Origin of the sequence: Agromyces seonyuensis, from assembly GCF_009789225.1 — a bacterium.
In the GTDB taxonomy this organism is placed as follows: domain Bacteria; phylum Actinomycetota; class Actinomycetes; order Actinomycetales; family Microbacteriaceae; genus Agromyces; species Agromyces seonyuensis.
This window is the reverse complement of sequence record NZ_WSTA01000002.1, coordinates 56839-97460: the sequence shown is the minus strand read 5'-3', so window position 1 is coordinate 97460 and position 40622 is coordinate 56839. Positions and strand designations below refer to the sequence as shown.

The following is a 40622-nucleotide window of genomic DNA, read 5'->3' as shown; positions in this document are numbered from 1 at the left end:
GCCGTCGCCCACGTGGGCGGCGGCCTCGGCAAGCGGCTCGCCGGTGCCGGGTGCGGCGACGACGAGGGCGACGGCCTCGCCGAGGGCGCTCGCGGCGGCGAGGAGTCCGGCGGCGCTCGGTGCGAGCGAGCCGTCGGGGGCGGTGTCGAGGGCGACGAGGATGGGAGCGGGCATCGGCGGTCTCCGTTCGGGGTGCGGTCGGTCGGGTCGGGGTGCGCGGCTCAGACGAGCCGGTGCTCGACGAGGTAGGCGGCGAGCTTGCGCCCGGCCTCGCCGTCGTCGGTGATCTTGACGCCCGCGGTGCGGGGCGGGCGTGCCGCGACCGAGACGAGGATCGAGTGCGGCACCTCGGGGGCCTCCGGCGCGGGAACGCCCTCGAGGTCGGCGAGCGCGAGCTGCTCGAGCGGCTTCTTCTTGGCCGCCATGATCCCCTTGAAGTTCGCGAAGCGCGGGTCGGGCAGCCGCTCGGTGATCGAGACGACGGCCGGGAGCTCGGCGGAGAGGCGCTGCACGCCGCCGTCGACGCCGCGCGCGCCGGTGAGCGAGGCCCCGTCGGCGGCGACGTCGAGCGAGTCGAGCCCGGTCGCCTGCGCGGCGTCGAGCAGTTCGGCGAGCATCGCGGGGATCGCGCCGCCCCCGCCGTCGGTCGACTGGTCGCCCGCGATGACGAGGTCGAAGCCCTCGCGGCGGATCGCCGCGGCGAGCACCTCGGCGGTGAGGCCGAGGTCGGCTCCGGCGAGCGCGGGGTCGACGACGTGCACGGCACGGTCGGCCCCCATCGCGAGCGCCTTGCGCAGGCTCGGCCCGGCGGCCTCGGCACCCATGGACAGCACGACGATCTCGACGCCGTCCCGGGACTCGCGGATGCGCAGCGCGGTCTCGAGCGCGCGCTCGGAGATCTCGTCGGGCACGTGCTCGCTCGCAGCGCGATCGGCGAGGCCGGTCTCGAGGTCGAGCTTGCGGTCGCCGTAGGTGTCGGGAACGTCCTTGACGAGCACGACGATCTTCATCGGGGGTCTCCTCGGTCGGGGTCGGTGGTGGGGTGGGAGTGCGTGGCTGCGGTGGAGTCGGGAGCGGCGTCGGGCTCGGCCCACGCGGCGAGCGCGGTGCCGAGGTCGGGATGCCGCGCCGGCGGCCAGGCGGCCGGTACGGGTGCGGCCGCGCCGAACCGGGGCGCGGGAGCGGGCGCGGTCATCCCGCCCTGCTCGACGAACGCGCCCCGCCCCGCGAGCTGCGGATGCTCGAGGGACTCGTCCCAGGTCAGGACGGGTGCGACGCACGCGTCGAGCGCGTCGAAGCGCCGCATCCACTTGTCGCGGTCGTGCGCGGCGAACGCCGCCGCGAACGCGTCGCGGAGGGCCGGCCAGGATGCCTCGTCCCCGCGGTCCGGGAGGGCGTCGGCGTCGAGGCCGAGCCCGGCGAGCAGGTCGAGGTAGAAGGCGGGTTCGACCGCGGCGACGGCGACGAAGCGCCCGTCGGCGCAGCGGTAGACCGCGTAGAACGGGGCGCCGCCGTCGAGCAGGTTCGCCTCCCGCGTCTCGCTCCACCGCCCCTGCGCGCGCAGCGCCCGCTCCTGGTGGGCGAGCTGGCCGATGCCGTCGACCATCGCGGCCTCGACGAGGCGGCCGCGCCCGGTGCGCTCGCGGGCGAGGAGCCCGGCGAGCACGCCCTCGACGAGGAACATGGCGCCGCCGCCGTAGTCGCCGAGCAGGTTGAGGGGCACGACGGGCCGGTCGGCCGGGCCGATGGCGTGGAGCACGCCCGTCACCGCGAGGTACGTCAGGTCGTGTCCGGCGCGGCCGGCCCAGGGCCCGGTGCGGCCCCACCCGGTCATCCGGGCGTAGATCAGGCGCGGGTCGGCGGCGCGCAGTTCGTCGGGGCCGAGCCCGAGCCGTTCCATGACGCCGGGCCGGTAGCCCTCGACGAGCACGTCGGCGCGGGCGACGAGCTCCCGCACGCGGGCGACGTCCACGGGGTCGGCGAGGTCGGCGGTGGCGTCGGTGCGACCGCGCAGCAGCGTGCCGGCTTCGGCGTCGTAGGGGTTGCCGCCGGGCCGCACGATGCGCAGCACGTCGGCGCCGAGGTCGGCGAGCTGCATGACGGCGTGCGGCGCGGGGCCGAGTGCGGCGAACTCGATCACGCGGATGCCGGCGAGCGGCGGCCGTTCGTCGGACTCGGCCGATTCGGCAGCGGGGCGCGCGCTCGTCCGCGGGCGCGCGCTCGCGTCGGGCGTCGCGGCTGCGGTCTCCATGCGTCGATCACCTCCTCGTGATCACGGCGGCCTCACTCGGCCGGGCAGGACGCCAGTCTGACGGCCGATCCTGAAACCGTCAACCCTGACTTGTTTCGGGCGCGGGTCCGAGCAGCCGATCTCGCACGAGCTCCCGCCAGAGCGCGAGGTTCGGCTCGCTCGACGAATCCGCCCCCGTGATGGCGTACGTAAGGGCCGTGCCGCGCATGCTCGACACGAGCAGCTCCATGAGGTCGGCGAAGCCGGGCCTGGCCGCGAGCTCCGGCCCGAACAGCGCCTGCTGGGTCTCGAGCAGCATCGCGCCCATGCGCCGCTCCGTCGGCAGCAGCGCCGCCCGCAACCGCTCGTCGTGCCGCGCCGCGAGCCACAGCTCGAGCGACGCCTGGAACGCCGCGGCCTGATTCGACGCCCACATCGCGTCGATCGCGACCGCGATGCGGGCGACGGGATCCGCCGGCAGTTCGGCGCCGACGACGAGCTCGTCGAGTCGCGCGGCCGCGAGGTGGTGCACCGCCGCGACGAAGAGCTCCTCGCGCGAGGGGAAGTGATGCAGCAGCCGTCCGCGGGAGACGCCGGCACGCTCCTGCACCCGCACGGTCGAGGCGGCGGCGTAGCCGTCCTCGGCGAGCACGCGGACGGCGGCGTCGAGGATTGCGGCCTGCGTGCGCAGCCCCCGCTCCTGCGGCGGACGGCGGGTGCGGCCGGCCCCGTCGTCCGTCTCGGCGGCGTCGAGCGTCATCGCTGCCTCCCGTCTCGGATGTGGAGGCGACGCTATCCCATGTGCGACGGAGGCGGGCGGGTCCGGTCGCCCGGGCGCCCCCGAGTCGCCGGGGGCGCACTCGACTCGCGCACCGCGAGGGTCGGCGTGAACACGTCCCGCACGTCGTCCTCGCGACCGTCGAGCCGTTCGAGGAGGAGCGCGAGCGCGCGCCGGCCCATCTGCGCGCGCGGCTGGTCGACGCTCGTGAGGTGCGGCCGCGTGCGCGCCGCGAGCGCGGTGTCGTCGTAGCCGACGACCGCGAGGTCGCCGGGCACCGCGATCCCGGCATCCGCGGCCGCATCGATCACGGCGAGCGCCTCGAGGTCGTTGCGCGCGAAGACGGCGTCGTAGCCGTCCGCGCAGGCCGCGACGATCGCGTCGCGGAGGGCGCGTCCGGCGTCGCTCACGACCACGCGGATGTCCGCCGCCCGGCCGCGAGCGGCCATGGCCGCCTCGTAGCCGGCGCGGCGCGCGCGGCCCGCCGGTCCCGTCCCGCTCGTGACGTGCAGGATGCGTCGCCGGCCCGCGTCGAGCAGGTGCTCCACGGCGAGCGCGGCGCCGTGCTCGTCGTCGTTGCGCACGACGTCGATGCCGGGCAGGTCGATCTCGGGACGCCCGACGAGCACGACGGGCACGCGCCGCGCGACCGCGAGCAGTCGCTCCGGCTCGACGCGGGACCCGATGACGACGAGGCCGTCGACGTTGAGCCCGAGCAGCAGGTCGAGGTGGCGATGACGGCGCTCCGGCTCGCGCGCGCCGGGCACCATGATCACGGAGAGCCCGGCGTCGACGCCCGCGCCTTCGAGCCCCTCGACGACGTCGGTGTGGTACGGGTTCTCGAGGCTCGAGGGGAGCGCGCCGACGAGCCGGGTGCGCCCCTGCTTGAGCGAGCGGGCGAGGGCGTTGGAGCGGTAGCCGAGTTCGGCGGCGGCCTGCACGATCCGCTCCCGCGTGGCCGCGCCGACGCCGGCATCGCCGCGCAGGGCGAGCGAGACGAGCGACTTGGAGACGCCGGCGCTGCGGGCGACGTCGTGGAGCGTGGGACGGGGCGGCACACCTCCATTCTGGACGATCGACTGGACGGGGCTGGAACGTTCCAGGAGCGTTCACCGAACGGTCACCGACCCGCCCCCGACCGGCCCCCGCCCATCCGTACGTTCGTCACCCGTGACCAGCACCGCATCGACGGGGTTCGCCCCCGCCGCCACCCGACTCCCAGCGCCGCAGGACGGCCCCGCCGACCCCGACCGCGACCACGGCCTCGCCCTGCGCCCCGACGCCCTGCTGCTCGACTTCGGCGGCGTGGTCTTCGAGACGACGAAGCGGCCGGACGGCATCGCGCGCTTCGCCGAGCGGGTGCGGACCGAACTCGCCCGCGGCGGGTTCGAGCGCACGCACGCGGAACTCGTCGAGGTGATCTCCGGGGGCCAGCGCGCGCTGAAGGACTGGAAGAACTCCGAGAGCCGCCGGCTCTCCCCCACCGAGCTCGACCCGCGCACGATCGTGACGGAGTACCTGTTCTCCCCGCTCCCGGCCGCCGAGCGGGAACTGCTCGCCGGCAGCGCCGGCACCCTGCTGGCCGAACTCACCTCGACGGTCAGCGACCACCGCGTCCGCCCGGGCATCCCCGAACTGCTGGCCCTCGCGCGCGAGCTCGGCGTCAAGGTCGGCATCGTCTCGAACGCCCACTCGGGCCGCTCGCACCGGACCCTCATCGCGGCCAACGGCCTGGCGGCGGCCTTCGACGTGCAGGCGTACTCCGACGAGGTCGGCCTCCGGAAGCCGCATCCCGGCTTCATCGAGTTCACCGCGCGCGCGCTCGGCACGACCGCCGCGCGCTGCTGGTACGTCGGCGACACCCTCGATCGCGACGTCGTCGCCGGGCGGCGCTCGGGCGTCGGCGCCGTCGTGCTCATCCGCCACCACCGCACCGACACCCCGCCCTACCCCGTCGCCGAGACGGCGGACGCGGTCTTCGACACCCCCGAAGGCCTCATCCCGCTGCTGCGCGACGCCCGCCCGCGCCCCCAGGCCGCACCGACCGACGCGACGCCGTCGAAGCCGCTGACGCCGTCGGAGCCCACGGCGCCCTGGACGGCGACCCGCCCGTCGGCGCTCCTCCTCGACCACGGCGGCGTGCTCGTCGTGTCGCGGCCCGATGAGGATGCCCGACGCGCGTTCGCCGCGGACCTCGCCGCGGGTCTCCGTCGCGCCGGGTACGCCGTGTCCGACGCGGCGGCGGCGGCCGCCGTCGCCGACGGCCGCGCTCGGCAGAAGGCGTGGAAGAACCGCCCCGATGCCGACGACCGCGAGGTCGACCCGGGGATGTTCTGGGTCGACTTCGTCGGGCCGTCGCTCGAGCACGCCGGCGCGGGCGTCCGCGAGTGGCTCCGAGCGGAGTCGTGGGCGCTCATGCTCGGCTACGCCCGCAGCAAGAGCCGCGCCGAACTCCGCAGCGGCGTCCGCGGCCTGCTCGAACTCGCGCACGCCGAGGGCATCCCGGTCGCCGTCGTGTCGAACACCGTCTGCGGACGAGCCGTGCGCGAGGAGCTCGCCGGCTTCGGCATCGAGCACCTCGTCGGCGCGCACGTCTACTCCGACGAGCTCGGCTGGCGCAAGCCCTCCCCCCGCCCGGTCGAGGCCGCGCTCACGGCCCTGGACGCCGACCCGGCGACCGCCTGGTTCGTCGGCGACAAGCCGCACCGCGACGTCGCGGCCGCCCGATCCGCCTCCGTCGGCACGAGCGTGCTCGTGCGAGGCGGCGCCTTCCGCGGCGAGCCCGCCGACGGACCCGCCCCCGACCTCGTCGTCGACGAGGTCGACCACCTGCTCGACCTCCTGCGCACCACCCTCCACCCCACCTCTGAATCGGAGTAGACGGCGATGTCCGACACCACCACCCCCACGACCTCCACGACGCCGACCGGCAGCCCGCGCCTCCGGCCCGTGCGCGAGCCGAACACCCTCACGACGCCCCAGAAGCTCATGGTCCTCGTGCTCTCGATGACCCTGTTCGGCCTGTCCGACCTCGTCGCCGAGGTCATCCCCTCGTTCGAGGTCGGCCCGTTCGAGTTCGAGATCGCCTACTTCGCGTTCATCCCCGTCGTGCTCGCGGCGCTCTTCAGCCCGATCTGGGTCGCGATCGGCGCCCCGCTCGGCGCGATCATCTTCGCGGAGCTCATGCTCGGCGACTTCTCGGGCCTCGGCGAGGTCGAGGGCTACCTCCAGGCGCTCGTCGGCATCGCGGTCGCCGGCTGCCTCGTGCGCGACCCGCGCAACAAGGCCCAGCTCTTCTGGGCGTCGATCGTCTTCGTCGCGATCGACAAGGTCAGCTCGGGCCTCATCGACCTCGTCAAGGTCGGCGTCGGCATCGACCCCGACACCCTCGAGGAGAGCGACGGCCTCTTCCAGGCGGTGCTCGTCTCCGAGACCATCGAACTCGTCCTCGCGCTCGTCGTGACGGGCATCCTGTTCGGCGCCCTGCCCGCGATGTGGCTCGCCCCGCGCCTCTACGGCAAGATCGAGCCGCTGCTCGGGATGCGCCCCCGCGACCCGCAGCACCCGCCGCGCCTCATCGGCACGAACGGCGCCCCGTGGTGGATCCTCGCCGTCGTCGGCCTGCTCGTGGCGGTCGCGACGGGCGTGCTGTCGCAGTGGGAGGAGTTCCTCGGCGTCGAGGAGGGCGTCACCGCCTTCGGCGCCTTCGAGCCCGACTACATCGAGGAGTACGGCCAGTCCTACGTCTGGGTCGCGATCATCGTCGCCGTCGTCGCCCTCGCCGTCGTCGTGACGGTCGTCGCGATCGCGTCGAAGCGGCGCAAGGCGAAGACCGCGGCGATCGAAGCGCGATCGTGACGGCCGCGGCGATCGAGGTCGCCGGGCTCGCCTTCCGCTACCCCGGTGCCGACGACGAGTCGCTCCGCGGCGTCGACCTGCGGATCGAGGCCGGCGACTTCGTCGCCGTGGTCGGCGGCAACGGCAGCGGCAAGTCGACGCTCTGCAAGACGTTCAACGGGCTCGTGCCGCACTTCTGGGACGGCGACTTCGCGGGCGAGGTGCGGGTGTTTGGCGAGGACACCCTCGAGTCCTCCGTCTCGGCGCTCGGCCGGGACGTCGGCTACGTCGCGCAGGACTTCGGCAACCAGCTCGTGCGGCCGACGGTGCGCGAGGACGTCGCCTTCGCCCCGATCAACTTCGGACTCGAAGACTGGCCGGCCCGCACCGAGGCGGCGCTCGAGGCGCTCGACCTCGGCCCGATCGCCGACCGATTCACGTGGCAGCTCTCGGGCGGCCAGCAGCACCTGACCGCGATCGCGGGCGCGATCGCCGTCGCCCCGCGGGTGCTCATCGTCGACGAGCCCGTCGCGGAGGTCGACCCCGAGCGGGCCGACGACGTCTACCGGCATCTCGAGCGGCTCAACCGCGAGCACGGCATCACGATCGTCGTCATCGAGCACCATGCGGAGTTCGTGGCCCGGTACGCCCGCTCCGTCGTCCTCATGGAGGACGGCCGGGTGCGCTGGCACCTGCCGGTGCGCGAGGCGCTCGGGCGCGCCCGCGACCTGGAAGCCGCGCACATCCCCGTGCCCCCGGTCGCCGCGCTCGTGCGCGCCCTCGACCCCGACGCCCCGGTGCCGCTGACCGTGGAGGAGACGCTCGCCTGGGTCGGCGCCAACGCCGAGGTCGCACCGGCAGCCGGCACCGAGGCGGCCTCGGTGCCCGAGTCTGCATCCGACCCGGCCGTCGAGCGCGCGGTCGTCGCGAGCGTCCGCGGCGCGCGGCACTCGTACCGCACCGTCGTCGGCCCGCGCGTCCCCGTCCTCGACGGCGTCGACCTCGACCTCCGCGACGGCGAGCGGGTCGCGCTCGTCGGGGGCAACGGCGCCGGCAAGTCCACACTGCTGTCGCTGCTGTCGGGTCTGCTCGTGCCGCAGGCGGGCACGGTCGTGGTCGACGGCGTCGACACTCGCGCCTCGACGCCCGCCGCCCTCGCCGACCACGTCGCCCTCCTCGGGCAGCGCCCCGGCGAGATGTTCCTCACCGACTCGGTGCGCGGCGACGTCGCGATGTTCCCCGCGGGCCGGGGCGCGCCGGACGCCGACGACCTCGTCGACGAGGTGCTCGACCGCTTCGCGCTCCGCCCGTTCGCGGACCGCGACGGACGGCTGCTCTCGGGCGGCCAGCAGCGCCGCGTCACGCTCGCGATCGGGCTCGCGATGCGCCCGAAGCTGCTGCTGCTCGACGAGCCGACGTCGAGCCTCGATCTGCGCAGCCGGGACGACGTCGTCGCCCTGCTCGCGGCCCTCGCCGACCGCATCCGCTGCGTCGCCGTCGCGACCCACGACATGCACCTCGTGGCCGAGTGGGCCGACCGCGTCGTCGTGCTCGAGGCCGGTCGCGTCGCCGCCGACCTCGCCCCCGCCGAACTCTTCGACGATCCCGAGCTGCTCCGACGGGCGCGGCTCGTGCCGCCGCAGATCACCGAGGTCGGGCGCGGCCTCGGCGTGCGCCCGCTGCCGTTGTCGCTCGACGAACTCCTCGAGCGGCTCGTGCTCCGCCCGGTCGGGGCCGTCGCATGAGCGCCGTGCTCGACCGATCGGATGCCCGCGGCGACACCCGCACCGTCGCGAGCGCGAACCGGCCCGCCCGGCGGAAGCCCCGGGCCTCCCGCGACGGACTCTCCGTCGAGTGGGTGAAGCTCGAGCTCATGCGGGTCGCGTACGCCACGCGCGGCGGCTTCCTCGCCGTGCGCGACCCGCGCGCCGTGCTCGCCTGGTACCTCATCGCCTCGATCGCGCCGTGGTTCACGTACTCGACGACGACGCTCGCGCTCCTGTTCGTCGGCGCCGCGCTCGCGGCCGTCTTCGCCCGCATCGGGCCGCTCCTGCTCGCGCTCTTCGTGATCGGGATGGCCGGGCAGGGCGTCTGGGTGCTCGCCATGGCCTGGGTGTTCAGCGGCGAGGCCGACTCGATCGCCGGCATCGTCGACTTCTCGCTCAAGGTCGGCGCCGTCTCGCTCGTCACGATGGCGGCGTTCGTCTCGCTCGACCCGGAGAAGGCCTCGGACGCCCTCCTGGCGCTCCGCGCACCCGTGTTCGTCGGCTTCGCCGTGAACTACGGCTATCGGATGCTGCCCGTGCTCGTCGACGAGTACCACGCGATCGTCGACGGCCACCGCGTGCGGTCCGCGCCGCTGCGCTCGCGCGGCTTCCTCGGGCACCGGTGGCTGCTCCGCACGGCCCGCATCGCCGTGCACTCCTTCTACCCGCTCATGCTCAACACCGCGCTGCGCACCCGCACGACCGTCGAGATGCTCGAGACGAAGGGCTTCGGCCACGCGACGGCGTCCGAGGCGGTGCGGAAGGTCAGACTCGCGCACCTGCGCTTCGGCGCCGCCGACGTGCTGCTGCTCGTCGCGACCGTGCTCGCGATCGCCCTGGCGTTCGTGCTCGGGTCCGCGTTCCCCGTGCTCGGCTGAGCTCCCGGTCCGGCACTCCCGAAGCCGGTCCGGACGACGACGGGCGGGCATCCGATGAGGATGCCCGCCCGAGCCGTGCGCTCGGCGGCTCAGCCCTTCGGGTCGAAGCCGCCGGTCGCGGTGTCGACGAGCTCGCCGGCGGGCGCCGCGGGCGACGTGCCCTTGGCCGCCGCGCGCTGCTCGGCCTCCAGTCGCTCGGCCTCCTCGCCGCCGAGTGCCTCGCCGCGGGCGACGAGCCCGGCCTCGTCGGAGAGCGGGATCTCCTTGAGGAAGAACGAGAGCACGAGCGAGATGGCGATGAAGGGCAGCAGGTACCAGAACACGGGGGCGAGCGCGTCGGCGTAGGCGTCGACGATGCCGTCGCGGACCGGCTCCGGCAGCGAGTTCAGGACCGCCGGGGTGATGGCCGACGTCGCCGACGAGGCATCCGTCGCGTTCGCGCCCGACGCCAGGAAGACGTCGGTGAGGTTCTCGGTGAGCCGCGACGTGAAGATCGCGCCGAAGACGGCGGTGCCGAGCGCCGCGCCGACCTCGCGGAAGTAGTTGTTCGAGCTCGTCGCCGTGCCGATCTGCGTCGGCGGCACCGCGTTCTGCGCCACGAGCACCACGACCTGCATGATGAGGCCGAGGCCCGCGCCGAACACGAACAGGTACGAGCAGATCAGCCAGATCGGGGTGGATGCGGCGAGCGTCGTCATCGCGACCATGGCGGCACCGACGATGATCGAGCCGAGGATCGGGTAGATGCGGTACTTGCCGGTCTTCGTGATCGCGATGCCCGAGCCGATCGATGTGCCGAGCATGCCGACCATCATCGGGATCATGAGCAGGCCGGACGCGGCCGCCGACGTGCCGGAGGACATCTGCAGGAAGGTCGGCACGAAGCCGATGGCCGCGAACATGCCGATGCCGAGCGTCATACCGATGGCGGTCGCGTTGACGAAGATCGGGTTCTTGAACAGCGAGAGCGGGATGATCGGGTCGGCGACCTTGCGCTCGACGAGCACGAACGCGACGGCCGCGACGAGCAGGCCGGCGCCCCACATCCAGGTGACGCTCGAGTCCCAGCCGTACTCGCGGTCGCCGCCGAAGTCGGTGAAGAAGATGAGGCAGGTCGTCGCGATCGAGAGGAACACGACGCCGAAGACGTCGATGGGCGCGGTCGCCTTCTTCGAGGGCAGCTTGAGCGCGAAGACGGCGACGAGGAACGCGGCGATGCCGATCGGGATGTTGATGTAGAACGCCCACTGCCACGTGAGGTGGTCGACGAAGAAGCCGCCGAGCAGCGGGCCGGCGACGGCCGAGAGGCCGAAGATCGCGCCGAGGGGGCCGAGGTACTTGCCGCGCTCGTTGGCGGGCACGATGTCGGCGATGATCGCCTGCGAGAGGATCATAAGGCCGCCGCCGCCGAGGCCCTGGAGGGCGCGGAAGACGACGAAGCTCCAGAAGTCGCCCGCGAACGCGCAGCCGACGGAGGCGGCCGTGAAGAGGGCGATCGCGATGAGGAAGAGCGGCCGTCGGCCGATCACGTCGCCGAACTTGCCGTAGATCGGCATGACGATCGTGGTCGCGAGGATGTACGCGGTCGTGATCCAGACCTGGTGCTCGACGCCGCCGAGCTCGCCGACGATCGTCGGCATGGCGGTCGAGACGATGGTCTGGTCGAGGCTCGAGAGCAGCATGCCCGCGATGAGGGCGCTGAAGATGATCCAGATGCGCCGTTTCGTCAACAGGAACGGCGCGGAGGCGGTCGTGGTCATGGGGTCCGTTCGTCGGGTGGGAGCGGGGGATGGACGCCGGCGGGTGGCCGGCGGAGCGTGGGGGTGGGACTCGGGCGGTACGGCGACGGCCGGGGGCGCTCGCCGTGGCGGTGTCAGGCGAACAGCTCGCGCACCGCGGCGAGACGGCGGCGGATGATCGTCGCGAAATCGTCGGCGTCGGTCGCGAAGACCTCTTCGTTCGTGAGCCGCAGCAGACCGCCGACGACGTGCACGGCGGCCGCGGCCCTGAGATCGCCGCTCACCAGCCGCTCGCGCCGTTCGACGAGCACGATGTCGCCGCGCTCGGCCGCGTCGAGCTGCTGGAGCATGACGCCGAGCAGCTTGGGCTCGCGGTCGATGAGGGCGAGGAGCTCGCTCGCATCGGCTGCGCCGAGCCCGAGCTGCTCCCAACGGTGGAGGTTGAGCTCGACGAGCGCATCGATGATCGTGCCAAGGCCGGTCGGCCCGGCCTCGACGAAGGCCGCTTCGACCTCGTCGGCGTCGTCGCGCAGCGGGATGCCGACGACGGCGAGCTCCTTGCTGGCGAAGTAGTTGAAGAACGTGCGCCGGGAGACGCCGGCGTCCTCGCAGACCTCTTCGACGGTGAAGCCGGCGAGCCCGTGCTCGAGCGTGCGCCGCCGGGCGGCGGCTTTGAGGGCGCGAGTCGTCTCGACGCGACGCGACTCGCGGAGTCCGGTTGCACTCTCGACCATGAAGTGCATGATTGCACTTCGATAGACCGAGTGCAAATTCGGATGCTCGAGGTCGTGCCTGCCGCGATGTCGGCGCAGACGGGCAGACTCGGGAACATGACCGAGATCGGCACTCCCGGCGGCTCCGCAGAACGGCCCGCGCGCTTCTTCGCCGACGCGGCCGAGTTCCGCGCCTGGCTCGAGGCCAACCACGAGACCGCGACCGAACTCTGGATGGGGCTCTACAAGAAGCACGTTCCCGATCGCGGCCTCACGTGGGAGCTCGCCGTGCCCGAGGCCCTCTGCTTCGGCTGGATCGACTCCGTGTCCCAGCGCATCGACGAGGATGCACGTCGCCAGCGCTGGACCCCGCGCAAGTCCACGAGCGTGTGGTCGAACATCAACATCGCCCACGTCGAACGGCTCACCGCCGCCGGCCTCATGCATCCGGCCGGCCTCGCGGCCTTCGAGCGTCGCAAGCCCGAGCGCAGCGGCGTCTACTCCTTCGAGCACACCGGCGCCGGGTTCCCGCCCGAGTACGCCGCGCGCATCGCCGCGCACCCGGCCGCGACGGCCTTCCTGAACGAGTCGACCCCGACCTACCGCCGCACCGTCGAGCACTGGATCACGCAGGCCAAGCAGGAGGCCACGCGCGAGCGACGCCTCGTGCAGCTCATCGACGACAGCGCCGGCGGCCGTCTCATCCCGCCGCAGCGCTACGGCACGACGCCGAAGTGGGTCGAGCGCGCCGCGGCCGCGGCGCGCGAGGCGCACGGCCCCGCCGCGGCCCCGCAGGTCGAGTAACGAAGCGTATCGACGCCCCGCAGGTCGAGTAGCGAAGCGCATCGAGCCCCCGCAGGTCGAGTAGCGAAGCGTATCGAGCCCCCGCAGGTCGAGTAGCGAAGCGTATCGAGACCCCGCGAGTCGACCTCCGGGGTCTCGATCTGCTCCTTCGTCGCTCCTCGACCGACGGACTGCGGACTACTCCACTCGCGCGGGCGCGGCCTCCGCCGTCCCGACCTGCGCATCCTCTGCGGCGGCCGGCGCGGCGTGGTGCGCCCGCTCGAGGGCGGCGCCTTCCACGTCGACGTTCGGCATGACCTTGTCGAGCCACTTCGGGATCCACCACGCCGACTTGCCGAGCAGGTGCATGAGCGCGGGCATGAGGAGCATCCGCACCACGAAGGCATCCGCGAGCACGCCGAAGGCGAGGCCGAACCCGATCGAGCGGATCATGACCGACTCGGCGAAGATGAAGCCGCCGAACACCGAGATCATGATGAGCGCCGCCGCCGTCACGACGGAGCGCCCCGCCCGGAAGCCCTTCGCGACCGCCAGCCGCGCCGGAGCGCCGTGGACGTACGCCTCCCGCATGCCGGAGGCGAGGAAGAGCTGGTAGTCCATCGCGAGTCCGAAGAGGATGCCGACGAGGATGACCGGCAGGAAGCTCAGGATCGGGCCCGCCTGGATGCCGAGGAAGTCGGCGCCCCAGCCCCACTGGAAGACCGCGGTCACCGCGCCGTAGGTCGCGAACAGGGACAGGACGAACCCGCCCGTCGCGATGATCGGCACGAGCAGGGAGCGGAACACCAGGATCATGATGAGCAGCGACAGGCCGACCACGACGACGAGGTAGATCGGCAGCACGTCGGCGAGGTTCTGCGAGATGTCGATGTTGATCGCGGCCTGACCGGCGACGCCGAGCGTGATGCCGCCGTCGAGCTCGCCGAGGCCGCGCAGGTCGCGCACGAGCTGCTCGGTCGAGATGCTGTTCGGCCCCTCCTCCGGCACGACCTGGAACGCCATGACCGTGTTGTCGTCGTTCGTCGCGATCGGCGCGACGGCGACGACGCCGCCCTGATCGGAGATCGTCTGCGCGATCTCGAGCTGCGTCGAGATGACGTCGTCGTCGTCGAGCCCCGCGGGCACGTCGGCGACGACGAGGAGCGGACCGTTCGCTCCGGCGCCGAACTGCTCCTCGGTGATGACGAACGACTGGTGCGCCGTCGACTCCTCGGACTCCGAGCCGCCGTCGGGCAGACCGAGCCGCATGTCGAGGGCGGGGATCGCGACCACGAGCAGGGCCGCGGAGGCCGCGAGGACCGTGACGATCGCGCGCCACGTCGACATCGGCTTCGCCTTGACGTCCTCGTGGTGGACCTGGCCGACCTTCGCGCGGGCGCGCTTGCCGAGGATGCGCATGCCGGCGAGGCCGAGGAGCGCCGGGGTCGCGGTGAGCGCGATGAGCACCGCGATGAGCACGCTGAACGCGCCGACGGTGCCCATGAGGCCGAGGAACGGCACCCCCGTGACGTTGAGCGCGAGGAGGGCGATGATGACGGTCGCGCCGGCGAACGCGACCGCGTTGCCCGCGGTGCCGTTGGCGAGGCCGACCGACTCGCGCAGCTCGGCGCCCTCGAGCAGCTGCTTGCGATGCCGGTTGATGATGAAGAGCGAGTAGTCGATGCCGACCGCGAGGCCGAGCATGATGCCGAGCACCGGGGTGACCGAGGCCATGTCGACGACGCCCGAGAACGAGAGCGCGCCGAGCGCGCCGACGCCCACGCCGAAGAGCGCGGTGACGAGCGGCAGCGATGCGGCGAGGGCCGAGCCGAGCATGACGAGCAGCACGATCGCGGCGAAGACGACGCCGACGATCTCGCCGACGCCGACGACCGCCGGCACTTCCTGCGCGATCGTCGTGGAGAACGACACCGAGACGCCGTCGATCGGCTCGGACTCGAAGTACTCGATGGTCGCGTCCTTCGTCGACTGCTCGAGTTCGAGCATGGGCACGTCGTAGCCGACGTTCACGAGGGCCGTGGAGCCGTCCTCCGAGACGACGCCGATGCCCTCGGCGAGGCCCGCGAGCTCCGCACCCTGCTCGAGCTGCTGGGCCTGCGCGTCGAGCTCCGTCCGGCCCTCGTCGAGCTTCGCCTGCTGCTCGGCGATCTGGTCGTCGCCGGCGTCGAGCTGGGCCTGCTGCGCGTCGAGCTGCGCCTGCTGCGCGTCGAGCTGCGTCGTCGGCATGCCGGCGGCCTCGAGCTGCTGACGGGCGGCGTCGAGCTGCGCCTGCGCGGCGTCGAGCTGCGCCTGGCCGTCGGCCGCCTGCTGCGTCGCCGCGTCGAGCTGCGCCTGTCCGTCGGCGAGTTGCTGCTCGGCGGCCTCGATCTGCGTGCGGCCGTCGGCGAGCTGCTGGGTCTGGTCGGCGAGCTGCTGCTGCGCGTCGAACGGGTCGACGACGGATGCCACGCCGTCGAGATCCTCCGCGCCGGCGGCGAGGTCGCTGATCGCGGCGCGCTGCTCGTCGGTGAAGGCCGAGCCGTCGTCGGTCTGGAAGACGACCGTGCCCGCGGCGCCCGCGTAGTCGGGCAGTTCCTCCGCGAGTTCGTCCGTGACCTCGCCGGAGGCCGTGCCGGGGATGTCGAAGCTCGTCGCGAGCCCCTTGAACCCGATGAGGAACCCGCCGACGGCGATGCCGAGGACGACGATCCAGGCGATGATCACCGTCCAGGCCCGCCGCGCGGAGAACTTCCCCAGGCGATACAACAACTCGGCCAAAATCCGCTCCCTGATGCTCAGCAGCCCGCCGCGCAGCGGGGGTCGCCGCGTCGGCCGCTTCGCTGCGACGCCAAGAATACGCAACGGTGCGTCTCGTTGACTGGACGTAGAATGTGAAGATGGCCGAACGACGTCGGGGAGCGGTGCGCAACGAAGCCGCACGGCTTGCGATCCTCGAGGCGACCGCCACCCTCTTCGCCGAGCGCGGCTACGACCACTTGAGCATCGAGGGCATCGCCGCGCAAGCGGGAGTGGCCAAACAGACCGTGTACCGGTGGTGGCCCGGCAAGAGCGCCCTCATCGCCGACTGCCTCCTCGAGGGGATGCTGCTGCCGGTCGACCTGCGGGTGCTGCCCGACTCGGGCGACCTCCGCGCCGACATCACCACGTGGCTCGACACCGTCGTCGGCCTCCTCGAGAGCCCGTCGGCGCAAGGGCTGTTCCGCTCCCTGCTCGCCGCCTCCTCGGCCGACGAGACGGTGGGCCAGCGGTTGCGCGACGGCATCGCCGAACCGGCGCTGTTCGCCGACCGGCTCCGCGCCGCGGCGGACTCCGGCGAGATCCGCGCCGACCTGCGGCTCGACCTCGTGCCCGAGGGCCTCATCGGGCCGCTCATGTTCCGCGCCCTCAACCGCGTGCCCGCCGAACCCGGCTACGCCGCCGCGCTCGTCGCGCTCGTCCTCGGACCGCGCCCGGCGCCGCCGACGTCTTGAGGACGTCGGCGGCGCCGGAGCGACCGGCTCAGGCCGCGGTGCCGGCGCCGTCCTGCAGCGCCGCGCGCAGGCGGGCGCGGGCGTCGGCGTCGAAACCCGACTGGTCGAGGTAGGCCCCGAGCCCGCCGTGCTCGTCGATCGACGCGAACACGGACTCGAGCGCGGCGCGCGGGCTGCCGGTGATGAGCTCGACGAGGTCGGGCGTCGGCTCGACGCCGTGGGCGCGCACGCCCGCGAGCATCCGCTCCGCCCACTCCCCCGCGAGGAAGCCCGCGGTCGCCTCGTAGTCGGTCAGGATCGTCTCGCGGTCGACGCCCGCGACCGCGAGCGCGAGGGCGACGACGACGCCCGTGCGGTCCTTGCCCGCGGTGCAGTGCACGAGCACGCCGCCGTCGGCATCCGCGATCTCGCCGAGCGCGGCCGCGATGGCCGCCCCGGACTGGCCGACCATCATGAGGTAGAGGTCGCCGAGCGAGATCGGGCCGCCGAGCATCGAGCCGATCGAGCCGCTGAAGAGCGGGTTCGCGACGACCTCGATGCCCGTGCCCTCGAGGTCGTCGGGGGTGAGGGCGGACTCCTCGGGCGTGCGCAGGTCGATGACGCGGCGGATGCCGAGGTCGGCGACGGCCGCGCGGCCCGCCTCCCCGAGCTGCCCGATCGCGTCGGAGCGGAACAGCCGGCCGGGGCGGACGCCCTCGGGCGCGACCTCGCGGAAGTTGTGCGTGCCGGGCACGTCGATGCGGGTGACGTCTGCGGTGTCGGTCATGGGGGTGATCCTTCCAGTTCTGGCTGCGCGCTCAGTGCGAGAGCGCGGATTCGCGCTCGTCCGGGGCGGTGCCGGCGGGCGCAGCGAGCGCGTCGGGGGTCGTGGTCGGGGTCGCCGCCGCAGCGGCGGCCGTCGCGGCATCCGCCGAGCTCGATCCCGGCAGGGGCGCGCGCAGCGCGGTGATGCGACGAAGCGGGAGCAGGGAGGCGAGCACGAGCACGCCGCCGACGAGGTAGAGCGCGAGGTAGTTGCCGGTGCCGCCCGTGAACGGGTCGGTGTTGCCGCCGATGAGCAGCAGGAACGGCGCGAGGGCGGGGGCGAGCGACTCGGGCAGCTTCTTCGCCATGACGAAGGCGCCGAGGTAGCGGCCCGACTCGGCGGCGGGCACGATGCGCAGCACGAGGGCGAGGTCGACGGCGTAGTAGCAGCCGAGGGCGAAGCCCGCGAGCGCGTTGGCGAGGAAGAAGAACACGATGCCGGCGGTGAACGCCTTGATGAGGCACGCGATCGCGAGCAGGAGCACGGCCGTCACGACGAACGGGCCGTAGTTCCCGCGGCGGCCGGCCCAGACGCCGCAGACCGCGGCGGCGACGATGCTGAGCACGCCGACGAGCAGCGCGGTGACGCCGCTGAGGTTCGTCGCGGTCGCAGTGTCGAGTTCCATGCGCGTGAGCAGGTAGTAGAGGCCGAACGAGCCCATCAGCATGTAGCCGAACTGCACGACGAAGCGCTGGAGCCACACCCAGGCGAACTGGGGCACGGCGCGGGGGTCGAACACGAGGGAGGCGGCGACGCTGCGGAGGTCGGGGCGGCCGACCTGCGCGCGGGTGACGGGCTGGTCGGTGAGGAAGGGGGCCAGGGCGAGCACGACGACGATCGCGACGATCGGCAGGATGCTGAAGGCGAGCACGAGGTGGCTCTTGAGCGCCGTCGCGATGATGATCGCGGGGATGAGGCCGGCGAAGGCACCCGCCCCGAAGATGCCGGAGGCCTTGGCCCGCTGCGCGTCGGGGATGCGGTCGCCGATCATGCCGTAGAGGGCGGCGAGCGTGGCCGCGTACCCGAGGTTCGCGAGCGTCCAGCACACGGTGAACGTGACGAGGTCGCCGGCGAGCGCGGCGACGACGATGAGCGGCGAGCCGAGCAGCACGCCGCCGACGATCCACGGGCGACGGCGGCCGAAGCGGCCGACCGTGCGGTCGGAGAGGTGGCCGAAGATCGGCGTGCACACGAGCTGGGCGAGGGCGCCGGCGGCCGTCGCGATCGAGAGCGCGAACTCCTTGCCCATGGCCGGGTCGAGCTCGATCATCTTGAGCGACATGAGGATCGCCATGGGGGCGATCTGCGCCGCGTAGACCACGAACTCGACGGCGGTGATCTGGTAGATCACGCGCGTCTTGACGGCGGCGGTCGGGGCGGCCGGGGGCGCGGCTTCGGTCACGGGACGGGGTCCTTTCGCAGGATGCCCGTGCCGGCGGTTCCGGGTCGGGCGAGGACACTCCAGCGCCCGAGCGCGAACCGATCCGAAAAACCTAGTGAACGCTAAGCGAACGACGACCGACGAACGCGTGGCGAGGGCGCAGGCCGGGTCACACTGGAGCCGTGAGCACCGCATCCGCCGTCCGAACCCGCCCGAACCGAGCCGGCGACGACCGCCGGGAGCGCGCGATCGCCGCGGCCGTCGATCACTTCACGCGGCTCGGCTACCGCGGCGCGTCCGTCGCCGCGATCGCGCGCGACGCGGGCCTCACGGATGCCGGGCTCCTGCACCACTTCGGCAGCAAGTCGGGACTCTTCCTCGCCGTCGTCGAACGCCGCGAGGACGACCTGCGCTCGGCCTTCGACCACGAGCCCGCGAGCCTCGCCGACTTCGCGGAGATGCTCGTCGAGGCGGAGCGGCGGAGCCTGGAGCATCCGGAGCTCGTGCGCTTCCAGGCGACGCTCGCCGGCGAACTCGCCCTCGCCGGGCACCCGTTCCACGACCTGCACGTCGACAAGCAGCGCGTCGCGCTCGAGCAGATGACGGCCGTCCTCGCGAGGTTCTCCGACGAACTCGCCCCGGGCGTCGAGCCGATCCAGCTCGCCCGCGAACTCATCGCCCTGCACCACGGGCTGCGCGCCGAGTGGCTCATCCTCCCCGACGGGATGGATCTCGCGGCGACGTTCGCGGCGGCGGTGCGACGCAGCGTCGGGCGGGCCGTGCGGACCGCCGGTTGAGCCGCCGGTTCACTCGGCGAGCTGGTCCCGGATCGCTCCGCCCAGGATCTCGATCCCCCGTGGGATCGCCTCGAGCGCGATGGAGTTGAACCCGATGCGCACGTGGCGGCGTTCGGGGTCGGCGAGGTAGAAGCGCTCGCCCGCGTCGACCAGCACGCCCCGCTCGCGCGCGAGCTCCGTGACCCGGGTGCCGTCGAACTCCGGCGGCCCGCCGACCCAGACGCTCAAGCCGCCGGCGGCCGGCGGGTCGAGCGGGAACGGCAGGTGCTCCTCGAGCGAGGCCGTCAGCACCTCCCACTTGCGGGCGAGGTGGCGCCGGTGCTGGCGCAGCGAGCGGTGGTACTCGCCCGACTCGATGAACAGGCCGAGGGCCCGCTGGAGATGGCCCGGCGGATGCTTCGTCGCGTACCGGCGGCGTTCGCGCAGCGCCGCGATGAGCGCGGCGTCGGCGACGACGAAGCCGAGCCGGATGCCCGGAGCGACGAACTTCGAGAACGTGCCGACGTAGACGACTCGACCCGTACGGTCGAGGGACTTCAGGCTCGGCGTCGGCCGGCCCTTGAAGCGCACCTCGGAGTCGTAGTCGTCCTCGATCACGAGCTGGTCGTGCAGTTGCGCCTCGCGCAGCAGGGCGGCCCGCCGCGGGTAGGAGAGCGTGACGTTCGTCGGATGCTGATGGCTCGGCGTCACGTAGACGAGCGACGGCGTCGGAGAGCCGTCCTCGTCCCGGCGGGCGCCCTGAGCATCGACCGTTCGCGGGATCAGCTCGGCGCCCGCCCGACGGAAGATGTGCCACGCGTCGACATAGCCCGGGTTCTCGACCGCGACCGCCGTGCCCTCCTGCACGAGCAGCTCGGCCAGTAGCGTGAGCGCCTGCTGCGCCCCCGAGGTGACGATGATCTCCTCCGAGCCCACCGAGATGCCGCGCGGGGGCAGGATCTCGCGGCGGATGGCGTCGACGAGCAGCTCGTCGTCGTCGTCCACGGCGTCCCGCACGCTCGCAGCGAGATGCGGGCCCGCGAGCGCGGTATTGAGCGCCCGGAGCCAGCCGCGCGCCGGGAAGGTCCGCAGCTCGGGCTGCCCCGGCAGGAACGGGAACGGGTAGCGCGTCCAGTCGGCGTGCGCCGCCGCGTGGGGCAGGTCGGCGTCGCGCGGAGTCGGCAGCTTCGCCGCCCAGTCGACCTGCCGCGTCGGCACCGTCGTCACCGGTGCGGTGCGCGGCGTCGGCTGCAGGCCGCGGATCGCACGAGGCTCCAGTGCCGGCTGCGCGATCGGATACAGCCCGCTGCGCGGCCTCGACTCGACGAGTCCGAGCGCGACGAGCTCCTGGTAGGCCGCGTTGACCGTGTTGCGCGAGACGCCGAGCACGCCCGCGAGGTGCCGCGAGGACGGGAGCGGCCGATTCGCACGGAATCGGCCTTCGAGCAGCGACTGCTCGAGGAAGCGCCGCACCTGCTGGAAGAGCGCCTCCTTGCTCTCGGGGTCCAGATACTGCCGCGCCCGCGTCGCGTCGAACTCGGGCGGCTCGATCGAGCTGTTCGGCATGTGCGTCTCCAGGGCGGCCCGCCCGATCACGTCGCGGACTCTGCGATGGCCCGGATGAGGAGCGCCGCTCCCGAGCAGAGGGAGAGCAGCAGAGCCGCCGATTGCACGACCCGGCGGTGGAGCCGGCGGACGAGGGGCACGGCCAGGATAACCCCGAGGAGGATCGCCGGCACGAGCACGGCCGCCCGCCCCGACTCGGCGACGGGGTCGGCGACGCCGGCCGCGAGCGCCGTCACCGCGGCCACGATCGAGCCGACGGCGAAGAACGCCGAGAGTGTCGCACGCATCCGGCGGACGTCCTCGGGGCGGTAGACGAGAGCCATCGGCGGCCCCGGGAGTGCGGCGATGGGCGTCAGGACGCCCGCGGCGACGGCGCCCGCGACGAGGCTCGGTCGCCCCGGCGCGATCCGCCAGCCCGCGAGCGACGCCGCCGATCCGGCGATGACGATCGCGCCGATCGCGAAGTGCGTCGCCGCGAGCGGGAGCCGGCTCGCGAGCACGGTGCCGAGCGCGATGCCGGGCAGCGACGCCGCCGAGGCGATGGCGAGCGAGCGGGCGTCCAGGGCGTCGCGTTCGACCCAGGCCGCGATCGCCATCACGGCGATCGTGAGCACGAGCACCGAGAAGATCCCGTACGCCGGGGCGACGAGTGCGAGCAGCGGCACGGCGACGACGCCGAACCCCATGCCCGTCAGACGCTGGACGATCGTGGCGAGCACGACGACGGCGCCGGCCAGGAGCGAGGTCATCGCCGGGCCTCGGGCTGCGCACGGCAGCGGGACGGGGTGGGCATTCGACCATGCTCGCGGGCACCGCGCCGACGATGCAGCACCACCGGGCGACGCGATCGCGGGACAGTCGACACCAGCCCGAAACACCGTCACGCGGCCGAAACACGGTGGCTCCGGCGACATCGCGACCACTGGACCTCCCGCATCCCGGACAGTCGCGGCGAACCTGGATGCGGCCCGCGCCGAACGATGCGCGGACCGGAGTAGGAGCAGAACATGGGACGGACCGCAGTCGTGACCGGCGCCTCGAGCGGGATCGGCGCCGCGACCGCGCGGGTGCTCGCGGCGCAGGGCTGGGACGTCGTGATCGGCGCCCGCCGGATCGACCGACTCGAGGCCCTCGCCGCGGAGATCGGCGCGCGCGCCATCCCCCTCGACGTCACCGACCAGGCATCGGTGGACGCCTTCGCCGCGGCGCTCGAACGGTGCGATCTGCTCGTCAACAACGCCGGGGGCGCCCTCGGCGCGGCATCCATCGCAGAGTCTTCCGACGCCGAATGGCAGGCGATGTTCGAGAGCAACGTGCTCGGCACGCTGCGGATGATCCGCGCGCTGCTGCCGGCGCTCGTCGCCTCCGGCGACGGCGTCGTCATCAACATCGGCTCGATCGCGGCCCGCGAGCCCTACCGGGGCGGCGGCGGCTACAACGCCGCCAAGCACGCCGTCGCGGCCCTCACGCGGGTGCTGCGGATCGAGCTGCTCGGCCAGCCGGTGCGGGTCACCGAGATCGACCCGGGCCTCGTCGAGACGGAGTTCGCGCTCGTGCGCTTCGGCGGCGACGAATCGAAGGCCAAGGCCGTCTACCAGGGCATGACGCCGATGACGGCCGACGACATCGCCGACGCGATCGGCTGGGTGGCCTCGCGGCCCGCGCACGTCAACATCGACCAGATCCTGATGCTGGCGCGCGACCAGACGTCGGCGCAGGTCGTGCACCGCGTCTGAGCGCACCCCCGATCACGATGCCCGCGGATCCTCGATCCGCGGGCATCGTCGCGTCCGGGCGGCGCGCCGTCCGGGCGGCGCCCGCGTCTGGTGCACCGAGGTCGCCGGATGACGCGCATGTTTCGGGCCCGCGAGCCCATGTTGCCGCCCGCGGCGCCGTGTGACGTGGACGTAAACGGTGGTCTGGAACTGTGCCGAACCATTGGCGCTTACCGCCTGCCACGACGACCGGGAGCATCGAGAGCACCCGGGAACGGCGCATCGCCGCCCCGCCGCACCACCCCCGCACCACCCCGCACCACCCGAACCGCACCGAGCAGCACCCGAGGAGCGTCCGCAATGAGCGAAGTCGTCATCTACCCCGCCCGCCTCGTCCGCACGATGGACGCGGCGGTCCCGACCGCCGAGGCCGTCGCCGTGCGCGGCGACCGCATCCTCGCCGTCGGCGACGTCGACGTGCTCGCTTCGACCTATCCCGGCGCGAGCGTCGACAGCCGCTACGCCGAGCTGGTACTGGCGCCCGGCTTCGTCGAAGCGCACTCGCACATCGGCGGCGAGTTCATGAACCACCCCCAGTATCTCGGCTACTTCCCGCGCACCGCGCCCGACGGCACGCCGCTGCCGGGCGCGCAGACCTGGCAAGGCGTCCTCGACGCCCTGCGGGTCTGGGACGCCGAACTGCCGGCGGGCGAAGTCCTGCTCGCCCGCGGCCTGGACCTGCTCTTCTTCCCCGGCGAGGAACTCACCCGTCACGTCCTGGACTCCATCAGCACCACCCGCGGCATCTTCGTCAACCATGCGAGCGGGCACGTCGGCACCGCGAACTCGTTCCTGCTCGAGCGCGCCGGCTACGGCGCCGGCACCGAGATCGAGGGCGTCGTCCTCGACGCCGACGGGCTTCCCACCGGGGAACTGCAGGAGATGCACGCGATGGGGCCGGTCATGGCCCACGCCGGCATCGACCTCGCAGCCGGTCTCACCACCGAGGCCGGCATGTACGCGTTCGCAGCCGACGCCCGCAACCACGGCGTGACGACCGCGACCGACCTCGCCAGTTTCGACCTCGTCCGCCCCGGCGGCGCCGACCTGCTCGTCGACGTCACGTCGCGCGAGGACTTCGCCCTCCGACTCGTCCCGGCGACCTTCGGCGGCATGACGACGTCCCTCGAGGAGGCCCGGCAGCTCGCGGGGGTCGTGGCCGCCTCCCAGCACCGGGCCACGGCGAAGCTCCACCTCGGCACCGTGAAGCTCATGCTCGACGGATCGATCCAGCAGCACACCGCGAAGCTCTCGAACCCGGGTTACGTCTGCGGACACGACAACGGCATCTGGAACACCGACGCCGAGACCTTCCGCGACCAGGTGCGCGCATTCCACGCCGCGGGGCTGAACATCCACGTCCACTGCAACGGCGACGAGGCCACCGAGGTCTTCCTCGACGCCGTCGAGACGGTGCTCTCCGAGACGCCGCGCTGGAACCACCGCCACACGGTCACCCACTCGCAGCTGACGACGCGTGCCCAGTACCGGCGGATGGCCGAGCTCGGCATGGGCGCGAACATCTTCAGCAACCACATCTGGTACTGGGGCGACCAGCACATCGACTCCACCGTCGGCCCCGACCGCGTCAAGCGGATGAACGCCGCGCGCACCGCCCTCGACGCCGGCGTGAAGGTCGCGCTGCACTGCGACACCCCGGTCACCCCGCTCGACCCGATGGCGACCGCCTCCTACGCAGCGGAGCGCCGCACCCCGACCGGCCGCTCGTGGGGCGACGAGGAGCGCATCTCGGTGTACGAGGCCCTCGAAGCCGTCACCATCGGGCCCGCCTACCTGCTGAAGCTCGACCACCTCGTCGGCTCCATCGTCCCCGGCAAGTTCGCCGACTTCGCGGTGCTCGAACGCGACCCCCTCGACGTCGCCGAAGCGAAGGAACTGCGCGAGATCGGCGTCCTCGGCACCGTCGTCGGCGGCATCCACCACCCGGCGCCCATCGCCGCCCGCGTCTGACGCGGAGCCGCAGCATCCCGCACCGCACGACCCAGCACCGCACGACCCAGCACCGCAGGCCGGCCGCGCCGCGCGCCGCCGACCCCTCGAAAGGAACCATCGCCATGCCCATCCCCGCCGACGCCTCCGGGCGCACCGCGTACGAACTCGACCGCGCCCACGTCTTCCACTCCTGGTCGGCGCAGAAGGCCCTCGACCCGATCGTCATCGCCGGCGGCGAGGGCAGCTACCTGTGGGACGCCGACGGCAAGCGCTACCTCGACTTCTCGTCGCAGCTCGTCTACACGAACATCGGCCACCAGCATCCTCGCGTCGTCGCGGCGATCAAGGCGCAGGCCGACGTGCTCTGCACGATCGCCCCCGCCCACGCCAACGACCGCCGCTCGCTCGCCGCGAAGCTCATCGTCGACGTCGCGCCCGAGGGGATGAACAAGGTGTTCTTCACCAACGGCGGCGCCGAGGCCGTGGAGAACGCGATCCGCATGGCGCGCCTGCACACGGGCCGCACGAAGATCATGTCGGCCTACCGCTCGTACCACGGCGCCACCGCGACGGCGATCCAGGTCACCGGCGACCCGCGTCGCTGGCCGAACGAGTTCGCGCCGGCGGGCACGGTGCACTTCTTCGGCCCGTTCCTCTACCGCAGCGTGTTCCACGCGACGACGGAGCAGGAGGAGTGCGAGCGCGCCCTCGCCCACCTCGAGCAGACGATCCTCTTCGAAGGCCCCGCCACGGTCGCCGCCATCGTGCTCGAGTCCGTGCCCGGCACCTCCGGCATCATGCCGCCGCCGGCCGGCTACCTCGCCGGAGTGCGCGAGCTCTGCGACCGCTTCGGCATCGTGATGATCTGCGACGAGGTCATGTCGGGCTTCGGCCGCACCGGCTCCTGGTTCGCGGTCGACCACTACGGCGTCACGCCCGACCTCATCACCTTCGCCAAGGGCGTCAACTCCGGGTACGTGCCGATGGGCGGCGTCGTCATCCACGACGACATCGCGGCCACGTTCGACGAGCGCGCCTATCCGGGCGGTCTGACCTACTCCGGTCACCCGCTCGCGGCGGCGGCCGCCGTCGAGACGATCCTCGCGATGCACGACGAGGAGGTCGTCGCGAACGCGGCGCGCGTCGGCTCCGAGGTGCTCGGCCCCGGCCTCCGCGAGCTCGCCGAACGGCACCCCTCGATCGGCGACGTGCGCGGCCTCGGCGTGTTCTGGGCGCTCGAGCTCGTCGCCGACCGGGAGACCAAGGAGCCCCTCGCGCCCTACGGCGGCGCCTCGCCCGCGGTGAACGGCGTGCTCGCCGCCGCCCGCGACGCCGGGCTGCTGCTCTTCAACCAGTACCACCGCATCCACGTCGTGCCCCCGTGCAACCTCAGCGACGACGAGGCTCGCGAGGGCCTCGCCATCCTCGACGACGCGCTCAGCGTCGCCGATGCCGCCGTCCTCCGAGCCGAGCCCGTGCTCGTCGGCTGAACACCAACGCAGTCAGGAAGGGAACCATCATGAACGACACACGAGCCGCCCGTACCGCGGGCGGCGGGGCCGTCGGGCTCCTCGTCGCCGCCGAACTCGGCAGCGGTCTGGTGCAGGGCTGGTACTCGCCCCTGCTGACGAGCATCGGCGAGAAGTACGGGGTCGGCGCGGCGCTGCTGAACCTCGTCGCCGTCGCATACCTGCTCTCCTCCGTGCTCTTCGTCCCGCTCCTGACGAAGCTCGCCGACCGGCACGGTCACAAGAAGCTGCTGCTCGTCGCCATCGGGATCACCGCGGTCGGCTCGCTCGTCGTCGCGTTCGCGCCGAACTTCGGCGTGCTGCTCGCCGGCCGCGTCCTCCAGGGGGCGCTCGTGACGTTCCTGCCCCTCGAGTTCGCGATCGTCCGGCAGCGCTCCCCCGAGCTCGTGGGCAAGAGCATCGGCCAGCTCATCGCCTCCCTGGCGATCGGCGCCATCGTCGGCACGTTGGCCTCCGGCGCGCTCTTCGGCGCGACGGGGAGCCTCGAACTCACCCTCTCGGTGCCGGCGATCTACCTGGCCGCCTGCCTCGTGCTGATCGCGATCGTCGTCCCGGAGACGACGATCCGCAGCGCCGGCCGCATCGACTGGGCGGGCGTCTTCCTCCTCGGCCTCGGTGCGGCCGGCCTGCTCGGCGGCATCTCGCTCGCGGCCGGGTCGGGATGGGGCAACCTCACGGCCTGGGGGCTCATCGCGGCCGGCGTCGTGATCCTCGCCGTCTGGGTGATCGTGGAGCGGCGCATCCCGGACCCGTTCATCGACCTCTCGCTGCTCACGGGCGGCGGCATCGGCCTCCCGGTCGTCATCGGCTCGGTCTTCGCGATGCAGGCGCTCGGCGCGGGCAGCCTGGCCGCGATCTACGTCCGGATCGACCCGGCGGAGTACGGCTTCGGCCTCGGGCTCTCCGCGGCCCAGGCCGGGCTCGCGCTCGGCGCGATGGGCCTGATGGGCTTCGTCGGTTCCGCATTCGGCGACCGGCTCGCCCGCGCGATCACCCCGCGCGGGGCGATGCTGCTCGCGTCACTGCTCAGCGCCCTCTCCTACGCCCTCATGATCCTCGTTCCCGGCGTCACCGCGCTCTTCATCGTGTGGGTCGCGATCGGCGGGTTCGGGATGGGCGCGATGATCTCGGTCCTCCCGGCGATCGTCGTGAACCGCGCAGCCCCGGATGCGGTCGCGACCGTCTCGGGCCTGTACAACACCGCGCGGACCGCGGCGGGCGCCGTGGCCGGCGCCCTCTTCTCGACGGTTCTCGCCGCCTTCGTCATCGACGGCAGCGGGGCCGAGGGCACCGCGCCGGTCACGTCCTTCGCCGGCTACGCCACGGTCTGGGGCGTCTGCATCGGGCTCTGCCTCATCAGCGCGGCGCTCGTGCTGCGCCTGCCCCGTGAGACGAAGCCGGCGACGGCCGAGTCGTCGGAAGCGGCCGAGGAACTGGCGGCCGAGGCGGTCTGATCGCCGAATCCGGATGACGGGAGCCGCGGGTCCATGCGACCCGCGGCTCCCCTGCCGCGCCGTGGAACTCGGACGGGCTGCGCTCAGACGAGCCGGCGCAGCAGTTCGGAGAGCGCCGCCTGGTCGTCCCGGCCGAGTCCGTCCAGCGCCTCGGCCTCGGAACGCGCGAGCTGCGTCATCGCGGCATCGACGCGCTCGATGCCCTCGGGGGCGATGCGCACGAAGATGCTGCGCCGGTCGCCGAGGTTCGGCACGCGGTCGACGAGGCCGCGCTGCTGGAGGTTGTCAAGCCGGTTCGTCATCGCGGCGCTGCCGATCATCGTCGCGGCGATGAGCTGGGCCGGGCTCAGCTGATGCGGTGGCTCGGCCCGGCGCAGGGCGGCGAGCACGTCGAACTCCCACGAGGCGAGGTCGGCGCTCGCGAACGCCTCGGCGCGCAGCTTCGAGAGCCGCAGCGCGGCCCGTCGCAGCCGCGACCACACGTCCAGCGGGGTCAGGTCGACTTCGGGCAGCCGCCTCGACCAGGCGTCGATGAGGAGGTCCACCTCGTCGGACCCGTCGCGCTCGCTCACAGGACGACGGTACCGCCCCGGATGCCCCGGCCGAGCGTCGTCAGGCGATCGGAGCGGCCTCGGCGTCGGCCGTCAGCCACCATTCCACGCTCGCCGGTCCCGGCACTTCGCGCCCGTCGCGCACGAGCACGCAACCCGCCGGCACCTCGACCCGGACGCTCACCGCGTCCGCGACGACGACGAGGTCGCCCGTCGGCACCGGCACGACGGCGCTCGCCCATTCCAGCTCCGCGAGTTCGGGGCGCACCTCGAACCTCGTCCAACCCGGTGCGAGCGATCTGAGGCCCAGCACCGCCTCCGGCAGCACCGCGGCCGGGCCGGAGGCCCAGGCATGGCAACGGCTGCGGCCGAACGGCCGCCCGTACATGGCGAGGGGCTCGTCGGTGCCCGCCTCCTCCCAGAAGGTCCCGGGACCGAGTTCGAGCATCCGTCCCCACTCGCTGCGGATCTCGCCCAGCATCTCGGCCATCCGCCCGGCGCCGGCGAGGGCGCGCAGGCGCATCGCCGACATGAACGGGGTACCGGTCGTGGCGTCCAAGACGGCGGCGACCACGCCATCGGGCACCGGCGTACCATCGTGCAGACCGGCGAGCACGGCGAGGAAGTTCGCGTACCCGCCGACGCGGCCACGACCGCGGCCGTCGACGTAGTCCGACCAGCGCCCTTCCTCGGACATCCAGGCCCGGGTCCGCAGCGTCGACTCGGTGCGGTCGGCCAGCACCCTCCAACGGGCGGCGGCGTCGCCCCGGCCCACGGCCTCGAGCACCTGCGCGGCGCTCCGGAGTGCGAGCAGCCACAGCATCTGCAGGGCGACGGCGTCGCGCCCCTGATCGAGTTCCAGATGCCAGTCGAGGAACACCGATCCGGCCCCCGCACCGGGGAAGCCCCCGAACTGCGTCGACGTGCGCAGGACGCCGTCGATGCCGGCGTGCGTGGCCAGCTCGGCGACGAAGGCGTCCAGGTGCTCGGCCTCGCGGGCGGCGAAGCCGAGGTCGCCGAAGCAACGCAGCCGGTACTCGGCGCTGATGACCCACCACAGCGAGTAATCCGCGATGCCGTTCACGTAGCCGTCGACGGGTTGACCGAGCGCGACGAGCCCGTCGGCGGCGGTGCCACCGAGGCCGAGCGCGAACGCGTTGGCGAGGATGCTGAGGGCCTGGTCGCCCGCCCAGGGCATGCGGTCCCGTTTGATGCCGTCGAGGACGAGCCCCTGCGTGCAGGCCCGGAGCGTGTACGAGGCGGCGGCCCAGATGCGCGTGAGCGTCTCGTCGGAGCAGGCGAACGCGCCCGGACGGTCGACGACGGCGACGGATGCCTCGACCGACACGGCCTCGATGTCGGCACCCCGCACGGCGACGTACCGGAAGCCCAGCTCGTGCACGGTCGTCCACTTGCCGTCGGGAAGCTGCTCGACCTCGTGGCGGGACTCCTGCCGGGCCGGGTCGGCGAGCGCCTCCTCGACGCTCTCGCCCGTGCCGATCGTGGGCCGTGGCCCGGCGGGCAGCACCGGGCGCCCGAGCAGCGGGGCGCCGACGTCGAAGACCCGCACGGCCCCGGTGCCGTCGCACCCCGCCCAGGCGGCCGTCAGGGAGACGGAACCGACCGGTCGGAGGTGGGGGGCGTCCCGGCCGCCGGGGCGGACCGCGGCGGGCTGCCAGCTCGCGCCGTCGTCGAGACTGCCGAGCCAGTCGGCGACCGGCGCCGAGGCGGCGACGGCGAGCGCGGGGGCCGTACCGTCGCCCGCCTCGATCGTCGCGCAGAGCACCGCCCCGGCTGCGGAGAGCACTGCGCGGATGCTCCCCGCCGCGACCTCGGACGGGTCGAGGTCGAGCGGTGCTCCGTCGACCTCGATCGCGACGACGCGTCCCGCCACGCGCAGCTCGAGCACGCCGCCGGCCGTCGCGGTGGCTGCGAGTCGGACGGCGGCGGCGACCGGTGCGAAGTTGGCCGGGTAGTCGACGTGCCGGTTGACCGCGTGGCCGTCGGAGACGATCCGCGCGAGCAGGGCCGCCTCGTACTGTCCGGGACCGTAGACCCACGACGAGTCCGAGGGTGGCGAGACGACCAGGGCGTCCTCGTAGGGCTGCGGTGAACGCTCCCCGGCCCATCGTCGGATCCGGTCGGCACCGCGGGGTGCACCGGAGATCGTCGTCATCCCTTCACGGCGCCCGAGGTCATGCCTGCCACGATCTGCCTCTGGAAGAAGATGTACATGATGAGCGGCGGGATCGTGATGAGCAGCACGTTCGTGAAGAGCAGGTTGTGCGCGCTGACCGACTGCGAGATGTAGTTGAACGTCGTCAGCTGCACCGTCGCGTTCTCGTCGCCGGGCAAGAAGTACAGCGCGTACGTGAAGTCGTTGAAGACCGTCACCGCCTGTACGACGATCACCGTCACGATGACCGAGCGCAGCAGCGGGAAGATCACCTTGAAGAACAGGGAGATGGGGCCCGCGCCGTCGATGACGGCCGCCTCGTCGAGCTCGCGCGGGATGGTCGCGACGAACGACCGGAAGAGCAGGATGCAGAAGGACAGGCCGAACGCGACGTGCACGGCGACGAGGCCCGCGACCGTCTTGAAGAGCCCGAGCCCCTGGAGCGTCCAGATCGTCGGCACGACGGCCGGCGGGATGATGAGCCCGGCGAGCACGAAGGCGTTGATGAGCGGGTTCCAGCGCGACTTGCGCCGCTGGAGCACGTAGCCGACCATCGCGCCCAGCACGACCATGATGGCCACCGCGGCCACGGTGACGATGACACTGTTCACGAACGCGGTGACGAGCAGGTTGTCCCGGTTCGAGAGCACCGTGGCGATGTTCTCGAACAGGTGCCACTCCGTCGGGAGGTTGAACTCCAGGGCGGCCGCCTCGGACTGCGACTTGCCCGCGGTGAAGACGATGAAGGCGAAGGGCACGATGAAGACGGCCAGCGCGACGACGATCGCGACGGAGCCGGCGCCCCACTTCCAGACGCGGTTGGTCATCGGTCGTCCGCCTTTCGGTTGAGCCACCAGGACAGCGGGAAGATGATCGCCGCGACCACGAGGAAGAGCACGACGTTGCCGGCGGTGGAGAGGCCGAAGAAGCCGGCCTGGTACTGCTTGTAGACGACGGACGCGAGCACGTCGCTCGAGAAGCCGGGGCCGCCGCCCGTCATCGTCCAGATGAGGTCGAAGCGGCGCAGGCCGCCGATGAGGGAGAGCAGCACGACCGTCACGGTCGCGGGCTGCAGCAGCGGCAGCGTGATGTGCCGGAACGAGTGCCAGGCGCTCGCGCCGTCCATCTTGGCGGCCTCGAAGTACTCCTGCGGGATGGCGACCATGCCGGCGATGTAGATGAGCGTCGCGAGGCCGACGCCGGCCCAGATGTCGACCATCGCGACCGAGAAGAGCGCGAGGTTCGGGTCGGTGAGCCAGCCGGGTCCCTCGATGCCGAAGATCGCGAGGGTCTCATTGACGGGACCGTCGAACGGGTCGAGGAGCACCTCGAAGAGGATGCCCACGCCGATGGTGCTGACGAGGACGGGGAAGAACACGACCGAGCGGAGGAAGCCGCGGCCGATGATCTGCGAGCTGAGGAAGACGCCGAGGAGCAGGCCGAGGACGACCTTCGCACCGCTCGTCAGGAACGCGTAGACGAACGTGTTGACGAAGCTCTGGATGAGCTGCTGCTCCTGGAAGAACCGGACGTAGTTGTCGAAGCCGATGAACTCGACGTCGAACAGCGTCCAGCGCGTCAGGGAGAAGTAGAACGACGCGATCGTGGGGATGAGGAACAGCACCACGTAGAACACGCCGGCCGGCAGATGGAACCAGGTCGGGTAGGGGCTGTGCGTCTTGCGGCGGCGCGGCGGCCGGGCTGTGCCGCCGGGCGCGGCGCCCGGGGACTCGGTTTGGCGGCGCGGGGCCGTTGCGGTGCTCATGGTGCTTCTCTCCGTCGAGTGCGCGGGGCGGGGCCGCTCGGGCCCCGCCCCGCAGTTCGTTCGAGCCGTGCGGCTTACCAGCCTTCGAGGCCGAGCTGCTGGGCCTGCTTGATGACATCCTCGTCGTACTGGGCGGCACCGTCGGCCGCCGAGGTGATGCCGGAGCCGACCGCGACCATGATCTGCTCGAGGGCCGGGCCCTTGATCGGCGAGAGGAACTCGAGCGCGAGGTTCGTCTTGCCCTCGTCGAAGTACGGCTGCAGGTCGGCGACCATCGCGGGGACGTCCTCGGGCAGCGAGCAGCCCTCGATGACGTACGGGCCCTGCGGTGCGTTGGCCTCGGACTGGATGTCGCACGCCTCGGGCGTCATGAGGAAGGCCATGAACTTCTTGGCGGCCTCGAGCTTGTCGCCCTCGGTCGTCCGCGGGATGTAGGTGGTGTTCGTCGGCATCCAGACGGTCAGGCCGTTGGTCTCGGCGTCCGGGCCGGGGAGCGCGAAGGCGCCCACGACGTCGGCGGCGTCGGGATCGGTCGTCATGAGCTGGCCCGCGGCGAACGTGAGCATCGGGTAGTGCGCTCCCGCGCCGGTCGCGACCATCGAGACGCCGTCCGCGTAGGTCGCCGAAGCGAAGTCCTCGTTGAAGAGGCCCGCGTCGAAGGCGTCCTGGAGGTGCTGGAAGCCCGCGAAGGCCGGCTCGTCGACGTACTTGCGCTCACCGGCGGTGTACGCCTCGGCCCAGTCGGGGTCGGCGGCGGTCACGTTGTTGAAGTCGCCGAGCACGAAGAGCTGCGAGGTCCAGGTGTCGCCGTAGGTCTGCACGATCGGGGCGACGTCGCCGGCGGCCTTGACCGCCTCGGCGTTGGCGATGAACTCGTCCCACGTGGTGGGGATCTCGAGGCCGAGCTCGGCATAGACGTCCTTGTTGTAGAGGACGGCTCCGGCCATCGACTGGCCCATGGGAACGCCGTACATGCCGTTGTCGGTCGAGACCGAGGAGACGAAGTTCGGGTCGAGCTTGTCGACCCACTCCTCGTCCGAGAGGTCGACGAGGGTCTCGTCGGGGCTGAGCGCCTGCATGAGCGCGCCCGAGTTGTACTGGAAGATGTCCGCCATGTCGCCGGTGGCGAGGCGGGTCTTCACGACGTTGTCGCCGTCGGAGCCCTGAGGACGGGTCTCGACCTCGATCGTGATGCCGTCGTTCGCCTCCATGAAGGCGTCCGCGAGGGCGCCCGCGGTCTCGACCAGCGCCTCCGAGTTGTCGACGAGGAAGCTGAGCTCGACCGCGCCGTCCGTCGACTCGTCGCCGCCGGCGCTGCAGCCGGCGAGGGCGAGGGAGAGGGCGAGGCCGCTGGCGCCGACGGCGAGAAGCCGTCGAGAGGTGCGCGTGACCATGTTCTTTACCTCCTTGTAAAGGTGCTGCTGTGTGAGTGCGCCGGAGATCCGGTGCAGGGAGCCCGCTCAGGTTAGGAGTCCGGAAAACAGTTTGTCAACCGGTCTACACAACCTGGCTGAAACGTTCTACGATCGAGTCCGGCCACCAACGTCGATCGGTCTACGCCGCCGGGCTTCTGCAAGGATTCCCTTCACCGATCGTCAACGAGGAAGGAGACGCCATGCCGGGAACGCACGCCGCGACCATCGATGACGTCGCACGCCTGGCCGGAGTCTCCCGCGCTGCCGTGTCCAAGGTCATCCGCGACGCCTACGGCGTCAGCCCCGCGATGCGCGAACGCGTCAACACGGCCATCGCGGAACTCGACTACCGCCCGCGCATCGCCGCCCGTGCGATGCGCGGCTCGAGCTTCACGCTCGGGATCGAGCTGCCGAACCTCGGCAACCCTTTCTTCTCCCGCATCATCGCCGGCGCCGCCGCCGCACTGCAGGACACGCCGTACCAACTCATCATCGCCCCCGCCGAGACCGACACCGAAGAGGGCGTCCGCGCCCTCGGCGCCCTCGCCGACCGGCAGGTCGACGGCATCATCGCGATCTCGCCGCTCGTCTCGCGGGAGTGGCTCGAACGACTCGCCGGCAGCGTTCCGATCGTGATGCTCGGCCGCCACGACGACACCGACGCCTACGACACCGTCACGGGCGACGACGTCGCCGGCACCCGCCTCGTCATGCGGCACCTGTTCGATCTCGGGCACCGGGACATCGTGCACCTCACCCGCAGCGAAGCGGTCACGGTCCCCGGCAGCGGGACGCCGCACGCCGTCCGGCTCCAGGAGTACGAGCGGGCGATGCGGGACGCGGGGCTCGGCGACCGCATCCGCGTCGTCCGTTCGGGACTCAGCGAGGACGCGGCGCACGGCGCGACCCGGGATCTCCTCGCATCGGCGACGCCGAGTGCGATCTTCGCCGGCAACGACGAGCTCGCCTTCGGCGCGCAGCGCGCGATCCTCGAGCGTCCCGGCCTGGCGACGCGGATCTCCCTCGTCGGATACGACGACGTGACCATCGCAGCCCATCCCGCGATCTCGCTCACGACCGTGAGCCAGGCCGGCGAGGCGATGGGCGAGCGCGCCGTCCGACTGCTGCTCGAACGCATCGCCGGACGCACCGAGCCCGTGCATCACGTCGTGGAGCCCGTGCTCCGGACTCGATCCTCCAGCCGCCCCGCCCCGATGGTCTGAGCGAACCGCACCGCCATCACCGAACCACAGAAAGACAGGACGACGATGTCTCCGACTCTGCCCAGCATCGACGCGACCGACGTCGGTGCCCGCGTGCTCGCCGTGCGCACCCAGTACCCCGCGGACCTGCTCGGCGTGCCCCTCGACGGGCTCCGCCTCACGTGGCGGGCCGACGCCGGCTCGGCGCAGCTCGGCTACCAGGTGCGCTGGAGCGGCGACGCCGACGGCATCGCGGAACCGGTCGCCTCGGCGGACTCGATCGGCGTCGCGGCGCCCGGCGGCGCGCTGACGGCGGGCGCGGAGCGGCGGTACTCCGTGCGCATCGCGACCGAGGCCGGCTGGTCGGACTGGAGCGACGCCCTCGTCGTCGAGGCCGCCGTTCCCGCCGACTCCCTCGTCGCCCGCCCGATCGCCGGCACCGCATCGGTGGACGGCCCGGTCGAGCTCTTCCGCACCGGCTTCACCCTGCCCGCGGCGCCGGTGCGCGCCCGGCTCCGAGCGACGTTCTGGGGCGTCGGCGACCTCCGCATCAACGGCGCCCGCGCGGTCGCCGAGCACCTGAACCCCGGCTGGACCTCCTACCAGGACCGGCTGGTGTTCGGCACGTGGGATGTCACCGACCTGCTGCACGAAGGCGAGAACGCCCTCGGCGTGCTGCTCGGCGACGGCTGGTACCGCACGCGCCTCGGCTGGCTCGACCAGGCCGAGCACTACGGCACGCAGACGGCCGCGCTCGTGCAGCTCGACGTCGACCTCGCCGACGGCTCGAGCGTCGTGGTCGGCACCTCTCCCGACTGGAAGCGTTCGACGGGCGCGATCAAGTCGGCGAGCCTCTACGACGGCGTCGAGGTCGACCTCCGCGACGAGCCGGCCGGCTGGGACGTTCCGGGATTCGATGACGCCGTCTGGCCCCCCGCCGTCGCCGCTGAACGCGATCTCTCAGCCGTCGAACCCCGCCTCGCCGGCGGCGTCGTGACCGTCGGCGAATGGGGCGTCCGCCACGAGCAGCGGCCCGATCGGGTGTTCCTCGACGCCGGACAGAACATCGCCGGCTGGCTGCGTCTGCGCGTGACCGGCAAGGCCGGGGACCGCGTCGTCGTCCGCCACGCGGAGATCCTCGAGCCGGACGGCTCCATCCACACCTTCGCCCTCCGCACGGCGAAGGCGACGGACACCTACATCCTCGCCGTGGACGGCGAGAGCGTCCTCGAGCCGCTGTTCACCTTCCACGGCTTCCAGTACGCCGAGGTCACCGGTGCCGACGTGCTCGAGGCCACCGCCGTGGCGATCTCGAGCGCCGTCCGGGAGCGTTCGAGTTTCGCCTCGGCGGAGCCACGGCTCGATCGTCTGCACGCGAACGTCGCGTGGTCGCAGCTCGACAACTTCGTCTCGCTCCCGACGGACTGCCCGCAGCGCGATGAGCGCCTCGGCTGGACCGGCGACGCCCAGGCCTTCGCACCGACGGCCTCCACCCTCTTCGACGTCGAAGCCTTCTGGATGTCGTGGCTGCGCGACCTCGAACTCGAGCAGGACACCGACGGCTCGGTGCCGGCCGTCGTCCCGAACATCCTCGTCGACGACCCGGACGCCGACCCTGACGCCTGGACCACGATGGGCCGCGCCGGTTGGGGCGACGCCGCGACGTTCGTCCCCTGGGCGGTGTACGAGTCCTACGGCAGCGACGAGGTGCTCGTCCGACAGCTCGACAGCATGCGGCGCTGGGTGCGCAGCCTCGAGGCGCGCGCCGGCGACGACCTGCTCCCGAGCGCGTTCCAGTTCGGCGACTGGCTCGACCCCGACGCCCCCGGAGACAAGCCCTGGGAGGCGAAGGTCAGCCGCGACTTCATGGCGAACGCCTTCTTCGCACACAGTGCGCGCCTGCTCGGGCGGGCCGAAGAGCTCGTCGGCGACCCCGACCGCGCCGCGCACGCGCACGCGCTCGCGGACCGCATCCGCGACCTGACCTGGGCGCGCTACGGCGAGGCGGCGGTCGAGACGCAGACGGGTGCCGCGGTCGCGATCGTGTTCGCCCTCGCCCCCGAAGCGGAGCACGAGCGGATCGCCGCCGGGCTCGCCCGCAACGTCGCCGTCGAGCGGGGCCGTATCGCGACCGGCTTCCTCGGCACGCCGCTCGTGCTGCCCGCCCTCGCGCGCTTCGGCCACCTCGACGAGGCCTATCTCATGCTGCTGCGCAGTGAGGCGCCCTCGTGGCTGTACCAGGTCGAGATGGGCGCGACGACGGTGTGGGAGCGTTGGGACGCGCTCGCGCCCGACGGCTCGATCCACACCGGCGAGATGGCCACGGGCGACAGCTCCGGCATGCTCTCCTTCAACCACTACGCCTACGGCGCGGTCATCGACTGGGTCTACCGTCATGTCGGCGGCCTCGGCACGACGCCCGACGCCCCCGGGTACCGGCGCATGATCGTCGCCCCGCGACCGGCGACGTCCGTGCGCTGGGGTCGCGCGTCGGTGGACACGCGACTCGGCACGGCATCCGTCGACTGGCGCCTCGACGCCGACGACGCGCTCGAGATCGACCTCGTCGTGCCGTTCGGCTCGGAGGCCGTGCTCGACCTCGCCCGCTCCGAGGACGGCGTGGTCGAGGTCGACGGCGCCCTCCACGACGGCGGCCCGATCGGTCCCGGAACGCACACCGTGCGCGCGACGGGCATCCGCATCGCCGACCCGCTGGCGGTCGCCGCGCGCCTCGCCTGATCCGACGCACGACGACGGGGGCCCGGCCGATGCCGGGCCCCCGTCGGCGTTCCGATCGACGGATGCACCCTGCCGGCACGAATGCGCCCCCTCCCGTTTCGGGGAGGGGGCGCACTGCGTTGCGACCGTCGATCAGTTCAACGTGAACGTCACCGTCTCGGTGTTGCCCGCGACGTCGTGCACGACGAGCGTGTTCGCGCCCGCGACCGCGCCGAAGACGCCCGGCTTGATGAAGTTCACGTCCGACCAGGGGTTGTTCGTCAGGTCCTTGACGACGCCGTTCAGGACGACCTTGTCGACCTTCTGAGCGTCGTACAGCTTGAAGCTGACCTTGTCGTAGGCGCCGTTCGCGCCGACGACGGTGAACTCCGCACCGGCCTTGACCGTCGCCGTCGGTTTGGTGCCGTCGATCGTGAACGCGAACTCGCGGGTCTGCGAGATATTGCCCGCGAGGTCCTGCGAGTTGTAGCGCACCGTGTACGAGCCGTCGGGGAGGTTCACCGTCGCGGTGTGCGAGCCCGCCGTCGCGCCGCCGACCTTCGTCTGGGTGCTCTTGACGAGCTTGGTGCCCTGGTAGACGTTCGCGACGATGCGGTTCAGACCGCCGGCGTCGGTCGCGTCGACCTGCACCTCGAGCGCCGGGGTCGGGCCGGCGGTCGTCGGGGCGACGAGCGTCGCGGTCGGACGGGTCGTGTCCGCGCCGAGGTCGAGTGCGAACCCGGCCGCGAGCGGCAGGTTCCGCGAGGATGCTCCGACCGAGACGCCGTAGTCGCCGTCCACGATCGTCCACTCGTCGGCGTCGGCGTCCCAGATCTCGAACGGGTGATTGCTCGCGGCGCCGTCGACGACGACCTCGACCCGCTGGGTCTGGCCTGCCTCGAGCGAGATGCGGTCGAAGCCGACCAGCCGCTTGCCGGGCTCGTCCGCCGCCTCGGGCAGCGTCAGGTACACCTGGGGGATCTCCGTGCCTGCACGCTCACCGGAGTTCGTCACGTCGAAGCCGACCGTGGTCACGGGAGTGCCGTCGGCGATCGCCGTCGAGACCGCGAGGTCCGAATACTCGAACGAGGTGTAGGAGAGGCCGTGGCCGAACTCGAACAGCGGCTCGATGCCCTGCTCGTCGTACCACTTGTAGCCGACCTCGAGGCCCTCGGTGTAGTTGACCTGCCGGATCTCCGAGGAGCCCGCAGGGCGCGTCGTCGAGCCGTCGGAGAAGACGCCCGGGTACTGCTCGGGCGTGTTCGTGGGCGTGTCCGCCAGCGACTTCGGGAACGTCATCGTGAGCTTGCCCGACGGATTCACGTCGCCGAAGAGCAGCGACGCGAGGGCCGGGCCCTGCTGCTCGCCGCCGTACCAGGCCTCGAGCACCGCGTCGACGTCGTCGATCCACGGCATCTCGACCGCGCTGCCCGACTGCACGACCACGACGGTCTCGGGGTTCGCGGCAGCGACGGCCGATACGAGGGCGTCGCCGCCGCCCTGCAGCCGCAGGTTCGTCAGGTCGTTGAACTCGCCCATGCGCTGGTAGCCGACGACGATCGCCGCGTCGGCGCTCGCGGCGAGCGCCGCGGCGGCCGCGAGATCCTGGCCGTCGTTCCAGACGACGGTCGCGCCGACCTCCGCGGCGCGGGCGGTGAGCGCCGTCTCCGCGGAGACGACGTCCTCGCAGGGCAGGGTGTTGCTCGGCGGGAACGTCGGACGGAACTGCAGCGTGAGGCTGCAGACCGAGACCGCGCTCGTCGCGATGCCGCCGACCTGGGTGACCGAGCGCGAGGCCGTCGGACCGATGAGGGCGATCGTGTCGCCTTCGGCGACGTCGAGGGGCAGGATGCCCTCGTTCTTCAGCAGGACGCTGCCGTCCTCGGCGATCTCCTGGGCGATGGCCTCGCCCTCCGGCGACGACGCGTCGGCGGCGGCGGTCGCGGGCAGCGCGTGGTCGAACAGGCCGGCCTCGAGATAGCCGACGATGACCTTCGTCGCGGCTTCCTCGATGCGCGCCTGCGTGATCTCTCCCGCCTCGAGCGCCGCGTCGAGACGGGCGGGCGTGAACCAGATCGGCCGGTTGAGCTCCTGGTCCATGCCGTTGTTGAGCGTGGCGGCGGTGGAGTGCACCGATCCGAAGTCGCTCATCACGAAGCCGTCGAAACCGTAGTCGCCCTTGAGTACATCGCGGATCAGGTCGTTCTCGCAGGCGAAGACGCCGTTGACCTGGTTGAAGGAGCACATGAGGCTCTCGGCGTCGCTGTTCGCAGCGGCGATCTCGTAGGGCAGGCCGTAGACCTGGCGGAGCGTGCGCTCGTCCATGTTCGACGAGCTCGTCTGGCGGTCGAGTTCCTGCTCGTTCGCGACGAAGTGCTTGAGGTTCGCCATGACCTTGCCGGTGGACTCGAGGCCCTCGGCCTGCTCGGCGGCGAGCAGGCCATTGATGAGTGCGTCCTCGCCGAAGTACTCCGGAGTGCGGCCGGCGAGCGGTGTGCGGCCGCTGCCGATACCTGGCGCGAGGACCACGTTCTTCTGCTTGAGGTAGGCCTCTTCGCCCTCGCGGGCGCCCTTCTCGTAGGCGAGCTCGGCGTCCCACGCCGAGGCGAGCGCGATCTGCGACGGGAAGTCGGTGACGCCCGACGCACGGACGCCCTCGGGGCCGTCGACGTAGGTGATGTTGGGCGTGCAGTCGACCTGCGCCGGGTAGACCACGTTCGCCTCGCCGCTGAAGCCGGGCGACCAGGTGGTCACGGTGGGCTGCGTCGCCGGCTGCTCGACGAGCCAGCGGTACTTCTGATGCTGCGAGCTCGCGTCGAGCAGGGCCTGGGCACGTTCGTCGGCGGTCTTTCCCGTGTCCATCCACGGCACGGCGGAGCAGTCGACGGCGGCGGCCGGCGCCGCGAACGCGACAGCCCCTCCCGACGCGATCAGGGCTGCGCCGAGCAGCAGCGCGGTCGTTCCCCGGCGTGCGCGCGGGGCGTACGTCCGGAATTGTGCAGACAACGACATCGTTGTTCCCCTCTTCCTTGAAGGTGCGGATCGTAAACCGTTCTACACACGGAGCGACTCCGTCCTGTAGACCGGTTCACGATGGCAGGGTGCCGCAACGCGTGTCAAGGATTTCCATGAACCGTTTCAACGCCGATCCGCGTCGATCCGCGTCGATCGCGACCGTACTGTGCTGCCGCCGCCAGGGCGCGGCGAACTCCGATCAGCTCGCCGATCCGCCGGTCGACTCCCGCACCACGAGCTCGGGCTGGAACACGATCTGCTCCCGGGGTACGACCGCCTCCGCCGCCTCGAGCAGGAGCAGATCGAGGGCCGTGCGGCCGATGAGG

General features: G+C 72.3%; 31 protein-coding genes (1 of these 31 running past the window's edge). 13 read left to right on the top strand and 18 right to left on the bottom strand.

Going from position 1 to position 40622, the window contains the following annotated elements; all coding sequences use genetic code 11:
• Nucleotides 1-221: 221 nt before the first annotated feature.
• From GB864_RS01135 to GB864_RS01120, 4 genes are all read right to left on the bottom strand, one after another.
• Entirely contained in the window at nucleotides 222-1010 is a 789-nt protein-coding gene (locus tag GB864_RS01135; protein WP_160422440.1) for an electron transfer flavoprotein subunit beta/FixA family protein, read from the bottom strand.
• The gene (locus GB864_RS01130; protein WP_160422439.1) at nucleotides 1007-2251 is read right to left on the bottom strand and encodes a CaiB/BaiF CoA transferase family protein; all 1245 of its coding nucleotides are present in this window, start codon (nucleotides 2249-2251) and stop codon (nucleotides 1007-1009) included. The genes GB864_RS01135 and GB864_RS01130 overlap by 4 nt, the downstream gene beginning before the upstream one ends.
• 79 nt (nucleotides 2252-2330) lie before the next feature.
• Complete coding sequence (locus tag GB864_RS01125) at nucleotides 2331-2990, bottom strand: TetR/AcrR family transcriptional regulator (RefSeq protein ID WP_160422438.1); 660 nt, start codon at nucleotides 2988-2990, stop codon at nucleotides 2331-2333.
• Nucleotides 2991-3022: 32 nt separating this feature from the next.
• Nucleotides 3023-4066: a substrate-binding domain-containing protein gene (locus GB864_RS01120; RefSeq protein WP_160422437.1), complete on the bottom strand. Its 1044-nt coding sequence runs from the start codon at nucleotides 4064-4066 to the stop codon at nucleotides 3023-3025.
• Between the two features lie 112 nt (nucleotides 4067-4178).
• On the opposite strand from GB864_RS01120, the gene GB864_RS01115 reads away from it, so the two are divergent.
• The 4 genes from GB864_RS01115 to GB864_RS01100 are packed head-to-tail and all read left to right on the top strand — an operon-like array spanning nucleotide 4179 to nucleotide 9489.
• Nucleotides 4179-5888: an HAD-IA family hydrolase gene (locus GB864_RS01115; RefSeq protein WP_202106898.1), complete on the top strand. Its 1710-nt coding sequence runs from the start codon at nucleotides 4179-4181 to the stop codon at nucleotides 5886-5888.
• Nucleotides 5889-5894: 6 nt separating this feature from the next.
• Entirely contained in the window at nucleotides 5895-6866 is a 972-nt protein-coding gene (locus GB864_RS01110; protein ID WP_160422436.1) for a DUF8171 family membrane protein, read from the top strand.
• Nucleotides 6863-8590 carry an ABC transporter ATP-binding protein gene (locus GB864_RS01105; protein ID WP_336603831.1) on the top strand — a complete coding sequence of 576 codons (1728 nt, stop codon included), beginning with the start codon at nucleotides 6863-6865 and terminating at the stop codon, nucleotides 8588-8590. Before GB864_RS01110 ends, GB864_RS01105 begins: the two co-directional genes overlap by 4 nt.
• On the top strand, nucleotides 8587-9489 hold the full coding sequence (locus GB864_RS01100; protein ID WP_160422435.1) for an energy-coupling factor transporter transmembrane component T family protein: 903 nt from the start codon (nucleotides 8587-8589) through the stop codon (nucleotides 9487-9489). The genes GB864_RS01105 and GB864_RS01100 overlap by 4 nt, the downstream gene beginning before the upstream one ends.
• 89 nt (nucleotides 9490-9578) lie before the next feature.
• On the opposite strand, the gene GB864_RS01095 is transcribed toward GB864_RS01100, so the two are convergent.
• A complete protein-coding gene (locus GB864_RS01095; protein WP_160422434.1) occupies nucleotides 9579-11249 on the bottom strand; it encodes an MDR family MFS transporter in 1671 nt (556 codons plus the stop codon).
• 113 nt (nucleotides 11250-11362) lie between these two features.
• Nucleotides 11363-11962: a TetR/AcrR family transcriptional regulator gene (locus GB864_RS01090; protein WP_160422433.1), complete on the bottom strand. Its 600-nt coding sequence runs from the start codon at nucleotides 11960-11962 to the stop codon at nucleotides 11363-11365.
• Nucleotides 11963-12058: 96 nt separating this feature from the next.
• On the opposite strand from GB864_RS01090, the gene GB864_RS01085 reads away from it, so the two are divergent.
• Nucleotides 12059-12745: a YdeI/OmpD-associated family protein gene (locus GB864_RS01085; protein WP_160422432.1), complete on the top strand. Its 687-nt coding sequence runs from the start codon at nucleotides 12059-12061 to the stop codon at nucleotides 12743-12745.
• A gap of 177 nt (nucleotides 12746-12922) precedes the next feature.
• Here the strand turns inward: GB864_RS01085 and GB864_RS01080 are convergent, their stop codons facing one another.
• Nucleotides 12923-15502: an MMPL family transporter gene (locus GB864_RS01080; RefSeq protein ID WP_160422431.1), complete on the bottom strand. Its 2580-nt coding sequence runs from the start codon at nucleotides 15500-15502 to the stop codon at nucleotides 12923-12925.
• Between the two features lie 119 nt (nucleotides 15503-15621).
• On the opposite strand from GB864_RS01080, the gene GB864_RS01075 reads away from it, so the two are divergent.
• Entirely contained in the window at nucleotides 15622-16215 is a 594-nt protein-coding gene (locus GB864_RS01075) for a TetR/AcrR family transcriptional regulator (RefSeq protein WP_160422430.1), read from the top strand.
• A 28-nt stretch (nucleotides 16216-16243) separates the two neighbouring features.
• Here GB864_RS01075 and GB864_RS01070 read toward each other — a convergent pair whose 3' ends face one another.
• Both GB864_RS01070 and GB864_RS01065 read right to left on the bottom strand, forming a co-directional pair.
• A complete protein-coding gene (locus GB864_RS01070) occupies nucleotides 16244-16981 on the bottom strand; it encodes a tyrosine-protein phosphatase (protein ID WP_160422429.1) in 738 nt (245 codons plus the stop codon).
• Between the two features lie 31 nt (nucleotides 16982-17012).
• A complete protein-coding gene (locus GB864_RS01065) occupies nucleotides 17013-18422 on the bottom strand; it encodes an MFS transporter (RefSeq protein WP_160422428.1) in 1410 nt (469 codons plus the stop codon).
• A 161-nt stretch (nucleotides 18423-18583) separates the two neighbouring features.
• On the opposite strand from GB864_RS01065, the gene GB864_RS01060 reads away from it, so the two are divergent.
• Nucleotides 18584-19198, top strand: a complete 615-nt coding sequence (locus GB864_RS01060; protein WP_160422427.1) for a TetR family transcriptional regulator — start codon at nucleotides 18584-18586, stop codon at nucleotides 19196-19198.
• Between the two features lie 9 nt (nucleotides 19199-19207).
• Here the strand turns inward: GB864_RS01060 and pdxR are convergent, their stop codons facing one another.
• Together pdxR and GB864_RS01050 are read right to left on the bottom strand one after the other, a co-directional pair.
• Nucleotides 19208-20773 carry a MocR-like pyridoxine biosynthesis transcription factor PdxR gene (pdxR, locus tag GB864_RS01055; protein ID WP_336603830.1) on the bottom strand — a complete coding sequence of 522 codons (1566 nt, stop codon included), beginning with the start codon at nucleotides 20771-20773 and terminating at the stop codon, nucleotides 19208-19210.
• Nucleotides 20770-21492, bottom strand: a complete 723-nt coding sequence (locus tag GB864_RS01050; protein WP_160422426.1) for a sulfite exporter TauE/SafE family protein — start codon at nucleotides 21490-21492, stop codon at nucleotides 20770-20772. Before GB864_RS01050 ends, pdxR begins: the two co-directional genes overlap by 4 nt.
• A 258-nt stretch (nucleotides 21493-21750) precedes the next feature.
• Here GB864_RS01050 and GB864_RS01045 point away from each other — a divergent pair, with 258 nt between their 5' ends.
• The 4 genes from GB864_RS01045 (at nucleotide 21751) to GB864_RS01030 (ending at nucleotide 27454) form a co-directional block, all read left to right on the top strand.
• On the top strand, nucleotides 21751-22479 hold the full coding sequence (locus GB864_RS01045) for an SDR family NAD(P)-dependent oxidoreductase (RefSeq protein ID WP_160422425.1): 729 nt from the start codon (nucleotides 21751-21753) through the stop codon (nucleotides 22477-22479).
• Between the two features lie 339 nt (nucleotides 22480-22818).
• Entirely contained in the window at nucleotides 22819-24489 is a 1671-nt protein-coding gene (locus GB864_RS01040) for an amidohydrolase (protein ID WP_160422424.1), read from the top strand.
• A 104-nt stretch (nucleotides 24490-24593) separates the two neighbouring features.
• Nucleotides 24594-25961 carry an aspartate aminotransferase family protein gene (locus tag GB864_RS01035; RefSeq protein WP_160422423.1) on the top strand — a complete coding sequence of 456 codons (1368 nt, stop codon included), beginning with the start codon at nucleotides 24594-24596 and terminating at the stop codon, nucleotides 25959-25961.
• Between the two features lie 29 nt (nucleotides 25962-25990).
• Nucleotides 25991-27454: an MFS transporter gene (locus tag GB864_RS01030; RefSeq protein WP_160422422.1), complete on the top strand. Its 1464-nt coding sequence runs from the start codon at nucleotides 25991-25993 to the stop codon at nucleotides 27452-27454.
• Between the two features lie 83 nt (nucleotides 27455-27537).
• Here the strand turns inward: GB864_RS01030 and GB864_RS01025 are convergent, their stop codons facing one another.
• The 5 genes from GB864_RS01025 to GB864_RS01005 all read right to left on the bottom strand — a co-directional run bounded on the left by GB864_RS01025 (nucleotide 27538) and on the right by GB864_RS01005 (nucleotide 33340).
• Nucleotides 27538-28026: a MarR family transcriptional regulator gene (locus GB864_RS01025; protein ID WP_160422421.1), complete on the bottom strand. Its 489-nt coding sequence runs from the start codon at nucleotides 28024-28026 to the stop codon at nucleotides 27538-27540.
• 40 nt (nucleotides 28027-28066) lie between these two features.
• Nucleotides 28067-30181, bottom strand: coding sequence for an alpha-L-rhamnosidase-related protein (locus GB864_RS01020; protein WP_160422420.1), 2115 nt, complete (start codon nucleotides 30179-30181; stop codon nucleotides 28067-28069).
• Nucleotides 30178-31008, bottom strand: coding sequence for a carbohydrate ABC transporter permease (locus GB864_RS01015; RefSeq protein WP_160422419.1), 831 nt, complete (start codon nucleotides 31006-31008; stop codon nucleotides 30178-30180). Before GB864_RS01015 ends, GB864_RS01020 begins: the two co-directional genes overlap by 4 nt.
• Complete coding sequence (locus GB864_RS01010) at nucleotides 31005-31946, bottom strand: carbohydrate ABC transporter permease (RefSeq protein WP_160422418.1); 942 nt, start codon at nucleotides 31944-31946, stop codon at nucleotides 31005-31007. The genes GB864_RS01015 and GB864_RS01010 overlap by 4 nt, the downstream gene beginning before the upstream one ends.
• Before the next feature lie 74 nt (nucleotides 31947-32020).
• A complete protein-coding gene (locus GB864_RS01005; RefSeq protein ID WP_160422417.1) occupies nucleotides 32021-33340 on the bottom strand; it encodes an ABC transporter substrate-binding protein in 1320 nt (439 codons plus the stop codon).
• A gap of 221 nt (nucleotides 33341-33561) precedes the next feature.
• Between GB864_RS01005 and GB864_RS01000 the strand changes: the two genes are divergently transcribed.
• Nucleotides 33562-34584 carry a LacI family DNA-binding transcriptional regulator gene (locus tag GB864_RS01000; protein WP_160422416.1) on the top strand — a complete coding sequence of 341 codons (1023 nt, stop codon included), beginning with the start codon at nucleotides 33562-33564 and terminating at the stop codon, nucleotides 34582-34584.
• Between the two features lie 45 nt (nucleotides 34585-34629).
• Entirely contained in the window at nucleotides 34630-37302 is a 2673-nt protein-coding gene (locus tag GB864_RS00995) for an alpha-L-rhamnosidase (RefSeq protein ID WP_160422415.1), read from the top strand.
• 132 nt (nucleotides 37303-37434) lie between these two features.
• On the opposite strand, the gene GB864_RS00990 is transcribed toward GB864_RS00995, so the two are convergent.
• A complete protein-coding gene (locus GB864_RS00990) occupies nucleotides 37435-40143 on the bottom strand; it encodes a glycoside hydrolase family 3 C-terminal domain-containing protein (RefSeq protein WP_202106897.1) in 2709 nt (902 codons plus the stop codon).
• Nucleotides 40144-40495: 352 nt separating this feature from the next.
• Nucleotides 40496-40622, bottom strand: partial view of a LacI family DNA-binding transcriptional regulator gene (locus tag GB864_RS00985; RefSeq protein WP_160422413.1) — the 3' end only. 893 nt of this gene lie beyond the right edge of the window; 127 of the gene's 1020 nt are visible here — the last part of the coding sequence; the start codon falls outside the window, past its right edge; the stop codon is at nucleotides 40496-40498.

Coding starts and splice junctions, on each gene's coding strand:
- GB864_RS01110 (WP_160422436.1), top strand. CDS start 5,895: ATGTCCGACACCACCACCCCCACGACCTCCACGACGCCGACCGGCAGC.
- GB864_RS01100 (WP_160422435.1), top strand. CDS start 8,587: ATGAGCGCCGTGCTCGACCGATCGGATGCCCGCGGCGACACCCGCACC.
- GB864_RS01050 (WP_160422426.1), bottom strand. CDS start 21,492: ATGACCTCGCTCCTGGCCGGCGCCGTCGTCGTGCTCGCCACGATCGTC.
- GB864_RS01130 (WP_160422439.1), bottom strand. CDS start 2,251: ATGGAGACCGCAGCCGCGACGCCCGACGCGAGCGCGCGCCCGCGGACG.
- GB864_RS01090 (WP_160422433.1), bottom strand. CDS start 11,962: ATGGTCGAGAGTGCAACCGGACTCCGCGAGTCGCGTCGCGTCGAGACG.
- GB864_RS01000 (WP_160422416.1), top strand. CDS start 33,562: ATGCCGGGAACGCACGCCGCGACCATCGATGACGTCGCACGCCTGGCC.
- GB864_RS01035 (WP_160422423.1), top strand. CDS start 24,594: ATGCCCATCCCCGCCGACGCCTCCGGGCGCACCGCGTACGAACTCGAC.
- GB864_RS01005 (WP_160422417.1), bottom strand. CDS start 33,340: ATGGTCACGCGCACCTCTCGACGGCTTCTCGCCGTCGGCGCCAGCGGC.
- GB864_RS01045 (WP_160422425.1), top strand. CDS start 21,751: ATGGGACGGACCGCAGTCGTGACCGGCGCCTCGAGCGGGATCGGCGCC.
- GB864_RS01020 (WP_160422420.1), bottom strand. CDS start 30,181: ATGACGACGATCTCCGGTGCACCCCGCGGTGCCGACCGGATCCGACGA.
- GB864_RS01135 (WP_160422440.1), bottom strand. CDS start 1,010: ATGAAGATCGTCGTGCTCGTCAAGGACGTTCCCGACACCTACGGCGAC.
- GB864_RS01085 (WP_160422432.1), top strand. CDS start 12,059: ATGACCGAGATCGGCACTCCCGGCGGCTCCGCAGAACGGCCCGCGCGC.
- GB864_RS01095 (WP_160422434.1), bottom strand. CDS start 11,249: ATGACCACGACCGCCTCCGCGCCGTTCCTGTTGACGAAACGGCGCATC.
- GB864_RS01125 (WP_160422438.1), bottom strand. CDS start 2,990: ATGACGCTCGACGCCGCCGAGACGGACGACGGGGCCGGCCGCACCCGC.
- GB864_RS01070 (WP_160422429.1), bottom strand. CDS start 16,981: ATGACCGACACCGCAGACGTCACCCGCATCGACGTGCCCGGCACGCAC.
- GB864_RS01010 (WP_160422418.1), bottom strand. CDS start 31,946: ATGAGCACCGCAACGGCCCCGCGCCGCCAAACCGAGTCCCCGGGCGCC.
- GB864_RS01015 (WP_160422419.1), bottom strand. CDS start 31,008: ATGACCAACCGCGTCTGGAAGTGGGGCGCCGGCTCCGTCGCGATCGTC.
- GB864_RS00995 (WP_160422415.1), top strand. CDS start 34,630: ATGTCTCCGACTCTGCCCAGCATCGACGCGACCGACGTCGGTGCCCGC.
- GB864_RS00990 (WP_202106897.1), bottom strand. CDS start 40,143: ATGGACACGGGAAAGACCGCCGACGAACGTGCCCAGGCCCTGCTCGAC.
- GB864_RS01030 (WP_160422422.1), top strand. CDS start 25,991: ATGAACGACACACGAGCCGCCCGTACCGCGGGCGGCGGGGCCGTCGGG.
- GB864_RS01075 (WP_160422430.1), top strand. CDS start 15,622: ATGGCCGAACGACGTCGGGGAGCGGTGCGCAACGAAGCCGCACGGCTT.
- GB864_RS01040 (WP_160422424.1), top strand. CDS start 22,819: ATGAGCGAAGTCGTCATCTACCCCGCCCGCCTCGTCCGCACGATGGAC.